Source organism: Peribacillus sp. B65, assembly GCF_058513295.1.
This window is the reverse complement of sequence record NZ_CP195840.1, coordinates 575,627-631,854: the sequence shown is the minus strand read 5'-3', so window position 1 is coordinate 631,854 and position 56,228 is coordinate 575,627. Positions and strand designations below refer to the sequence as shown.

Below are 56,228 nucleotides of genomic sequence, written 5' to 3'. Positions count from 1 at the left end.
GCTCATCAATATCCCCCCTTAATGGAGCCATATCGATTTCGTCCGTCAGGAGGCCCATATCTGAAAGCGTCTTGATCAATCCATTGGTGCTTCCGCGTTTCAGGTTTATGACTAGCGAGGCGAACTGATACTTCGTTTCCTCCTCCAGACGTCCCACCATTCCGAAATCCATGAGTGCGACGACATTTCCCGGCAAAATGATGATATTGCCCGGATGGGGATCGCCGTGGTAAAAGCCATCAATCAATATTTGCTGAAGCATGGAGTTCGCTAATCTTTCTGCGATTTGCCGGCGATCATAACCTTCATCATCAAGCTGCTTATAATGGTTGATCTTAATTCCTTGAATGAAATCCATCGTCAGGACCCTTTTTGTGGAAAACTCCCAGTGGATCCTTGGTACCTTAAACCCTTGATCATCGATGAACTGTTTGGCAATTCTTTCCCCGTTTCGACCCTCGGAGTTATAATCGAGTTCTGCGCGTAGTGATTTAGCGAATTCATCAATCATTTTTCTGATTTGGTAGCGTCTTGCCCAAGATATGCGAGCTTCCATAAGTCTTGCCAAATCATCGAGAATTTCCAAATCCGTTTCCACTGTCGGCAGAATATCGGGCCGCTGCACTTTGATTGCTACGACTTCCTGTGAAGGAAGGCGTGCCGTATGGACCTGTCCAATTGAAGCGGTTGCCAGAGGGGTTTCATTAAATTCAAGAAAAATGTTTTCCAAAGAATCACCCAATTCGGCTTCGACAATTTTGCGAACCTTATCAAATGGAAAAGGGGTCACCTGGTCCTGTAGCTTTTCAAGTTCGCGGACGATCTCATCGGGAACGAAATCACGCCTAGTGCTTGCAATCTGACCAAGTTTAATGAATGTTGGTCCCAAGCTTTGTAATATCTTATGCAGCCGCTCTCCGATTGAGCGGAGGTTCAGGTTTTCATCGGGTTGGAGTTTCGATCCCGCTTTGCTCTCGGATAATCCCAGGCGATAGATGAAGTAACCGAAACCATTTTTCAAGAAGGCATTAATGATTTCCTGGTAACGATGTGCGTGTTTCAGTCGCTTGCGAAACATTCAAGTACCTCCTGTCACGATTGTAAGTTTTGGTTCTGCTTCTCCAAAATTACGATACGGCGCTCCAATTCCTGAATTTCTTCTTTAGTTGCCAAGTTTAGGCCATTGAGCGCTTGGTTGACTTTGGCCTTGACGGAATCATCCAGCTGCTTTTGGGCTTGTTCCCCTTTTTCGACCCATTGCTTCAAAAGGACCTTGGAGTCTTCTTTGCTGATATCGCCTTTTTTGACAAGAGAGTCCACTGCTTTTTCAATTTGCTCTTTTGTAGCAGCGGCAGCACCTAATCCTAAAGAAAACACATTTTTTAATAAGTCCATTTTTACATTCCTCCAATATAAGTTTTTTACACCGTAAGAAAGATAATAGCGGATGCCGTTCAATCTGGTTCATTCTTGCTGTTATTATCTATCATACATCACTTTAGGGCAGCTAGAAAAATATAAGGGTCCTCCAGGTTATTGATGATAGGAAATTGTTTGAAGTGTAGCGAATTGGATATTATGATAGGGACAAATCTGTGAAAGTGAGGATGGAATAATGGGTTTCAAAAATAAAACGGTGATTGTAACAGGCGCCTCGAATGGGATAGGGAGAGGCGTGGCAAAGGGATATGCAGAAAGCGGCGCTTCAGTCGTTCTCGCAGATTTGGACGAGCGGGAAGGTCTTTCGTATGTGGAAGAGCTCAAAAGTAACGGTCATGAAGCCATGTTCGTCAAAACGGATGTACGCAAGGAAGCTGACATCCATCATTTGATGGATGTAACTCTAAAAACATATAAGACCATTGATATATTAATCAATAATGCAGGAAAGGCATTATTCAAATCGCTTTATGACCTGACGATTGAGGAATGGGACGATATGATGAATACGAATTTGCGCAGTGTTTTCCTTTGTTCCCGGGCTGCTGCAGAATCGATGCGGAAAAATGAAAAGGGAGGTGCAATCATCAATTTGGCATCAACCAGAGCGGTGATGTCTGAACCTGATTCGGAATCCTATGCAGCGACAAAAGGAGGGATCAAAGCACTGACACATGCACTTGCCGCTTCTTTAGGCAAAGAGAAAATTACGGTCAATTCGATTTCTCCGGGATGGATTGAAACGGGAGATTATGAATCGCTGAGGGATAAAGATCACCAGCAGCATTTTTCCAATCGGGTTGGCAAGCCTGAAGATATTGCAAGGGCCTGTCTTTATTTGACGGCATCGGAAAATGATTTCGTTACGGGTGCGGACCTTATCGTCGATGGAGGCATGACAAGAAAAATGATGTACGAGGAGTAATCTCATTTTTTCCGATAAAGATATTGCAATTCAGTCCCGAGTTCACGGTTGAGCAGCTGTTCCATTTCTTCAAGCTCCTTTATGCCGATAGGGCCATCGGCAGCTGTCCAGTGAATGGTATAAACAAAATAGTAATCTCTTATTTTTCGGAAAATAACAGGCGAATTCGGGAATTGATCAAAAATTGCCTTGATATTATAGCGTCTCATGTAGGACCACTTAACAAGCTGCATGTTGCTACCCATCCTTTTCAAAAGAGATCAATGACTGCCATGATGGCAGCCATTGGTCCGGTTCTTATTTATCGTTGAATAAATTGAATAAGCCTCTAGCTACGCTGCCTTCTTCGGAGGATCCTCCATTTTGCGGAGCTGCAGCAAATACACGGCTTGCAAGCCGGCTGAATGGCAAAGATTGCACCCAGACGGTTCCTGGTCCTTTTAATGTTGCAAAGAATAAACCTTCGCCACCGAATAAAGCGGTTTTCACGCCTTTTACAGTTTCAATATTATAATCTACCCCGCTAGTCATCGCTACTAAACATCCTGTATCGACGCGTAAGATCTCTCCTGCAGCCAATTCTTTTTTATGGATTGTGCCGCCGGCATGAACGAAGGTCATTCCATCTCCTTCAAGTTTTTGCATGATGAAGCCTTCACCGCCAAAGAAGCCTGCCCCTATCTTTCTTTGAAACTCAATTCCGACTGAAACGCCTTTCGCTGCCGCCAGGAATGCGTCTTTTTGACAAATGATTTTCCCGCCGAGCTCGCTTAAATCCATCGGAATGATTTTACCTGGATAAGGCGAGGCGAATGAAACATGTTTTTTATCTCGTCCTTCATTCGTAAAAGCCGTCATGAAAAGACTCTCACCAGTAAGGAGCCGTTTCCCGGCACCGAATAGCTTACCCATCATTCCGCTGTCACCATTCGATGACCCATCGCCAAAGATGGTTTCCATCTTGATTTGATCTTCCATCATCATCAAACTTCCAGCTTCGGCAATCACCGTTTCCTGAGGATCCAATTCCACTTCAACAAACTGCATGTCATCTCCATATAATTTAAAATCTATTTCATGGTTATTCATATTCCATTCCTCCTATCAATCTTATTTTCATTGTAAAAGATAAACTCTTAACCTGCCAATATTTTTCAATTTTTCGCCGTAATTTATATATTTTTTGTTTTCACGGGTATATCTAGTAAAATGTAGGAAGAAAAACAGCATGACACTTAAGCGGGAATGAACTTTTTTCTTAAGTGCAGGAGGAGACAGCCATGGAGACTTACATACTATCATTGGACCAGGGAACGACAAGTTCCCGGGCCATTTTATTTAATAAAAGCGGGGAGGTTTTGCATATTGCCCAAAAGGAATTCGCCCAATATTTCCCGAATCCTGGATGGGTGGAGCATAACGCCAATGAAATTTGGGGTTCCATCCTATCGGTAATCGCTTCCTGTCTATCGGAAATGAATGTAAAGCCTGAACAGATCGCTGGAATTGGCATAACGAATCAACGGGAGACGACCGTGGTATGGGATAAGGAAACAGGTCAGCCGATCCATCACGCCATCGTCTGGCAATCCCGGCAGACAAGCGAAATCTGCACGCAATTGAAGGATGGAGGTCTCGAAGACTTATTTTTGCAAAAAACCGGTTTGTTGATTGATGCTTATTTTTCCGGTACAAAGGTGAAATGGATTCTCGACCATGTAGATGGGGCACGGGAAAAGGCTGAAAACGGAGACTTATTGTTTGGTACGATCGATACGTGGCTGATATGGAAACTTTCGGGTGGTAAAGCACATGTAACCGATTATTCGAATGCTTCAAGGACGCTGATGTATAACATTCATGACCTGAAGTGGGACGAAGAGCTGCTGGAAATCCTGCAAGTGCCGCGATCGATGCTCCCGGATGTTCGCTCTTCATCGGAGATATACGGGAAAACCGCGCCACACCATTTCTTTGGGCACGAAATCCCGATTGCCGGGGCAGCGGGAGATCAACAGGCCGCTTTGTTCGGACAAGAATGCTTTGAAAAAGGAATGGCTAAGAATACGTATGGCACAGGATGCTTCATGCTGATGAATACAGGAGAAAAGGCAGTGAAATCAGAGCATGGCCTGTTGACCACGATTGCATGGGGGCTGAATGGAAAAGTCCAATATGCCTTGGAAGGCAGTATTTTTGTCGCAGGTTCGGCCATACAATGGTTAAGGGATGGGCTGAAACTCTTGCATGATCCGAAAGACAGTGAAAAGTATGCTTTGCGGGTCACTTCAGCCGATGGTGTCTATGTAGTTCCCGCATTTGTTGGATTAGGTACCCCTTATTGGGATAGTGATGTCAGGGGAGCTGTATTCGGACTGACAAGGGGGACATCGAAGGAGCATTTCGTCCGGGCAACATTGGAAGCGCTGGCCTACCAGACAAAAGATGTACTTAAGGCCATGGAAGTCGATTCAGGGATTAACCTAAAGGCATTGAGGGTCGATGGCGGCGTTGTCAAAAACAATTTCTTGATGGAATTTCAAAGCGGCCTCCTGAATGTACCAGTCGAAAGACCGGTCATTAGTGAAACGACAGCTTTAGGGGCAGCGTATTTAGCTGGGCTTGCTGTCGGATATTGGGAAGATCAGGAAGAGATTTCAAAGCTATGGGCAGTCGATAAGAAATTCGAACCCGAGATGGAAGAACAGGAACGGAAGGATTTATATGATGGCTGGAAAAAGGCAGTTCAGGCGGCAAGGGTTTTTAAATAGAGTAAGTAAGGGTATTAATAGAAAGAGATGAATACAGAACGTACAAACTTAAAAAAGGGGTGGTAATATGTTAGTTAAGGATTTCATGATAAGGGAAGTCTACGTAGCCCGTCCTGATTTTACATTAAAGGAAATTCTGCGGATCTTAATTGAAAATAAAGTGGGCGGGGTCCCCGTTGTGGATGAAAATGATAAGCTATTGGGAATGGTGACGGACGGGGATATCCTCCGTTACTTGACACCTGCAGAGGAAGCCATCATGGGGTATTTCACCTATATTACGGTTCTTCCCGGTGAAGAGTTGGATGAAAAGGTTACATCCAAAATGAATGATAAAGTCTCACAAATCATTAAAAATAAAAGGATTACAAAGCTATCTCCCGAAGATCCGTTAGATGAATTGATAAAGGTCCTTTCCAAGCATCATTTCAAGAAAATCCCCGTCGTGGACAAAAATGATAAAGTCGTCGGCATCATCAGCAGGGGAGATGCACTTAGGGCCCTTTATAAGGAATTCGTTCAAAAGCTGGAATAAATGGGCATCATAAAAAGGCCTGCTCGATTACGAGCAGGCCTTTTTTGTAATCATCATTGAGTGCTTTCTACTGCTTTATCTGCATCAGATTCACCTTTTGCTCTTTTTTCCTTCAATTTAAAGTAGGCGTCCATTACGTCCCGCCCGATCCGTTTGTTAATATCATCAGAGGGCTTGCCTTGATACACCCATGGCACGACGACAGAAAATGCCACTTCCGGATTATTGTGAGGTGCATAACCTACAAGCGTCAAATTGATAGTCGGGACTGGCCTGCTATATTGATTTCTCCGCGGTCCGTCGTAAAAGGCCTCGGCAGTACCCGTTTTTGCTGCCGCACGGTAGGACTTCCCGCCGAAATATTTATATGCCGTCCCGCCTGGTTCCTGGGCAACCTGTCTGAATCCTTCCTGGACACGTTGCATCCAAACGTCTTTCCCGCCTAAATCGTTTAATACTTTAGGACTCATTGTTTTAAAAACGCTGCCCAATTCTTGGTGCTCATTGGAAGGATTCCTGATTTCCCTGACCATATGGGGCTCAAGCCTTTTTCCGCCATTTGCAATCGTCGAAACATACTGTGCCAATTGCATAGGAGTATATGTATCATACTGCCCAATCGATAAATCCAGCAGCAATCCGTCTGTTGACATATCGACTCCTTTAAACCCTACGGATTCATTTGGCAGGTCGATGCCTGTGCGGACACCCAATCCAAATTGGGCATAATGATTCCGCATGATTGAATAAGCTTCCCGGTTGATTCCTAACGGCCGGTGAGGGATATAATGACCGCCGGCAATTTTGATTGCCGTCATGAACATATAGACATTCGACGATTTCTTTAATGCGGAGACATCGGTTACATAACCCAAATCACTATAAGATCCTTTCTCAGGGGCCCCTGCTAAAAGGAGTTTTCTGTCAAAAAAAGCTGACCCTGGTGCGATGGCTCCTGTCTGAAAGCCCGTGTAGACAGTGGCTCCTTTAACAGATGACCCCATCGTATAGGATGTCGTAATGTTTCCAAGGGCGAAATCGTTCATTTCGGTCAATCCGGTCTTACTGTTGCGGCCGTATTGCCTGCCGGCCATTGTAAGCACCTCGCCTGTATTCGGGTCCATTAAAACGACAAAGGCACGATCCAATAAGTAGGTATTTCCTTTAGCTTTCGATTTCGACAATTCTCTCTCGATGATTTTTTCAACCTGTTGCTGCAGCTCCATATCAATTGTAAGGACCAAGTCTTTTCCGCTTTGCCCTTCAGTGAGGGTATTCGTTTTGATGACTTCCCCTTTGCTCAGCACATTTTCAATCCGTGTCTTTTGACCGCGCAGGACATCTTCATATTGCTTTTCGATATAACTTTTTCCGACCCGGTCATTCCTGGTATAGTCGCGTGCCAGGTAATAGTCGATATTTTCACTGGGAATGCCTTCTTCGGAAGAAGAGACATTGCCAAGAACCGAGCGGAGGGTCTTGTCATACTTATAGGTCCTTTCCCAATCCGTCGTTACATCCACGCCTGGCATTTCATCCAAATGTTCGCTGACCCTGGCGAATTCCTTAGTGGTGACATCTTTATTCTTCACGATCGACGGTGCGAGGGCATAGCCGCTATTGAATTCCCGGAAGATGGCGATGACTTCCAATTCATCTTTGGAGAATTCCTTGATATTCTCATCGGTTACCCGCTCCATTTGAAGTTTGTATAAATCTTTTTGCTCCAGTTTCTTTTCGACTACTTTCTTCCTCTCGGCCTTGGTAATCAAGGCTTCGGCCTCTTTTGGATGTTTTAAAATCCAAAAATCCTTTTTATCCGGCAGGGTTACCTTTTTGGTATCCTTTTCTATCAAGGTGGCAAGGATTTCCGCCGTCTTCACCATATCTGCCGTTTTCGTATTCGGGTATTTCGTATAGGTAATGGCATTACGTGGCTCATTATCAACGACCGGATTCAAGTTGCGGTCATACATCTTGCCACGGGGAACGGGGGTATTGGCCACATCGTTTTCCGTTCGGTCGACTTCGCGGAGGTAATCATCTCCATACACGATTTGGACGATGCCAAGCCGGATTATTAAGCTTGAAAATAAAATGAATATTAAAAAGAACATAAAGTTCAGTCGGAAAGGAATTGGGGTTTTTTTCTTTTTTTCTTTGGCCATCATTAACATTCCTTTCTAGTAAAAGTAAAAAATAAGAAAATTCCTATCTCCAATGATATATAAAATTAACTTATTTTTCTATGCTTTATCCGTAAATTTATCTATATTTCCAAAAGAATGTTCTGGAGTTATATAATCCCTAGTAATCTTATAATTGGGAAAATTGATATAAATATAAATGTCAATGGGGTTTTAATAGATAAAGAGAGGGAGAAGCGGCAAAGCGACAATCATGAGGAGAGATGCATATATGAGTCGCTCTTGTGGCAAAAGCGCTAGGAAGGACATTTTGTAAATGAATGAAAAAAAGGTCTTTAAACCTTAGAATCCATTCACAATGACTTAAGTACCATGATAAGCATTAATTTACTTCATATTTCCTAACGGGAGTTTGAGTCGTGACACTGATAACCTCTTTGAAATATCCGCATAGCTCAAGCCATTTTTCAGGGTAAATATAGTTGAAGCGTTCGATCGTTTCTAGGGAGTGAAGCACAAGGGAATCGATTTGACCCGCTTTTTTACTTTGTAAATTGAATAAAAGCTCATGCGGGATTGTGTAATAAGGGTGGATTTGATACGGATTGAGTATGACCGGGGAAATATTCTTCTCTTCCATATACTTGTCCGTCACGATCTTTTGGATTGCAAAGCTTTCATCAGTATGTAAATCCCCGATTTTGTAATTTGGATTCAATAGTACAATGCCTCTCATTTGCTTCACCCATTCTTTTTTGCTAACCATTCTTGCCAAATGGGGGAAGGGATATTCAAAGTAAGAGGCTTGATGCTAGAAAATGGCTTTCATTCCGTTAAGGGTTTTGAGATGCTTGACATTTTCGAGCACCTCGTTGGTCAGGTCCGACTTTTTAATGATCGGTAAGCTTTGTAAATCCTCTATGAAGCTTACATTCGTGAACCAATCAAAGGAATGGGTAGGAAAGAATAGTTGATCTTCCCATGCATCATGAAGAGTGGGGCTGTAGACTTTATCATCTTTTGAAGTGGATGCATCAGAGGTATATATGCTTGCCCAGTAATCCTCTCTGGAACCCGTGTGGGGAATCTCTTTAGTAAATTGGCCAACACCGCGAAAAACCACCGGATGCTGAAAAAGAAGCTCATATAATGATTTCCCCGTTTCAATACGCTGTTTTGGGTCGGCAAAGCGTTCAACGGTAAGGCCGGTCAAGGAATGAAGTCCTTTTTGCTTGTTTGCATAAGGAAAGATCACTTTCATGAAGCCTAAGTATTCCTGCAGCTGAAAATCAAGCCTGCGGAGGATTTCACCATGACGGGTGCGTTTTAATATCCTTTCCTGAAGCATTCTTTGCTCATTAATGATAAGGGCCGTTGTCAAAAGGGGTGAATGGGGCTCTTCAATGAAAGATTCCCAAATCGGGGCCATGAATCTTGAAATGCGGAATACCGGTAAATACCTTCTTAGCGGAAGTTCTTTTTGTTTAGAATGTTCATATAAAAGAAGCTGGGGGAAGGCATCATCAAATATGGCTGAATTGGCGCGCTCAAGGAACAGGAAGAATTTCTGCCGTTCCGCTTGGTCAAAGAGGTGGGTCATGGCTGAGCTTTTCAAGTCAGTCATATGGTATCCTCCATTCCTCGAAACCATATGTGCTAAAAAGGCCCAATGGACCTCTGGATTACGATTGTAAAAGGCAAGATATGCTTGTGTTCTTGTGATATTGTTCCGGTTCAAGGCAGCAGTCTCGGTTCGAATGCTTTTTATAAGAGCGGTTTCCTCAGGGAAAAAAGCTTTTGACTCATCAAAAGGCTGAAAGAGCTCTTTTTGTAAAAGGGATTTTAGCGTGCCATATCTTTCATCATCGATGATGGGTTTTGTTTTGGCAGGGTGTTTACCCAACAGCTTTTGCAAATATTGGGAGAGCATACAATCACCACGGTTGTTTTTCGATCATTATATGCAGAGCCGTCAAGAAAGGGGCGTTGCATTTGCAACGCCCCAAGGTGATGTCATCTTTTCTTCTTCTTTTCCAGGTACAATAAAATATAATAGACTATCCAGAAAAGAAACACAGGAATGAAGGATAAAAATCTATATTGGACCGGTACGGCAAATAAGATGAAAATGGATGATAATAAAAAGGGAACCGCCAGGAGTATATATTTTCTCCATTGCATATGCTGAACCTCCTTAGGTTACGTCATTCTTATAAGAATAAAGGATTATCCATCAATAATCTAGAAAAGTCGCAATTGACAAAAATATGCAAACGTAGTAATCTTTAAATATAAGTTAAAAATTACCATTAATTAATGAAAAAGGAGGCGAACGTCATGACTAAATCAGTTAAGCACAGTGATGTCATAATCGAATATCATACGTCCGCCTGCCCTGTGACCTTGTCTTTCTAGACATAGGATCCGACGTGTTCATTGATCATTTTAAAGCGCAGGTTGTGGAATTTTCGCGGCCTGCGCTTTTTATATGTGTTATTACGCATTTAAAAAAGCTTCCGCTAATTGGCGGGGGCTTTTTGGCATTTGGAATACAGGTGCATTCGCATCCTTTCCATATAAAAGATAGGAGGAATTTTAAAATGAGACAAAAGACATTGGAAATTTTATTGCAGCCGGGAGATCCAGAAAGCGGTTAGCGAGTGAAAGAGTTGATCAAAAGGGAGGGGAATTCATGTTTGCGATTTTTAAAAAGCTGTCCTGGTTCTTTAAAGAACAGTGGCAGCGTTACACCTTGGCGATTTTATTTCTATGTATAGTGAATATCTTGGAGGTTATCCCGCCAAAACTTGTCGGGAATGCCATCGATGATATGAACAATGGCAGCATGACGCAGGAAGGGGTCATGAAATACGTTATTTATTTGCTGATTGTACTGATCGGCAGTTATCTATTTGGTTACTTATGGAGTTATCTGTTATTCGGCGGCGGAAACTTGGTCGAACGAAAACTAAGATCCCGATTTATGGGCCATTTGCTGAAAATGACGCCGAGCTTTTATGAAAAAAACCGTACAGGGGATTTAATGGCAAGGGCAACCAATGATTTAAAGGCAATATCCCTCACAGCTGGTTTCGGGATATTGACCCTCGTTGACGCTGTGCTGTTCACCATTACGGTAGTGGTCATGATGGGAGCCACGATCAGCTGGCAGTTGACGATTGCGGCGGTTCTGCCGCTTCCGATCATGGCAGTGATGATGCAAATTTACGTGAAGAAAATTTACAAACGTTTTACGGATGCACAAGCAGCCTTTGGTACTTTAAATGACAAGGTCCTGGAATCCATTTCAGGTGTCCGTGTTATCCGGGCCTATGTCCAGGAACGGGAAGATGAAAAGCGGTTTGATGAAATGACCGAGGATGTATATCGCAAAAATCTAGCCGTGGCAAGAATCGATGCCCTCTTCGATCCGACGATCAGCATTATCATTGGCATCAGTTATTTAATCGGGTTGGGCTATGGGGCTTACCTTGTATTTCAACAGGCCATAACGCTTGGCGGACTTGTTTCGTTCAATGTGTACCTAGGCATGTTAATTTGGCCGATGATCGCGGTGGGTGAACTGATCAATGTCATGCAAAGGGGAAATGCTTCGCTAGATCGTGTTCAGGATACCCTTTCACATGAAGCGGATGTGAAGAATTCATTGGGGCTGGAGAGTATTCCGAATCCGGGAAATATCCAATTCAATTCAGTGTATTTTACATACCCTTCCTCAACGGTTGTGAATCTATCCAATATTTCCGTTCAGCTTGAGCGCGGTCAAACATTGGGGATAGTGGGGAAAACAGGTAGTGGAAAAACGACATTCGTGAAGCAATTGCTGCGGGAATACCCATTAGGAAAAGGTAAAATCGCTTTTGCAGGCATGCCGCTGGAGCAACTGACCCTTGAAGATATTCGTAAATGGATCGGCTACGTTCCACAGGACCATTTTTTATTCTCGAAGTCTGTTAGGGAAAATATCTTATTCGGTAAAATGGATGCAACCGAAGATGAACTGGCTGAAGCTATCCGGCTTGCGGATTTTGAGAAGGACTTAATGATGCTGCCAAACCGTCTTGAGACACTCGTCGGTGAGAAGGGTGTCGCACTATCCGGAGGGCAAAAGCAGAGGATCTCGATTGCCAGGGCACTGATCAAAAATCCGGAAATCCTTATATTGGATGATTCCTTATCCGCTGTAGATGCAAAAACGGAAACGACGATCATCGAAAATATCCAAAATGAACGTGCAGGGAAAACGACCATCATCACAACCCATCGCTTATCGGCCGTTCAGCACGCGGACAGGATAATCGTATTGGACAGCGGAGAGATCATCGAAGAGGGGACTCATGCGGATTTACTGCAGAATGATGGCTGGTATAAGGAGCAATATGAGCGACAGCAGGTTGACGAAGGGACGGAGGTGAAGGCATGAAGGTCGTAAAGAAACTTTTTAATTATGCTGCCCTTTATAAAAAATTGATCATTGGCGCCCTGATCATGCTGGCACTTTCGGTAGCCGCCGATTTAACGGGTCCTTTCGTTGCCAAGAAAATCATCGATTCACATATACTTGGCATTGAATCTTCCTGGTATGAAGCGGGTAAAGGAAAAGATGCTGTCAAGTATGATGGAAATTGGTATAAACGGGCTGATTACTTTGCAAAAGGTGAGAAGAAAGGCAGGGAAGTCCATGTTCTGCAGGTCGGCAATCAATTTGTCTTCGTAAATGAGGCTGTCCCTATCGATGGGCGCAGAACCTTGGAGGACCAATCATTGATCATCAGGAAAGACGGGAAAGAGCAGCGTACGCAAGCAGTGAAATTGACGAGTCAGGAAGTGATGGGATTTTACCAACCGGAAATCCCTCGGATCATTAAGCTTGTGGCTTTTTATTTTAGCCTTGTCATCCTTTCCTCCATTTTTCAATATGGGCAGAGTTTTTATTTACAGAAAGCGGCGAACCGAATCATACAGAAGATGCGAAATGATATTTTTAAGCATATTTCCCGTCTGCCGATACGTTATTTCGATAATATGCCAGCGGGTAAAGTTGTAGCCAGGGTCACTAATGATACGGAAGCGATCCGGGAATTATATGTAACCGTGCTCGCCAACTTCTTCTCGAGTACAATTAATATTTTCGGCGTTCTAATTGCTTTGTATATTCTGGATCCACGAGTCGGTACCATCGGCACGTTACTTATTCCGATCATCGTTATCTGGACGATGGTATACCGTAAATTCGCCTCGAAATATAATCACATCATTCGGGAACGGGTAAGCGATATTAATGGGATGATCAATGAATCCATTTCTGGAATGAGCATCATTCAGGCATTTGGACGTGAAAAGGAGACAAAGCAATCTTTTGAAAATCTAAACAGTGAGCATTATTCCTATCAAAATAAAATGCTCCATTTGAATTCGTTGACGGGTGGAAACTTGATTGGCGTCATTAAGGTTTTGGCGCTTATGGCATTCGTCTGGTATTTCGGCGGGATTTCCCTTACTGCCAGTTCGGCCATTTCCTTAGGGATGATGTATGCAATTGTTGATTTGATCAGCCGCCTGCTTCATCCGCTTCACGGAATCGTCAATCAGTTCGCTAATCTTGAACAGGCGCTTGTTGCAGGGGCGCGGGCATTCAGTTTATTGGATGAGCAGGGATTGGCAGTCAGTGATGAAAACATATCCAGATACAAAGGAAACGTGCAATTCGAAAATGTTTCTTTTGGTTATAAGGATAATGAATATGTGTTAAAGGACATTTCCTTCTCCGCTAAACAAGGGGAAACGGTCGCTTTAGTTGGCCATACCGGGTCAGGAAAAAGTTCCATAATGAATTTATTGTTCCGCTTTTATGACAGCAGTGAAGGCCAAATTAAAATCGATGGCACGAATATATTGGATATCCCTCATCAGACGCTTCGTGAGCATATGGGAATCGTCCTTCAGGATCCCTATTTATTTACAGGCACCATCGCCTCCAATATCAGTCTGAATCATAAAGACATTACAAGGGAAATGGTTGAAAAATCATTAAGAGATGTCGGGGGGGACAAAGTGCTGAAGCATCTTCCTTTAGGGCTGGACGAACCCGTGATCGAAAAAGGCGGAACGCTGTCTTCCGGGCAGCGGCAGCTAATCTCTTTTGCCCGTGCTCTTGCATTCAATCCGGCCATATTGATTTTGGATGAAGCGACAGCGAGCATCGATACCGAAACCGAGGCAATTATCCAGGAGGGGATGGAAGTGCTGAAAAAAGGAAGAACGACCTTCATCATTGCACATAGACTTTCCACGATAAAAAATGCCGACCAGATTCTTGTACTGGATAAAGGGCGGATTGCTGAGCAAGGTACACATGAGGAATTAATGGAACTAAAAGGGAAGTATTATCAAATGTATGAACTGCAGGCTGGTCCGCATAAAGGCATGGCTGGTTGAACACAATTGAATAAGGGTGGATCATCAAGTTTAAACTATAATGAGGGTACCGACTTTTGGTACCTTCAAGCATAATTATTGATAATAGTAATCATTACGTTTAAGATATACCTATACTGACGATGAGGTGATAATAGTGAAACAAGAAATTCATCCCGATTATCAACAAGTGGTATTCATGGATACCAACAGTGGGTATAAATTTTTGACAGGCTCCACGAAGACGTCCAATGGAACGATCGTTTGGGAAGACGGACAAACATATCCATTATTAAAAGTGGAAATCAGCTCGGATACGCACCCTTATTATACAGGAAAGCAGAAGTTTGCTGAAAAAGGCGGACGGGTGGATCGCTTCCTGGATAAATATAATATGAAGAATTGAGAGTCAGGCCATCGGGAAATCGATGGCCTTTTTTTATGACTGGGAAGAAAAAGAGTTAATAATGATGCAAGGAAAAAGGGTGCCCATATATGAGGCACCCATCCTTTATTCATTTTGCAGCAATTGCTTCCCCTTTGGCAATATTGACGAGGGCCGCATCGAAGTCCTTGATTATATCGTCCGGATTTTCAAGTCCGACAGAGAGGCGGAGCAAGCTGTTCGTGATGCCCCGCTTTTCCCTTTCATCATCAGGCATGGCAGCATGGGACATTTTGGCCGGGTAAGATAATATGGATTCGACCGCTCCCAGGCTTACGGCAAATACAGGGAGCTCGACAGTGTTCACGAAGGAACGGAAGATTTCCTCACTTTCCAATTCAAAAGATAGGACCGCCCCTGCTCCAAGTGACTGGCCTTTCTGGATGGCGTGCTGTGGATGATCGGCTAGGCCGGGATAATACACTTTTTTCACCAAGGGCTGATCTTTTAAGTAGGCTGCAATCTTTTCTGCCCCTTTTTGTGAATGTTCCATTCTAACTGACAAGGTTTTTAAACCTCTCATTACAAGCCAGGCATCTTGGACACCAAGGACCGCTCCAAAGGAGTTTTGGAGCGAACCGAGTCTTGCCGCCAATTCCGGATCTTTCACGACCGCAAGCCCAGCTACCACATCACTATGTCCGGATAAAAACTTCGTCGCGCTATGAAGGACAACATCGGCGCCCAGATTCAGCGGTTTTTGCAATGCGGGCGTCAAGAATGTATTATCAACAAAACTTAAGGCACCGGCTTTTTTTGCAATATCACATACAGCTTGAATATCGGTCACTTTAAGTAACGGATTTGAAGGCGTTTCAATGTATATGGCCCTGGTATTTGGCTGAACGGCCGCTTTGACGCTTTCAAGGTCCGTCATGTCAACGAAGGTATGCTCAATATTGAAACGGGTCAATACGCTTGTGACCATCCTGAACGTTCCGCCATACACATCTTCGGAAATGACGATATGGTCTCCGGCAGACAATAGCAGGAAGGCTGTTGAAATGGCAGCCATACCTGATGAAAAGGCAAAGCCGTGAGTGCCTTCCTCTAAATCGGCAATGATATCTTCAAGTGCCTCGCGAGTTGGGTTCCCGCTTCTGCTGTAGTCATATTTGCCGAATTGATCGATATCCGATTGATGGAACGTCGATGCATGCTGAATGGGGACGCTCACACCACCCGTTGCCGGATCGAATTTATGTTGATTATGAAGTAATTTCGTTTCAAAGCTAAAATCATGACCTGTCATCGTAGTGCCTCCCTTTTTACATGTGCGAATGCTTGCTGCAGGTCGCCAATCAAATCATCGCTATCCTCGATGCCAACGGAGAAGCGAAGCAGGCGATTACAAACCCCATTTGCCGTTCTGACTTCAAGCGGTATATCGGCATGTGTTTGTGTGGCAGGATAGGTGATGAAGCTTTCAACCCCTCCAAGGCTTTCTGCAAAGGAAATTAATGAGAGCGATTGTAAAAATGGGTTGACCGCCGCTTCATCAATGATGCGGAAAGAAATCATGCCGCCTCTGCCGGGATACAATACATCAGTGACACAATCATGCTCCGATAAGTAATCTACAAGTATCTTGGCATTCTTTTCATGACGCTCCATCCGCAATGCCAGGGTTTTCATTCCTCGCATCAACAGCCAAGAATCAAATGGGCTCAAGACAGCTCCAGTACCATTATGATGGAAGGCAAGTGCATCACATAATTCAGCGCCGTTAGCAACGATCAGTCCCGCGAGCACATCATTATGACCACCGAGATACTTGGTTGCACTATGAATCACAATATCCGCTCCAAGCACGATGGGTTGTTGAATAAGAGGCGTGTAAAAAGTGTTATCAACGATTAACAATAAATTATATCGTTTGGCCAATGCCGCAACGGCGCTAATGTCCGTTTGCTGCATAAGGGGGTTAGTGGGAGTTTCGATGAAGATGGCTTTCGTGTGAGGAGTGATGGCTTTTTCGATATCCTCCAAACAACAAGTGTTTACATAGTCACACTGCAATCCCCATTTTTTAAAACCTTGTTCTAACAGACGATATGTACCGCCATAAAGATCTTCGCTGACAATCCATGCATCCCCGGATTTAAAAAGGGCGAGAATAGTGGAGATGGCGGCCATTCCTGAACTGCAGGCATAACCTTGGTCTCCTTTTTCCAGATCGGCGATGGATCGCTCCAATAGCTGGCGTGTAGGGTTACCAGTCCTTGTGTAGTCGAATCCCGTCGATTGGCCAATTCCTTCGTGACGAAAAGCTGTTGAAAAGTATACCGGCGGATTGACTGTTCCTGTCGCCGTTTCGCTGCGATTTCCTAATTGAGCAAGATATGTTTCAAATTTGTACATGGTTTTCACTGCTCCTTTGAGTTATATAAAATAAAAAAAAGTCTTCTTTAAGAAGAAGACTTTGATTAAGTAGGGACGAGTCATTCTTCTTATCTTCCAAGTTCACAAACTTGTGGAATTAGCACCTTTTCATTGGTTTGAAACAAATGAAGGTTGCTGAGGTGTCATCGGGCCATTCCCTCTACCTCTCTCGATAAGAGTTTAGATTATTCAATTTCTTTTGAATTTACTATATATACAAAATACTGTCAAGGACATTTTGGGAGTGATAATGCTTTGATGTTCATGACCAGGTCAATTGGAGCCTAGCGGTGTCTACACTTTATGTGTCTAAAAAGAATAATTGAATTTTCATATAAACATGAATGGAACTTGGATTTTTCAGAAAACATGGAAAGGGTCAGCGGGATATTTTTGCTTTAAAATAATAAAGTTTGTACAATGTATGGAGAGAAAGAATAATCCGACATTATTCATTTCATATGCAAAAGGTCTTCAATGAATAGTGCAAACATAGGAGGAGAACACATGGAATACAGAATCGAACGAGATACGATGGGTGAAGTGAAAGTTCCTGCTGATAAATATTGGGGAGCACAAACTGAGAGAAGCCGTAACAATTTCAAAATAGGTAACGAAAAAATGCCGATTGAATTAGTTCGTGCATTTGCATACGTTAAACAAGCTGCGGCAAAGGTGAACTATGATCTTGGTGATCTTTCCGAAGTTAAAAAGAATGCCATCGTCAAGATTTGCGGGGAAATCCTTGAAGGTACGCTTGATGAACATTTCCCGCTTGTAGTTTGGCAAACGGGAAGCGGCACGCAAAGTAATATGAACGTGAACGAAGTGGTCGCTAACAAAGGGAATGAATGGTTAAAAGAAAATGGTGAATCTGAAACCCTTCACCCGAATGATGATGTTAACAAGGCGCAAAGCTCAAATGATACTTTCCCGACCGCCATGCATATTGCAGCCTTTATGGAAGTCGCTGAAAAATTGGTGCCTGCCATCAAAGCCCTTCGTGATACATTCGATACAAAAGAAAAAGAATTTTGGGATGTCGTGAAAATTGGCCGGACACATCTTCAAGATGCTACACCATTAACATTAGGACAAGAAATTTCCGGTTGGAAAGCGATGCTCGATAAGGATCTAGCGATGATTGAAGAAAGCAGCCAAAAATTATTGAACCTTGCTCTAGGCGGAACGGCTGTAGGAACCGGAATCAATACAAAAGAAGAATTCCCGGGACTCTCTGCCAAACAAATTGCAGCAGATACAGGATACCCTTTTGTCACATCTGATAATAAGTTCCATGCATTGACTAGCCATAACGAAATCGTCTACGCACACGGTGCTTTGAAAGCATTGGCGGCGGATTTAATGAAAATTGCGAACGATGTCAGATGGCTTGCTAGTGGACCAAGAAGCGGAATCGGCGAAATAGCCATTCCGGAAAACGAACCGGGCAGCTCCATCATGCCAGGTAAAGTCAATCCAACACAAAGTGAAGCGCTTACCATGATTGCAACACAAATCGTTGGTAACGATGCTACAATTGGCTTTGCAGCAAGTCAAGGTAACTTTGAATTGAATGTATTCAAACCAGTCATCATCTATAACTTCCTGCAGACGGTCAAATTATTGACGGAAGGCATTCATTCATTCAACGACAATTGTGCGGTGGGCATCACTGCAAATGAAGATAAAATCAAAGAAAATGTAGAACGTTCCCTTATGTTGGTAACAGCATTGAACCCGCATATCGGTTATGAAAAAGCAGCCAAGATCGCCAAAACGGCATTCAAGGACAACTCTACGTTAAAAGAAGCGGCGTTGAAATTGGAGTTCCTGACGGAAGATGAATTCAAAGCATGGGTCGATCCTGCTAACATGGTTAATAAATAATTAGTAGTGCCCTCCCTCTGGTATTAGGGAGGGTGTTTCCATGTGTTAAAATAATGGAATCTACAAATACTGAAATAATAAGTATCGGGAACAGGAGGAAAAACAATGTCTATATGCCCGCTTTGCAACGGTCTGAGAAAAATTCATGTGAAATGCCCGGAATGCGGCAGTGATCTTGAGGATAAAGGGAAATTCATGGACTACGCGGATGATTACAGTGCTTATATGGATATCGACATACTTAAAGAAAACGACGGATACCCTCAATCCCTTCAAAAAGGCCAATGCCCGCATCTCATGAAATGCCCGGAATGCGGACATGATGAAGTGGTATTGGTCCAGGAATGAATTGGAATAAACGTAAAAAGACCCATTATGAATGGGTCTTTTTACGTTTAATTGGCAGATAACTTCATGCTTTCCTGCATCTGTTCATCTTCTTCAACTAAAATGCGATGTTCAGTCCCTTTATCAAAAAAGTGTGCTTTATTCATGTCGAGGGCAAGATCGATCTTTTCCCCTGCCTGAATAATATTCTTGGCATCGACCCGTGCAACGAAGTCCTGCCCCTCTAATGTGGAGTAGAGCATAATCTCCGCGCCCATGAGTTCGGCTACATCAATTTGGGTCGTGAATGTAGTGTTAGGGGACTTCGTGAAGTAAGCTCCTTCATTATGGAAATCCTCCGGACGGATTCCAAGGATAACATCTTTTCCGGCATATCCTTGATCACGCAGCATTTTCATTTTCAATTCAGGTATTTCAAGCGTTTGTTCGCCTATTTTAATTGTGCCTTCTTTTAATGTTCCGGTAAAGAAGTTCATGGCAGGCGATCCGATAAAGCCGCCGACGAAAACATTTATTGGTTTCTCATAAACGTCCTTTGGAGCACCAACCTGTTGGATGATACCATCTTTCATTACAACAAGGCGTGTCGCCATGGTCATTGCCTCTGTTTGGTCATGCGTGACATATATCGTTGTAGTGTCGAGCCGTTTATGCAATTTAGCGATTTCGGCACGCATTTGAACCCGCAGCTTTGCGTCGAGATTGGATAATGGCTCATCCATCAAGAAAACTTTTGCGTCCCTTACAATTGCACGGCCGAGAGCCACACGCTGGCGCTGACCACCTGAAAGCGCTTTAGGTTTCCTGTTTAGCAGCTCTTCAAGTCCGAGAATCCTTGCCGCTTCATTGACCTTTTGCTTGATTTCCGCTTTTGGCGTTTTCCTGAGCTTTAATCCGAATGCCATATTGTCAAATACGGTCATATGAGGATATAAGGCATAGTTCTGGAAAACCATCGCAATATCACGATCTTTAGGAGGGACATCATTGACTCGCTTGCCGTCTATGTATAAATCCCCTTGGGAAATGTCCTCCAGTCCGGCAATCATCCTTAATGTCGTTGATTTGCCGCAACCGGAAGGTCCCACAAAAACGATGAATTCCTTATCGGCAACACGAAGGTTGAAGTCTTTAACAGCCGTCACCTTTTTATCATAAATCTTGAATATATGATCTAACACTAACTCTGCCATGAAAAATCCCCCTTTTAAACTCCTGATTACTTGTACCAATTAGCTATAGTCTAAGCTATCGGTTTAGAAAAAAGTATGGGCACATTGCACAAAAAAGGATGATATTACCTCTTTGTATGGAAATTAATCATTCAGAAGAAAAATCAAGTACGCAGTAAGGGCATGACGGAAGTTTCTAATATCGAGACCAGTTCTTTCAGAGAATTTATCGATTCGGTATTGTAAGCTGTTCCGATGTATATAAAGCTGTTTGGCGGCATAGGTGGCATTGGAATTACATTCAATATACGTTTTAACTGTTTTGATAAGCTCAGTATCCTGCTTGGTCTTGCCAAGAATTTGATTGATATACCACTTTGCATTCTTAAAGGATGGTTCATTTATTAATGAATGAGGGATGATATCTGCCAAATCAGTCACCTTTAGATCCGGCAGATGCACCTGTGCCAAATCAAAACACCTTTTCTCCTGGGCCCAGTGATGGTGAAGGTCTTGATTTACAGGATGAAAGCGCCCCGTGAACATACGGGTCTTTACATAAAAATCACTCTCAAGCGTGGAAGAAATGGCGATTAGTTCTTTATTTGATAATGGTTCATCCTTGTCTGTTTCAATTAAGACTCCTGCCGTTTCATTTTCCCAGATAATAGCTGCGTCAGATGGAACGAAAGCGAGGAAGGCCTCTTCAAAATCGGAGTTGGAAAAATCAGCATGAGTCAGCTTGAAATGAAGGAATCGAACATTCTCCCAGCTCGTTAAAGGCAATGGTGCATTCGGTTCGGATAAAAAATTTTTCCATGATGAGTCTGGATGTGCATTGAGGTTCTTTGGGTTTATGGAAGGAGCAAAAAGCAGTTCCAATAAACGGATTTCCTCGGCTGTGATTTCTGAACGGGGAATGCCAAGTATACTTCTGGATTCTTCGAACCAAACATAATCAGAAATATCATCAGTATCCTTTTTATTGGTAAGAGCGTTCGGGAATTTTTGTTTAAGATTTTCAAGCATCGGTTCCACCTTCTTTCTCTCTTTCCATATCATTATAGCGAAAAAGAATAAAGTTCAAAAGATTAGGATATTGCCAGTTTTTCCGAAAGGGAAAATCAAAGAAAAGTTGCAAGTATTATTAATGTTAGGAAAGGGTATTGCGTATGCTTTATGGAATATCGTTAAAGAGGAGGAGATCTTATGAACATTTTACTATTGGGCGGTACACGGTTTTTAGGCCGGTATTTAGCAAAAGCTGCGATAGGGAAAGGGCATGATGTCACACTTTTTAATCGTGGAAGCGATCCTTATGTCTTTCCCGAAATAGAACAGTTAAAAGGGGACCGCGACGGGGACCTGGAAATGTTGAAAGGGAGACAGTGGGATGCAGTCATTGACACATCAGGATTTATCCCTCGAACTGTATCGAAATCCTGCAGATTGCTTAATCAAGTTAAACACTATACATATATTTCAAGCATCTCAGTTTACAGTGATCCGACCGAGCCAGGAATTGATGAAAATGGAGAAGTTCATACACTAAATGAAGATAAAGCAGAGGAGATCACCCACGGAACTGCTGGACCGATATACGGTGAATATTATGGACCGTTAAAATCATTAAGCGAAAAAGCAGCTGAAAAAGAACTGCCGGGGAAAGTCCTGTCAATTCGTGCCGGGCAAATAGTGGGTCCATATGATTACACTGACCGATTGCCGTACTGGCTTAAAAGGATAGCGGATGGGGGAGAAATTTTAGCTCCTGGACGCCCTGGACGTCCAATCCAAGTTATCGATGCAAGGGACTTGGCCCAATGGATCATACAAATGATAGAAAAAAGCATGACAGGTACGTATAATGCCGTCGGCCCAGATTACACACTGACTATGGAGCAATTACTTGAAGGCTGCAAAAAGGTAACAAGAAGTAATGCTGATTTTACATGGGTATCTGAAAAATTTTTAAAAGACAATAAAGTAGAGCCGTGGGGAGAAATGCCTTTATGGATACCAGAAGAATTCCCTTTACCTGGAGGAAAGGAACCTTTGAATGGGTTTTTGGCTGTCGATAACGATAAAGCCATCAATAATGGACTAACATTCCGTCCCCTATCAGAAACTCTCGAAGATATATGGAATTGGGAAAAGAGCCGTCCGGAATCTGCCGATAGAAAAGCAGGCATTCACAGACAACATGAAAGTGATCTCCTAGGATTATGGAAACAGACAGTAGGTTGAAACATTCTTTTATTATTATTTTTAAATAAACAATGTGAAGGAAATTAAAAAAACGATGGGGTAAAGACCCCATCGTTTTTTAGTTCATGGAGCTGCTTGCATGGTTTGTGAGGATTTCAAGGTTTTCCATGGCCGCTGCCACTTTTTCCTTGTTGATATTAGGGAAAAGGAGATGGATGTCTTCACCTTCTTTGACAGAGTGGGCTGCAATCTGTTGAAGTTCGGCCTTATGTTCAATCGTAAGGCCAATATCAAGCAATGTCATCGGCAGTTTAAGCACCTGGTAGATTGGCAGCAATTGTTTGATTTCCGAGAATTTCCCTTCTAGCACAAGCTGGACTAAAATGCCATATGCCACTTTTTCCCCGTGAAGTAAATGATTCGCTTGCGTGATGGAAGTCATGCCATTATGAATGGAGTGGGCACCGGCAACGCGCAGGTACTGGTCGCCAAAGCCGCCAACTAGACCGCTGGTGATGATGTTCGTTTCAATGACACGCTGCAGCGCGTCTGACCATTTCCCCTTTTCCAAATCAGCTAGGGCTTCCTCGCCATATGTCAATAAAACTTCCTGACATTGCCTTGCGGCTATATGGGCCAATTCAATACAAACGGACTTCGTGGCAAGCTGTTCGGCCAGTGCATTGCCCTCGTACCATTTCGCCAATGTATTGCCGATTCCAGCACGTAAATAGTTAATGGGTGAATTAAGAAGAATTCCTGGTTCAATAAATAACATCCAAGCGCTTTTTTCATGAATATCATAGCGGACATATGAACCATTATCATCATAAATGACACTCAACGGAGTCCAGGCAGCGCAGGTGGAAGCCAGGGTCGGAATGAGGATGATATCCTTTTGAAGCAAGTTACCGGCCGATTTGGCGAGGTCGAGCAGCTTTCCTCCGCCAATGCCGATCAATGCATCCGCACCGTGTTCATGAGCGGAGTTCTTGACGCGTTCAATTTCCGCATCACTGCATTCCCCGCTGTATGTGAAAAAGTTCGTCTCAATATTTTCTAAGGAAGGAAAAAAGGGTTCAGCAACTTCCCATGATTTTCTCCCATGAATAACGAGCACTTTACGAATGTTTCCTTTACTCAGTTTTGCTTCCAGTGTTTCAAGGACATTAGCTTTACAGGCATAATAAGCGGGGCCGCTGCGGACCTCCAGTAAGGTATTCATATTCGTTCTCCTTAATGAAAGGCCTGTACCCGGTAAAGGGGAAGCAGGCCTCGATTATTTGATCAATTCATCCAGTCTGGATTTCCGAAATTTGTCATCGATCACTTTTTCAAACTGGTTGGATTCCACTACTGATATAATATCCTTGGGAATTTGAGCGTCTACATCTTTTGTATTCAATGCGACAACGTTTAGATACATATCCGATATTTTTTTCTGAAAGAAGGGCATCCTTGTGGTCCATTTTCGCTGCAAGAGCGAAGTTGCCAAGGAGCGCCGATAGGTCAACACTGCCTCGCAATTGAGCGTATTCCAATGGTTTGAGTTGGATGTAGGCCGGGATATTATACAATAATCCAGCATTTACATCCAGGTTAATTATACCAACATTTCCTTGTCAAAAAGGTAAAGTGGTACTACATTTATTATAGTAAAGTTAAAAAAAGGAAGATAAAACTATTTTTGTACAATGATGGGGAGGCGATAGAATGATAGAAATTAAAACGATAAATGATGTGGTTTGTGTGCATGGGACTCCTGGCGGGAACAAGTCGGGGATGAGTGTTAATGTTTTTTTAACGGATGGACTATTGATAGATACTGGCGCACAGATTTTACTGGAAGAGCTTATTCCGTTCTATGAGTCCGCAGACTTCGACTCAGTGGCCCTGACTCACTATCATGAAGACCATACGGGGGGCGCTGCATGGATACAGGAACATAAAAAGGTGCCGCTTTTCATTCACCCGATGTCGGTTGAGGTTTGTGCAAAGGATGCTGTATATCCTGAATATCGCAAAATTTTCTGGGGGAAGAGAGACGCCTTTAAAGCTGAGCCGCTAGGGGAGGTCATTCATTCACGCACCCAAGCGTGGGAGCCGATTTTTACCCCCGGCCATGCGAAGGACCATATGGTGTATTTGAATAACAGTAATGGAGTGCTCTTTTCAGGAGACCTTTTCGTAACACCAAAGACAAAGCTTGTCTTACGGGAAGAGTCTATCCCGGTCATCATTGATTCCATAAAAAGATTACTTCAATATGACTTCGGGGAAGTGTTTTGCTGCCATGCTGGGCATGTCCCTGATGGAAAGGAAATGTTCAGGAAAAAGTTGGATTATTTGGAAAACCTCCAAGGTGAAATTTTACGCCTGCATTCTCAAGGGCTGACCGTTCATGAAATCCAGCAGGTCGTTTTACCGAATCGCTATCCTCTTATCGAGATATCTGGGCATGAATGGGATTCAGAGCATATCATTACATCGATATTAAACGAAAATATTTTGAGTGCCAGGGAGAATCGAACAATTTGAATGTTAACGGTCTGACTGATATAAAGGAGAGCTCTCCATAAGAGAGCCCACATAATTCATTTATTGATATTGGGATCTGTTTCATCATAAAAATCATGTGCTTCTTCGATGTTCTGAAGGTTAGCGACTTCATACACATTTCCGCCTGCCATTCCTTCATTGATGATACGGTCGATATCAAGGTAAACGGAGTCCTTGCCATCATATTCGGTATCCTTCAAAAATGTCATTTTTTCTTTATCCAAAATAAATCCCTCCTAGCCTTTTCTTTAGTTTAGGCAAAGGAGTTTTTTTTATTCTGTTTAGGGATTTCATGAATGTAAAGGCGGTTCATTCATATACATGGAAGATCATTAAATCATGTATCATGCTTTTAAGTTTGGCTTCATCTGTTTCGGAAGGCGGATTGGCTGTCCACTCGATGGATCCATCTTTATGATACAAGGCTTGGACTGCCTGCTTGTTGAAATAAAAGGAAATTTTCCATCCTGGCAGATTCTTATGCAGTGGTGCCCATTGAAAATGAGTAATCATATGTATTACCTCCATATATACAGTTTCTCATTTAATTATAATGGAAAACGGCAGCTGGAGGTGCTATTTAATTGTCAGGCTGGGAAAAGTTAATTCAATAAAAAGATTTTTTAAATGCAAAAGCCTGTTTGTTTCAATTTCCTCCTCATCGAATTGCATGGGCTTTGAGTTCACCTCGTATATGAAGAGCGATCCTGATTCATCTTCCCCTATATCCATGGAAAACTCTCCGAGAAATCCGATTTTTTTTGAAAGTATCTCACCGCTTTTTTGGGCGATTTTCGCTAATTTTCGATTCAGGCTTCTTGATTGCAGGTCTTGATAAGGAAAGATCTTACCCCCTTGGGGAGTGTGGGTGGTGATTTCCTGAGTTTGTGACATCCTTACCGCTTTGCCGGTCACTTTATAAAAACCTTTTTCATAATGGACCAGAATCCGGTAATCATAACGGTGTCCAAAAAGTTTTTTTGGTATGATCGCCTGTTGAGCAAGGTAGCTCCTTTTTAATAAATCCCTTTTTTTTGTTTCCCAGAATGACGCGAAATCCGGGAAGGATTCACTATGCTTTAAGCTATTGAACAATAGTGTATCATCATCATTTCTGATAATGGTATAAATGCCTTTACCTTGGCTTCCTTTGCAAGGTTTAAGGTATATATGCCTGTAGGTCTCCAGGAAAGCATCAAGGCAGCCGCTGTTTCGCAAGACCATGGTGGGCGGAAGGTGATTGGTGAGAGATCCTTCTTCCATCAATGCTTCGAACATCACATATTTATCTATGAAACAGGGGTTGAAAAGATTCATTCGAGATTCTTTAAAATATCCGATGAGCTGTTGGAATTCTCCTGACGCCTCATAGCTCCTAGAGGGGATTCGGTTATAGACGATGTCAGGGAAGGGCACTTTACATTCGATCCACTTGTTTGAAATGGAGGAAAAAACATACCCTCTCATCGATTCGGAATGAAGGGCCTTTTCTGTGAATACATACGCCAATATTCCATGTTTCAATAAATATAGTGATAGGTCCCGAAAAAGGGTCAGGTTTCCACCCAAACCTGATTCCTTTTTGGGATTGGAAACAGTCAGTATGCCGACGGCAAGCATCCGGTTACCTGGAAATATGGTGATAGGAATTAGGGGTTGATTCGTATGATCCTTATTATAGCTGATTACCTCTTCGGCAGAGCCGGCGAAAAGTTCCGCATTTTCTTGATTGTGGTACCAATTTTCAGTGGGGATATCGTAAAAAATGTTCATCGCGGCACACTGATTGATTTCGTAATCGTCTGTTCCGTAAGATAAATGGCGTAATCAAGGCTAAGCTTTCTGGTCAGCAATTCGAAATCCTTGAGTTTTGGATGGGAGAAGATGGAACGTCCCGGTTTGGAATTGGCTTCAAACATCCAAACCTGCCCTTTTTTATCCAATCCAAAATCAAATCCTATTTCTGCAACGATGCCGTCCAAGTTCTTTTCTATACTGTCACTTAAAATCAGTGCGGCTTCCGATAGCTTTCGTTCGACTTCTTTGGCCTCACCGTCATCTCCAAACAGTTCGGCAACCGTTTTGATCACACCCCCGCTTTTAATATGGGTCGTGACGCTGCCGGCACCGGCGATTTTTGCGGCGATCGCGGTTACCTGCCATTTTCCATTACTGTCCTTGTTCGTATGGACCCGGAAATCCACTGGACGTTTTTCAGATCGAATTAATGGGATGCCCTGCTGCACGATAAGATTCTCAAGCGGCCGGTCGTGAAAAATATGTTTAACGATGGATTCCAGTGTGGAAAACTTTTGCAGTTTATTTTCTTTTGCTTCATTTGTATAGCGGCAATAGTAAACATTCTCATGCTTATCATAAAGAATTTGATGAATCCCTAGGCCGAGGCTGCCGTGAATGGGCTTTATATAAACTTGCCGGTAATGGGAAAGAAGGGTTTCCACCACGGACATGGATTGAAATGGATACGTTTCCGGCAAATATGGCAGTGCCCGCTCATCTGCGCATAACCTTTCATTTACCTCCCATTTATTGAAAAAACCAGGATTATACCATGGAATGGTATATTCTTTTTGAAATTTCTGCTTCACTTCTTTAGGTCCATCGCGGTTTTCCGTCAACCGATTTGGGAGCCGGTCATAGATGACATTAGGAAAAGGAAATTCATTAATGTGCCAGTCATCGTTATCAAACACATAACCTTTGATTGTCTCCTCATCCCAATTGATTACATTCTCCCCAAATACAAAGGGGATACAGCCTGTGGTCCTGCTAAGCGAAAGGAGCTTTGCGAAAAAATCCGATCTCTCGCCCAATGGTTTGTTTGAAATGCCGGTGAAGCCTGATGAAAAGATTCCGACCAGCGGTCCGATATGAATGCTCTTGCCGTAAATGAATAAATGAAGGGGAATATCGGTATGATCGAATATTAGAGATTCCGCAAGACTTTCCGAAAGGACGATTGATTGATTGACGGCCGGGTTTTGTTTGACGGTGGCAGGACATGAATGTCGTCCGAAATAAATTAATTCAATCTCTGCCAAATCTCCAAGCTCTGAAGGGTAGTAGAGAACATTGCCGGGGATAGCGGCAATTTCGGCAGGATAAGTCTTTCTCACTATCTATTCACCTGCTTTCTGAAGATGTTCGGCTAAATACTGGCTATATTGAAACGGTGCGCGATGAATATCTTTCATGGTCTCCGGCTGTAGTGCCTGAATGATTTTCCTTCCGGGTTTCGAGTTAATGTCCATTATCCATATTTGGCCTTTTTTATCGATGCCTATATCGATCCCCAACTCGAATAACCTTTCAAAGACAGCTTCGGCTTCTGCCGGCAGGGTGCGAAGGATATGCTGAATCTTTTGTTCGACGGCAATCGAAATCGTTTCCGGGTTTCTTTTGATGAAATTATCCAATGAAATGGCTTCCCCGCCTGTGGCAAGATTTGAGGTGATTCCGTCCTTTTGTCCCGTACGAATTCCGCGGCCACGTTCCATCCATTGATTCTTCTCGTTTTTTTGAAGTAAAATCCGTAAATCGAATGGCTCGTTATTTTGGTTGCAAAGCTCCAAATATGGCTGGCAGAGGTAACGGTATCGATTTAATAAATGCTGCAGCCATTTGTTAAGCTGAGATTTGGAGGGGAATTGGCGGTCATATTTGGTGCCCTTTTTCGTCATGGATACCAAGGTGCCGTCCTCGTTTTTTGAAAGCAGATAGATCCCTGTACCGCCTGCACCGAATTCAGGTTTGATGATGATTTTATCCAGGCGTTCCAAATGACCGGTAATATCTTCAGGTGTCGTCACTTGTACGGTCTCTGGAAAAAATGCCTGTAGGAGTGGATGGTTTTTTAGGATTTGATACACTTCCCACTTACCAGGAAGGCCAAGCCCCAAGAAATACGAGTTATCTTTTAACCAATCGATTTTGTGCCGCGTTTCCGTTGACTCCCGGACTAATCCGTGAAAACAGCGATCATAAACAAAATCAGGTATATCAAAAGATGCGGCGATCCAAGTTTCATTCTCGTCATCAAAACGCTCGCCGCGGACTTTTTTCAGATCCATATCAATATTTTCCGGTGAGAATTTACAAACTTTCATATTAAATGATTTTGCGGTTTTGGCTATTTCGGTGAAGTAGTTGTTTTCATGTGTATCCGACGTGGCCATTAATCCTATTAACACGTGCTAGCAACTCCTTTTATGGATGGTTTTCGCGGTTAAGGGCAAGCATGAAATCTATGATGGATTTTACTGATGGACGAAAGGTTTCATAGTTGCCTTGAAATTTTTTCGAAGGCTTTGAATTCACTTCGATGATCCAAGGATGGGTATCGGTATCCAGTGCTAAATCGATCCCTAGCTCCCCGAATGAATCTTCATGGTTTTCGACCAAGGCCTGGGCAGTGTTTTTAGCCAGCCGAACGAGCTTTTGATATATGCGGCTGGCGTTCTGAAGGTCAAATGCTTCCTTTAGAAAATCCGGGCCATTTTTCATCAAGCCGCCTTGTGCAAGATTGGAAACGATAGTGCCAGGGTCCCCAATCCGGGCAACCATTGAAGAAACTTTCCATTCAAGCAGTTCGTTCCGGTGAAGAAGTATACGGAAATCAACTTTTCTCTGATCGGTTTCGAATAGGGAAATCCCTTTTTGAAGAATGAAGGATTGTTTTCTGGAAAACCTTTTTAAGGTTTCGTACAACTTTTCATCCGTATCAGCAAAATGCACATCCTGGAGATTTCCGGATTGCTCGATTTTCCATTTTCCAGCTACTTGCGTTAATCTGCATATATTCCTGCCTTGGCTGCCTGATGCGGGTTTAAAGTAGATTACCGAATGCTTTTCTATAAACCTCAAGAAAGATTCCATTTCGTAAAAAAGTATCGTCTCCGGCAAATTTGGCAACAGCTCATTTTCTAAGATTAGCAGTTCATGTACATCATGTTTGGAGAGGAACCTTCCATTGAACATCGGTATTGACCGTTCCTCCAGTTCAGTTTTAAACAGCTTGAAAGAATGTGATTCCTCAAGTTTGCGCGAATGTATCCGGTTATAAAATACATCAGGAATGGGGAGGGGCAAGGTTTGCCAGCCATCTTGCCCAGGCAGGTAGCCTTCCACAACTCCTTCTTGAAGAGACTGCAATTTTACTAAATAGAAGGGGATTCCCTGCTGATTACAATATGATTTCATTTCCTGATAAAATTTTTCCATCTCACCGAATGTCCCGTCTTGCAAGGGAGTCTGGTTCATGAGTGAAGCGAAGAAAGGGCCTATTTTAATTGACCTTCCTTCCGCATTGTATGAGACGGAGATTGGATCGGAAAAACTGGGTAAGGATAAAGTTTGGTTCATATCATATGAAAGTTTCAATGTAGGCTGGGATGACGGGAATGGCTGGACAAGTACCGGGACCGAACGGCATCCAGCCATGATCGTTACGGGTTCTCCAAATTGAAGGCCCCATTCCTCAAATAGTTTTTCCTCGATAAACAGTAGCGCCTTCTTTCGCGTCTCTGCGGGATTTACCGTAATGAAAACTTTCTGATGGTTAAGGTTCATAATAATTCCCCGTTTGCACTAAGTTTAATATCCTTTAATAATTAAATGATGGGCAAATGTGGATAACACATTCTATGTTCTTTTAATTAGAAGGTGTCATCAAGCCTCTATTTAAAGCAATAAATGGAGAAATTTCATGGAGTTTTGGTTAAGGATACTGTATGGTCGTCTTAGGTGCTGTAATAGGTGGCTTCACTAAATTATTAGCTATCACAATGCTGTTCAGACTTTATAAACCAATCTATATTTTCGGGAAACAGCTGCCTATGACACAGTGTTGATTCCGAAGCGGCAGAATGTGTTAGGCAACAGTTAGGCAAATTGGTGTTGATCATTTAATCACGCCAGAGAGCATTCAAAGTAAAGTCATCAGATGCCTCTATACAGAATATGAAAATTTTCGTGAAGGCAGAAGTAAAGAAAGCATTGTCCATGGAAAAAAGTACTGCTCAAATGCTTGATCAACTGGGAATGAAGAATTCTTCATTTACGTTAGAACAGAGATTACAAACATTCTTTCTTGGTAAATATGAAACATGGGCGGAAGAGAAACGATATAACGAAAAAACGGCTGAAATGCTTCCTGTCGCTTCAATCATGAATAAGCCGGTTCCATTTCCCGACTTGAGGAAATGATCGTTTCCATCACTAAGAAGGAATTGTCGATAATCATCTACCTTGGGGCTTTGCTTGGTGGAATAATCGGTTTATTTCAAGGTTTCGTAACTGTTTTAATAGGATGACGTGTAATTCGCAATCGGATTTGTTATAGTGGAAAAGGTGTAGGAATACAATGATTACCGGGAGGGGAAATAAATGAGTAACGTATATGATGCAGCGTATGAAATGGAAAAGGCAATTAGGGCAAGTAATGAATATGCCGATTTGCAACGCTTATATGATCTTGTCAATTCTGATGAAGCAACAAAAGGAATGTTTGAAAACTTCCGTAATTTGCAGATGACATTGCAGCAAAAGCAAATGATGGGACAGGAGATTGCACCGGAAGAGGTTGAGCAAGCACAAAAGACGGTACAGCTTGTCCAACAAAACCCAACCATTTCACAATTGATGGAAGCTGAACAACGGATGAGCATGGTCATAGCAGACCTCAATAAAATTATCATGAAGCCGCTTGAAGATTTATATGGCTTACCTGAACAACAGCAATAAGAAGTTACAGACTCCCTTCCATAATGGTTGGGGGTTTTTTTGTTTCCTGTAAGCACCGTTGCAAGGGTCGTGAACCACTATTTGTTCTATTCCCGAAATTTTAGTCATAAATTTGGAAAGAGGATACTACAGATGGGGGAGATCAGCATGGTATATCGACTACTTGCGGTCAATATCGACGGGACATTGCTCCAGTCGAATGGCCGTTTAAATAAATCGACTAAAGAAGCAATAGATTATGTTCACCAAAAAGGTGTCCATGTTGCACTTGTGACGTCAAGAAACTATCACTCAGCAAAAAAAGTGGCCAAAGCCCTAAAAATAAATCCGATGATCGTTGCTCAGCAAGGAGCCTTTGTCGGAGCTTCCATAGAAAAGCCGATAATGGTAAAAAGAATATCAGAAGAACTGACTGCAGAGCTCGTGCAAATGCTTGAAAAGACAACGTGCCAAATATTGCTCATTCATGAGAAATACTCGCTGGGCAATCGGGTGAACCTCCCGGAGAATTTGCTTGGTAAATCGGTAATGTATTTGAATGATCAAAATATTTATGCTCAAAATTATGTGGATGATATCAGTGAAGAGCTTATTGACCAGCCGATGGCCCCGACGAAGATGGACATTATATTTCCAGAAAAAAGTGCTCGAAATGATATGTTGAAATTGATAAAGGAAATGTTCCCTGAGGTTGATGCAATCTTGCATCCAGGACATAAGCTGACAATCGTTCCGAAGGGTGTTTCTAAATGGAGCGGTGTATTGTATTTAGCTGACCATTTAGAGGTGAAAAGAACGGAAATCGTCTCGATTGGAGATGGATTGGATGATATCGAGATGATTGCCGGTTCCGGTCTGGGAGTTGCCATGGGCAATGCAGATGAGGAAGTAAGGAAAGTGGCTAAATGGGTGACGCGCTCCAATGACCAAGATGGTGTTGCCTATATGCTGAGGGAATTCTTCCGGAAACAGCATCCAATCGATTTTTTACAAAAGATGAATATGCTTAAGTGAATGGCGGGGCTCCTTCATATAGAAGGGGCCCCATTCAGATAATTCCGCTTTTTAGGCCTGTCATATTTCATAAATAATTATAAGCTTCTTTCCATAAGCTAAAGTAAACTCAGTAATGGAAAGGAAGAATTCAATGGGTGTAATCAATGCAAAAGAAGTGCAAGTCGGTGACGAGGTGTTTGTGATTTATAATAATCCCCACGTTCCTACCGTTTCGAATATAAGGGCGGCGGAAATCGTTCAGCATCCCAAAGATCCAAATGCAGTTGCCTTGTTCCTGAACGATACATTTCATACGATTGAGGACGATGATGCTTTGTTCACTTCGGAAGCCGCAGCGGAAAAAGCATACAGTGATTATATGGATAACCAAATGACTTAAAGAGACGTTCACTTCGCATGAACAGATGAAAGCCCTCGCTCATAGAGCGGGGGCTCTTTTTGATTATATTTACGAGTAAACGCTCGAAATTCACGAGTATTTGTTTCAAACTCACGAGTAAACGCTCGGAATTCACGAGTAAACGCGCCAAACTCACAAGTAAAAGCTCCGAATTCAAGAGTGGATGCTCGAACTCACGATAAAAGCTCGAACTCAGATAAAAGCACCCATACTCCCATGTCAGAGGCAATTAGTGATTGAAACAGCATATTTGACTGTGAAAAATAAAAAAATGCCACTCCTATTTCAAGAAATACAGAGTGACAGTTATGGTCTAATCTCAGTTATTGGATAGGATTAAGAGTTTCATTGCGTGAATTTGTCCAATATGATTGGCTTCATGGAGCACTACAAAATTAATGAATTCCCCCACTGTTTCCATTCCGTTGAAAGGCTGTGGTGTTTTTTCAGTCAATCGTTCCTCTGGAATTTCAAGAAGTCGATCGAGTTGTTCATGCAGTTGTTGCTTTAATACTTCAACGGTAGGTACGTCCCCAGTCCAGTCCGCTGGTTTTGAACCATATCCGAATAGTTGGCCGTAATTCGCTGGCAATTCACTATTGGAGTCCAATAAAAATTTTTCGGCTGCAGTAAGGACATGTCCAAGGTGCCAATGGATTGTATTATTAAAACCTTCAGGCTGTACATCCATAAACTCTGGTTTGATTCCATCGATTTCTTTTAAAAGATTGCCGCGCATGACTGTTAGCTGATTTTTTACATAATTCATTTTACATTCCCCTTTCAATCTTGTTTTTTCTCTAAACGCTATCCCATGAAATTATAGCAAGGATATTTCAATATTATCAAATTTTAGGTAAGTCTTTTCAATAGGGGAAGGCTTATCAATTTAAAAGGGTTCTTTATTGTCGGCTAATAATGGAATTAAATGCAATATAAGCAAGTATGTGCTTTTGATGAAATGGAAGGAAGGCTGCATCAACTACTTTCTGAATGGTTGAATGCAGGTCCAAGGGATACAAGGGGTCAAGAACTCTTAAGCCAAAAGCTTAAGTTTTTTTGGTTAATAAATCGACAAACATTCCTATTACTCTTTTGCGTGGAGAAGTATAATGAAATATATTGGATAATTAATCCATTGGGTATGAGGAGATGACATTAATGAAAAGGAAACAGCTGCTTGTTGCACTTAGCCTATTATCAATAACGTTAGCTTCGGGCTGTACAACAAAGCAAGAACATATTTCCGTTCAAAAGTATGAAGGTAAACACTACAAATTCGAAGCATATAAAGAAAAGATAGAAATGGGGAAAACAGAAAAAACAAAAGAAATAGTAAGAAATGCAGATTGGGAAGAATTCGCGTTGGCTGAAGATCATCCTGAGGCGGACTTCATCTTTTATTTTAATGATGAGAAAAACGAAGGTAGACTAACCGTATATTATGTTTGGGTCAATCCTGATGGAAAGATTGTAGAATTGACGAAGGATGAACACAGTAAGTATGTACAGTTAAATAGAAAGGATTCAAAAATCTTATTAAGACTGCTGCATAAATGAAAAGGCCTCCAGACAAGCATTAACATTAGAACTCTCATGTGCCTCAATATCAACAGAGTTATTTGAAAAAGTGTAATGGATGGAATCGAGGCATTAAAAAAAGAACTAAACCCTTATTCCTTCCTGTTTTATGACACCTTTTTTGAAAAAAGGCGAAAGAACCCGGATTTCCATACAAGTCCGGGTTCTTTCATTTTGCTCAGGCTGAATCAGTCTTCTTATTCGTTGTCCTCAATAGTGGCATAGTGCAGCAACGGAAGGAGCCGCCGGACTTGATGATTTCGCTTATATCGACTTCGATGACTTCGTATCCGCGTTTACGAAGCTCACTATTTACCTGTTTATTACATGGAAGACTGAATAATTTTTTATTCCCAATCGAAAGCACATTGGTTCCTAATGTGAATTGTTCTTCTTTAGTCACTTCGATCATGTCATAACGTGAAGATAATAAATCCATTTCTTTTTTTGTAAAGGACTCTGGAAAAATAAGCGCTTCTGTCGGTGATATGATATTGAAAACACAATCTAAATGTAGGAATGTTTCAATGAAAGGAACCGCGATGACATCGTATTCCGGTAATAAGGTTTGAAGATGCTTGACGGAAGTTTCATCCGTTCTTTCACTGATTCCAATATAGATGGTCTTTCCGTCAATAAGGACGTCCCCGCCCTCAATATGATTTTTGAGTAGGTTGAAATATGAGATGCCATTCGTTTCGAGCCAGGATTTCAATATTTGTTCTTCACCCTGCCTGATACCTGTTGCCAACTCAGCCACATAAACGGTATTGCCAAGAGTGAAACCGATATCCCTAGTGAAAACTTGTTCTGGATATGTAAATTGAGGCGTAAGTTTTATGACTTCAATTCCTTCGTGTTCAAGTGCCTTTGTAAATTGGGTGTGCTGCTTCAAGGCTAGTGCTTGATCTATATTTTCCTCTTGGAACTCTTTTTGTGTTTCGTTAATGATCTCCCGGATTTCCATATAACGAGGTTCACAGACGATCACCCGTGATAGCTTTGAATATTCACTCGCGCAATAAGCTTCTAGTTCTTCGTTTATTTTGTTTACCATAAATGAGCTCCCTCTAAATATAATTGTATCTTTACTATTTCCTCTTTTTTCTAGAAAGAAACATAAAAATATATGTCAGGGAACTGCACCGATAAATTTGGAGGGTTTAAAAATAACTTTTCAGATTACGCTCCTAAGAAATGATTCCGTTATATACCGGTTTGATCCTTTCAAATCGAAGAAAGCGAGATTGCCTGCAGTTTTTAATTTAAAAAACGCTCCAGTCGTTTCGAAAATCCGCTCCCTTTCCGCCGACTGCCTGCCAAGCCTCCTCGCCGTAAACGTCTCCGGGGTCTCATCTAGCCAGTTTTTCGGCAGGAGTGTCGCAAATTTCTTCAATCCAATGAAGGTTTCATAAAACAGTATAAACCCATAAAGAGCGAGATTGCCTGCAGTTTTTTATTTAAAAAACATTCCAGTCGTTTCAGAAATCCGTTCCCTTTCCGAAATCGTCAAACTGATTTAAAAATTTTATCTAGATAAACCCAAATTCAAAATAATCGTAAAAGGCACCTAGGGATAAAGGATTATATTTTTTCTGGTCGAATATATAATGAGGATGCTTTTAATATAAGGGGGAGATTGTAATGATGGATACTCCATTGATCATGACTCAAATCATTGAGAGAGCTGAAAAATATTTTCCGAAGAAAGAGGTAGTTTCGCGTACGGATGGTGGAATTCACACATTTACATATGCAGAGATTGCTGAGCGTACAAGAAGGCTGGCCAGTAATCTTGAAAAACTCGGCATTCAAACCGGTGACCGTATTGGAACGCTTGCCTGGAACCATCATCGGCATTTAGAAGCATATTTTGCGATTCCTTGTCATGGTGCTGTCCTTCATACAATCAATATGCGTCTGTCTCCTCAACATGTTTCTTATATCGTCAATAGTGCGGAGGATCGATTATTACTGATAGACCCAGATGTCATTCCCCTCTTGGAAGCAATTAAAGATGAGTTAACGACAGTGGAAGGGTACATCATTATGACGGATAAAGAGGAGCTGCCTGAAACGACCCTTTCACCCATTTATCATTATGAAAAATTATTAGCCGAGGGGAATCCGAAACAGCCATTCATTCAAACCTTGGATGAAAATGCGCCTGCCGGCATATGTTATACTTCCGCCACGACTGGAAATCCGAAAGGTGTGGTTTATTCACATCGCGGAATTTTGCTGCATGCGATTGCACTGGGGCTTGCCGATTCCACAGCATTAAGCGAACGTGATGTAGCCCTTCCTGTCGTGCCGATGTTTCATGTAAATGCTTGGGGCATGCCTTTTGCCAGTGTTTGGTTTGGAACGAAGATGGTTTTGCCGGGACCCTATTTCACCCCAAAGATTTTGGCTGAGCTTATAGAAAAGGAGAAGGTTACAATCGCAGCAGGGGTTCCGACGATATGGCTGGGCTTATTGAAGGAGCTGGAAGAAGGCACCCATGATACGAGCAGCATTCGCACTGTTCTATGCGGAGGGTCGGCTGCTCCAAAAAGCATGATTCAAACCTTTGAACAAAAGTATGGGATACCATTCCTGCATGCCTATGGAATGACTGAAACGAGCCCGCTTGTTTTTGTTTCGAAACCAAAAAGCTATCAGGAGGACCTCCCTGAAGAAGAACTTTATGAGTTGAAGGCCAAGCAGGGCCTTGTTTCGCCAATGATAGAAATTAAAGTGGTCGGTCAGGACGGCGAAGTGAAACCAGATGGAAAAGAAATGGGCGAATTGCTGATCAGGGGTCCTTGGATAGCGAATGAGTATTTTAAGGATGAACGGTCAGAGGATACGTTTAAAGATGGCTGGCTGTATACGGGGGATGTTGTCACGATTGATGAAGAAGGATTCGTCAAAATCGTTGACCGGACGAAAGATTTGATAAAAAGCGGCGGTGAGTGGATTTCTTCCGTAGATATAGAGAATGCATTAATGGCCCATGAAGGAATCTTTGAGGCGGCGGTAATTGCAGTGCCTCACGAAAAATGGCAGGAACGGCCGATCGCTTGTGTTGTCTTGAAGGGCGCATATAAGGGGCAAGTGTCCCAGGAAGACATCATCGAATTCTTAATGCCGCAGTTTGCAAAATGGTGGCTGCCGGATGAAGTGGTCTTTTTGGATGAAATTCCGAAAACGGGTGTTGGGAAGTTCTTGAAAAGGGCATTGCGTGATCAGCTTCAGGATAAATATATCAATAAATAATGCTGGATCTGTATAATTGTAACTTTTCCCCCTATTCTGATAATGGTGAGGAATATATAATAGAGTCATAGAACGAAAGAGGAGGAAATAAATTGAGTATTGAATCGACATCACCTGCAGGCACTGTTTTAGTCACATATTCGGACAGGACGGCCACTGTTGCAATGAACCGTCCAGAGGCCATGAATGCTTTAAATCCGAAAATGCTGCATGACTTTATTCATGCCCTGAAGGAAGTAAGTGAGAATGATGATGTGGATGTCGTCATTTTAAAAGGGAATGGGAAAGCATTTTCCGCAGGTGGTGACATTAAGATGATGCTCTCGCCTGGAAAAGAAAACGCTTTCGATGAACTGATGGATGGAATCAGTGAATTGGTGACCACTCTATACTTCATGCCTAAATTGACCATCAGTGCCATTCATGGCGCAGCTGCAGGGCTTGGGTTAAGTATAGCTCTTGCAACCGATCATCTTATTGCCGATTCGGAAAGTAAGGTTGCGATGAATTTTATCGGGATTGGATTAATCCCCGATGGCGGGGGACACTTCTTCCTTGAACGCCGTCTTGGAGAAGTGGGTGCAAAAGAACTAATCTGGGAAGGTAAAGTGCTTACTGCGCTTGAAGCAAAAGAAAAGGGCCTCATTCATGAAGTGGCTGACGGAACCTTGGAACATGCGGTAGAGAAGAAAGTGCAATCATGGCTGCAAAGCCCGGTTCAGGCCATGATTAAAACGAAAAAAATTCTTAGTGAAAAAAATCGCCCGCTATTGATTAAGATCCTTGAGATTGAAAAAGCTGCCCAGATGAAAATGCGCCAAACAGCGGACCATCAAGAGGGAATAAAAGCATTCGTGGAAAAAAGGAAACCGAACTTCATCGGAAAATGAATGAAAAAGGCCGTCACGTTATTGTGACGGCCTTTTTTATATAAGGAATGTGTCTGAAACTTGATCATGTTTTAGTGATTGCGCTTCCATTTTCGATCAGCGATGAAAAAGCAATAAAGCGCCTGACGGTGATGTACAGCGATGTGTTCGATCCTGATAGTTTTTTTCCTTCAACAGATCTTGTCCCAATTCTTTAGCTTGCTCATCATTCTCGGCTGTAAATGATTCATCCAATAGTTTTTCCCCTGACGGTTCAAAAACGGTTAATTTGTATATTCTGCTCATTTCAAAAACTCCCTTATCAAAAATGTTATTGTCTTAGTAACTGTTATCAAAATTTTATCATTATCTGTCAATTTTGACTATTGTTATGTGAGGGAAATGTATTAAGACAGGGAATATTGATATGTAGCTGAATATCTTGAAAAACGATGGAAAATAACTATACCGAACTAACTTCAAAACAAAACCTATTTATACTAGAGGAATTCTCTCTTTAAAATGAAAAATCATAAATGATATAATGAACCTGAGTAAAAGTGCATCTAGGAAGTGTATGGATCGAAGGGGGATTTTTTGAATGACGGTAAAAATCGTTAATAATATCACTGAATTGATAGGAGATACACCTGTTGTAAGGATTAATCATTTAACGGCGGAGGGTGATGCTGAAGTATTTGTGAAACTTGAATATTTCAATCCGAGCCGCAGTGTAAAGGATCGAGCTGCCTTCAACTTAATTAGGCAGGCTGAACTGGACGGCATCATTCAATCCGGGGCCACGATCATAGAACCAACATCAGGTAATACAGGTATTGGGCTTGCTATGAATGCCGCGGCAAAGGGGTATCGGGCGATTATGGTCATGCCGGATAATATGTCGAAAGAAAGAATCAATATCTTAAAGGCATACGGAGCGGAAGTTGTCCTAACCCCTGCATCAGAGCGGATGCCGGGAGCCATCCGTAAAGCTGAGGAACTAGCCGCAGAAATTCCTAATAGCTTTATTCCGCAGCAATTCGAAAACCAAGCCAATCCTGATATTCACAGAGTGACGACAGCAGTCGAGATTCTGGATCAGATGGATGGTAAACTGGATGTGTTTGTCGCTACTGCTGGAACGGGAGGAACGATAACCGGTACAGGTGAAGCCTTAAAAGAACATCTGCCGGATTTAAGGGTTGTAGTTGTCGAACCTAAGGGTTCCCCAGTTCTTTCGGGCGGAAAGCCTGGTCCTCATAAGTTAGTGGGTACGAGCCCTGGATTTATCCCCAGCATCTTAAATACAGAGGTATTTGATGAAATCGTTCAAGCGGCTGATGAAGATGCGATATCCACCATGAAGGATCTGGCTTCGAAGGAAGGTATATTGATTGGACCTTCAGGAGGTGCCTCTGTCTGGACTGCCCTGCAGGAAGCCCGTCGTCTTGGAAGTGGAAAACGAGTATTATGCATTGCACCGGATAATGGTGAACGCTATTTAAGTATGGATATTTTTGAATGATGAAAAAGACCGAATGCCGTGAATGAAACAATGTTCACGCCATTCGGTCTTTTTCCTGTTGAATTTGCCCATACTGCATGATGACATATTAAAATAATAATGTATGGGAAAGTATGTTCTGTTCATGTTAAAATTAAATGTGAAACGTTGATAGAAATCGAGGTGACACTATTGAGCGGTGTGAGGTTCATTCATGCGGCGGATCTCCATCTGGATAGTCCCTTTTCAGGGTTGAAGGATATGCCGTCATCTATATTAAAGGAATTAAGGGAAGCTCCTTTTAAAGCTTTTCAAACCATCATTAATGAAGCAATTTCCCTTCAGGTTGACTTTATCGTGTTATCGGGGGATTTATTTGATGGGGAGAATCGGAGTCTCCGGACACAGGTCCGCTTTCGGACTGAAATGGAAAAACTCCAGCAGCATCAGATCCCTGCCTATATCATTCATGGTAACCATGATCATCTCAGCGGCTCATGGATTACTGTGGAGCTGCCGGATAATGTCTACATATTTTCAGGGCAAACCGAAGTGAAACGGTTTGAAAAAATCGATGGGACGACTGTCCACCTTTATGGGTTCAGTTATCCGCGCCGTCACGTAAGGGAAAGAATGATCGAAACCTACATAAAAGCTGAAGGGGCCGATTATCATATAGGGCTGCTTCATGGGAATTTGGAAGGCAATTCCGAACATAGCCCATACGCCCCTTTTTCATTGAAGGAACTAGCTGCCAAAGATTTCGATTACTGGGCATTAGGCCATATTCATAAGCATCAGGTAGTTTCAGAAGATCCGCTAGTGATATACCCAGGAAATATTCAAGGCAGGAACAGAAAGGAGTCTGGCGTTAAAGGGTGCCTGCTCGTCGAATTCGACGGGGACATGAAGCGTCATTCCTTTATTGAAACTTCTGAAGTGATATGGGAAAGCGAAACAATTGAAATAACCGCGGATGGTGGATTTGATGCCCTGTTCAAGCAATGCAGGGAAGTAATTGAACGGAAGGGCTTCGATGGGAGAAGCTTTCTTTTGGAATTGAAGCTGGATGCAGGTGACGCAGCAGGGGCTTCCGGGGAATATCTTGAAGAATTGACCCGGATCTTGCAGGAAGAGGACCAGGGGGAATCGTTTGTCTGGGTGTATAAAATCAAAATCATCCAATCGATACCGATGATTAAGTCAAATGAAACATTATTGCCATTTATGGCTGAGGTATCAATGCTTGCATCTGAATTTGATGATACGGATGCTGCTCTGGCCCCGCTTTATATTCATCCGGGTGCAAGAAGGTTTCTTGATACAATAGAGCCAAAGGAGCAAAGGGAACTTGTGGATGAAGCGGAAAGATGGCTATTGCAAGTTTTTGATGCGAATAAATGAGTGTAGGGAGGAGGAACGGATTTGATTATTAAAGACCTCCATGTTTATGGTTACGGCAAACTGGAAAATCAGCGTTTTCCTGAATTGGGACAGCTGCAGATTTTCTTTGGGGAAAATGAATCGGGCAAGTCAACCATCATGTCCTTCATTCATAGTATGCTGTTTGGTTTTCCGACAAAGGTTCAAAACGAACCGCGTTACGAGCCCAAAATGCATGCCAAATATGGGGGAAGGCTCAGTCTCATAACAAAAAAAGATGGGGAAATCGTTATTGAACGTGTGAAGGGAAAAGCTACTGGCGATGTAAAATTGACCTTCGAGGATGGAAGGGTCGGCGGCGAGGAAGAATTGAATGAGATTCTCCATGGAGTTGATAAAAACTATTACCAAGCCATTTTTTCTTTCGACCTTCAAGGGCTGCAGGGATTACATACACTAAGTGAAGGGACCATGAGTAAATATCTGCTTTCAGCTGGGCTGATCGGGAATGATAAACTTCTTGAAGCCGAAACGAAATTGCAAAAAGAGCTCGATTCGAGGTTCAAGCCATCAGGCCAAAAACCTTTACTGAATGTGAGATTGAAAGAACTTAAGGAATTGCAGAAAAAGGTGAAAGCATCAGAAGAAGAACAGCAGTCGTATACGGCATTACTTCAGGAGGAAGCAAAACTTAAGGAGGAGCTCTACAAAGTCACGGAAGATATTCAAGAGATAGAAGAAAACCTTGTTAACGTGAGTACTTTTTTGCGAATTAAACCATTGGTTGAAGAACAGGGGGAACTTGAGGCCGAAATAAGTAAAATTCCGGATGTGAGTTTTCCTGTTGATGGCTTAAAAAGACTTGAACAGCTACAGGCAGTTGGAATGCCCATGAAAGCCCAACTTGCGGCATTGACTGAGAAAAAGGACAAACTTGAGGGCAAACTCACGGAAATCGAAATCAATCCGTTCATCAAAGAGCATAAAGAGCAAATTGAACATGCAATCGATCAAGGAACATTGCTGGAGAAGCTCGAGCTGGATATGAGAAAAGCGGAACACGAAAGGCTGTTGGAAGAAAAGAATATCGAAAAGGTGAAGCAGGAATTATTCTTGGATGTTTCTGATGATGAAATAAGAAAACTGGATATCAGTACATTCATGAAGGAAAAGGTGAAAAGGGCTGAGAGGGAAAAGCATCAACTCCAAAATGATAAAAAGCAGCTTGATGAGAAATATGAACTGCAAAAGGGAAGTTTGGAAACGACAGAAGCCCGCTTGAAGGAGATAAAGGCCCAGTTAATGCCAGATGAAAAAAGAATCGAGCTGGAGTCCATATACAACAAGCAGAATAACATCGAATTTGAAGCAGCACAATCGCTTATACTTGATGAACAAATACTTGAACTTGAAAAGCAATTGGCATTACAGAGGAAGAAGGAAGCGGATAATCGCAAACGTTCACATATCATGAATGGCAGTTTAATAGCACTTCTTTGTTTAGGTGCTATTGGAAGTTATTTCAGTGAACAGATTTTGTTGGGGATGATACTACTAGCCGTGGCTGTTCTGTTTGCGGTTTCCAGGTATCTTTTTAAAGGTGATGATGTATTGTCCGGGTATATCAGGCAATTGGATGAGATGAAAAGGAAAAGGGCAGCAATTGGGAGTGAGACCAATAGGGGGAGTGAAGGAGAGTCGATGGGTCGGCTGCTTGAACTGGACCAACGTCTCCAAAGGCGTTTTGAAAGTGAAAGTTTCAAATATGAAGAAAGGGAGGAAGCGTTTGAATCGACCATTCAGGAGTATGCCGATTGGGAAGCTAGAAGGGACCGGTTGGATAAAGAATTGAGGAGCATCTTAAGCGGTTGGGGTCTGTCTTATTCCGGAATGGAAATCAATCTTGAATCTGTATTTGAACTTCTTGAGAAATGGAAGGAAGCCGTTGATAGGAAATATGAATCAATCAAGAGGCATAATTTTCTGCAGGCAGAATTTGAGGGTAAATCAAAGGCTTTATTTCATTTTGCACACAGCCTTGATTTTGAACCATCCACATGGCGGGAAGCGATTGGCCTATTGAAGCGGGAATTGAATAAAGCGGTTGAATTCTCGGTTCAACTAACGCAATGGATGCAGGAACGAAGTCGTTTGACGAACGAAATCGAGCAGCTGACGATGGAAAATGGCTATCTTGATGCAGAAATGGAAATGCTTTTTAAGTTAGCGAAGGCCAAGGACGAGGAAGAATTCAGGCATGACGCTGCATTGTCCGAAAAGAAAATCACTTTACAAAAACAGCTTGATTTGATTGCCATTCAAATTGGGCAATCCGGAATGCTGCCTGATCAAATCCGAACTTACTTAAAACTGGAGATCAATACTTATACATTTGAAAATTTAGAACGGAAGCGGAAGGATTCTGTAAAGGTGAAATCCCACTTATTAGAGAAGCAGGCGGATGCGAGGCATAAGATAAAACAGCTTGAAGTTTCAGGGATTTATGATGATTTACTTCATCGTTTTCATGAAGAAAAAGCTGCTTTTAACGAAGAGGCGAAGGAATGGGCGAAATTGGCAATAGCCAAAAGCTTATTGAATAAAACATTGGACCGATATAAAAGGGAACGCCTACCTAAGGTCATCGCTGATGCCGAGCGGCACTTTTCCTTTTTAACGAATGGGAGCTATCGTAAGATCATACTTGATCAGTCGGGTGAAGGAATATGGGTACAGCGCAATGATGGTTTGAGTTTCAGGGTTGAAGAGGTCAGTCGCGGGACAGCAGAGCAAATTTATGTTTCCCTAAGGCTTGCACTTGCTGACCATACTTTTGAAAATGATTCATTCCCTCTCATCATTGATGATAGTTTCGTCAATTTTGATGCGGAAAGGACAAAACGGATGCTCGAGTTATTGAAAAAAGTTTCGGAAAAGCGGCAAATTTTATTTTTTACTTGTCACCGATATATAATGGAGCACTTTAGCGAAAATCAAGTGATCCGTCTATCCAGCCCCGTATTGCGCCAGGATATGAATGATTTGATCATCCCTGAAATATAATGGGTTTTAAACTATAGATAAAGAGAGTGAAGTCATTGAATATGAATGAGTTTGTAAGCCACCATGATTCTTCTTTGAAGTTAATCATCGAAAAGGAGTTTCCTGGTAAACGGTGTGTTGGGGGAAAATATTCCGCCAAAGGACATAGCATCACTTTATATGAGAGAGATATCGAAATTCAGTGTGAGCGCTCCCTAGGCTCGCTTGCAAGGCTTGAGGAATATACATGGGTGATCCTTACACATGAGATGGGCCACGCATCAGACCCTGATCTCGCTGTGCTTAGTGAGGAGCTACACAGTACAGGAAAATTAGAAATCCTTTATCAAATAGAGGTCAATGCATGGAATATTGCAGAAGGATTAATTCCTTTTATCGATCAGGATTTATTTACCTTCATTAGGGATGAATCCTTGGCACATTGTACAAATCGCCTGCTGGTAGGTTAAAAAGCTCTCCATATGGAGGGCTTTTTTTTCCCTAAATGGAGAAGAGGCTAGTCCAGCGGAGAAGCACGCACTGATGAATCGGGAAGCTACATGCATGGTATGGGAAAATGGCATTAATGTTTCCAAAGGAAGCTTCATATCTTTAAAAGAGCATTCACTTTAATGAATCAAACAGGAATGGGACATGGAGTTTTTGGTTTATATTCTTTTTTAAGATTGACAGTGAGAATCATTTTCATTAAACTGGTATTATTAGACTAAAAGGGGAGTATTTTAATGCGACCAGCTATTAACACACAGTCTTTATCGCTCGGTTATGGTGATAAATTAATTATAAATGATATGAATATAGAAATACCCAAAGGGGAAATCACCGTATTCATCGGTGCTAATGGATGTGGAAAATCAACACTTCTAAGGTCTGTTGCCCGATTGTTAAAACCTCAATCCGGCTCAGTTTTGCTCGAAGGCAAAGCGATTTCGACCATGTCATCGAAGGATGTAGCAAGAAAGATGGCGATTCTTCCACAATCCCCGGTTGCCCCTGAAGGGCTTACAGTATATCAGCTTGTTAAACAAGGAAGATATCCTTATCAAAGTTGGTTGAAACAGTGGAGTTCCGTGGATGAAGAAAAAGTTCAAAAGGCGATCGAAGCAACGAACCTGACCGATTTAAAGGATCAGGCAGTCGATGAATTATCGGGAGGCCAGAAGCAACGGGCATGGATAGCCATGACGCTGGCTCAGGATACGGACATCATATTATTGGATGAGCCGACTACATATCTTGATATGACCCATCAAATCGAGATTTTGGACTTATTGTTCGACTTGAATGAGTTTGAGAACAGAACGATCGTGATGGTGCTTCATGATTTGAATTTAGCTTGCCGTTATGCGGATAATCTGGTGGCACTTAAAGATGGGGCGATACACGCTCAAGGCCGGCCAGAGGATATCATCACCCCTGAATTGGTACAGCATGTATTCAGCATGGACTGCCAAATATCCTTTGATCCAATTTTCGGCAGTCCCATGTGCGTCCCGTTTGGTAAAGGCCGCTACGCCCAAAGTCAGGTAAAAGCGCTGGCCAATGCATAAACTCACACCATCCATGGAAAAAGAGCTGCAAGGATATCGCATATCCTTCCGAGATGAGGCCAAAGTTTCCAAGACCTTCAATCATGCTGATGAACTTATTCAGTATGCACAAGCCCGGACTGGGGCGGAAACGTCAGGGGTAGCCATTTCAATGTGGTTCAGACGCTATGCTTTTTTTGTCACGGCACAATTTTACATGTTAAGCAAACATCGGCTTATCTGGGAAGGCAGACTTCTGGATATTGGTGTTTTGGATGATCAGGAAGATGAACATTGGCTCCCGAACTTTTTACTGAAAACTAACAGTTGGAGCAATGTCTCGGAAAAGGAAAGCCCTTCTGCCCTCCATTCCATATTGAGCAGCTTTGGTGCTGATGCCATTCGCTTCTTTTCCGGAACCGCTAAAATATCAAAACTAGTACTCTGGGAAAATATTTGGAGCTATACGGTATGGATGTATAGTGAGTTATTGAAGCAGACTGATATAAAGACGCGAGTTGAAAAGGACATTGAAAAACTGCTTGAAGATGAAGTATGGCTGAATATTGAACTGCGTTCCCCCTTTAAACGATTCATTGGGGAAAAAAGTGTTCCGGAGTCCATGAATCCTTATAAACGGGTGACATGCTGTTTATATTACCGAATTGACGGCCAGGACAAGTGCGCGTATTGTCCGAACAAAAATTGTTGAAATAGATTTGATTGGAGAGCCAGGCTTGGGGTCAAGCCTGGTTTTTTTGTGGAGTGATAAGAGAGAAGGTCAGCCTGTCCATTGTCCATCACTTATTATCGAAAACTAAACGCATTAACGAGATGGGTATGTTATAATGTTGATATTTAATTGAACGGAGGCAGTCGCATGGGAAATGGGATCATACACTACGGAATTGGTGAAGTAGTAGATATATATATGTACATTAAAACGAGCACAAAAGCGGTGGCAAGTAATGGAAAGCCGTTTTTAACATTGATTTTGTGCGATAAAACCGGGGAGATCGAGGCAAAGCTATGGGATGTTTCCGAGGTTGATGAGAAAACATACAGTGCGGAAGCTACGGTGAAAGTTCAAGGGGAAGTCCAGAATTATCGAGGACGCAGCCAATTGAAAATCCGTAACATTAGAATTACTTCAGATACTGATGGGGTCACGAAAGCCGATTTAATTCAAACGGCGCCTTTAAGTCAGGAAGAAATGATGGAAACCATCACTCAATTCATTTTTGAAATGAGGAATCCGAATATCCAAAGGGTGACTAGGCACCTCATTAAAAAATATCAGAATGAATTCCTGACGTTTCCTGCTGCTACCAAGAACCATCATGAGTATATGTCGGGACTGGCCTATCACGTTGTATCGATGCTAGGGCTGGCTAAGGCCATTTCAACCCTATATCCTTCGCTCAATAAGGATCTTTTGTATGCAGGAGTCATTCTGCATGACCTTGGAAAGGTACATGAGCTATCTGGACCTGTTTCGACTGTTTATACAGTGGAAGGGAACTTGTTGGGGCACATCACCATCATGGTGAATGAAGTCGGTAAAGCTGCAGAGGAATTGGGCATTGAAGCGGAAGAAATCATGATTCTTAAGCACCTGATACTAAGCCACCATGGTAAAGCTGAGTGGGGCAGTCCCAAGCCGCCAATGGTTAGGGAAGCGGAAGTGCTGCATTATATTGATAATATGGATGCCAAGATAAATATGATGGACCGGGCCTTGGAAAAAGTGAAACCGGGTGAATTTACGGAAAGAGTTTTCGCACTCGATAATCGTTCATTCTATAAACCAACATTTTAATGAAATATGCTTCTTTCTCGATGGAGAAAGAAGCATATTTTATTTGTTCGCGCATATTCTCTAGTAAATGAATAGTAGATTTTTTGGGAGGGAATGGACATGCCAATTTGGATCTGGTTCGTGTTTATTGGGATAATCGTCAGTGCAGTCATGTCAATTTGGACAGCTAGGCAGGAACGCCTCATAGATGATGCTTGGATTGAGAAGGAAGGTCAGAAGTACATTGAACGCATGGAAGAAGAGCGCGAGAGGCGTAAAAAGGATATAAATCAGGGAGCATAGCTCGAACCATGAAAAAAAAGCGACAGGCAAAGTCCTGTCGCTTTTTACTATTCAATTATTTTTCAGCATTGGCTGCGTCACCGGAAGTGATTGCATCTTTTAGATCTTCGTCTTTAATCTTCACGTCCGCTTTTTTGACTTCTGAATTCAAAATGTCCTGAACTTTAGTTTGGTCAATTTGAGCGACTTTCAAATCATATTCAAGATCTTTTTTCATATCTTCGTATGATTCTTTTTCTTTTGTATCAAGAAGTTGGATGATGTGGTAGCCATAATCGGATTTAATCGGCTTGCTGATTTCATCTTTCTTCATTTTGTAAGCTTGCTCTTCAAATGCAGGAACCATTTCACCTTGTCCGAACCAGCCTAGCTCCCCGCCTTTTTCAGCTGTGCCTGTGTCTGTTGAATATTCTTTTGCAAGTTTAGCGAAGTCTTCGCCTTTGTCCAATTTAGCTTTAACTTCGTTGGCTGTTTTTTGGTCTTCCACTAGAATATGTCTCGCTTTGATTTGCGGTTTATAGTCTTCATAAGCTTTTTTCACATCAGCTTCTTTAACTTTTATATCGGCAACGGCTGCTTTTTCTTGAAGCATGCCGATTTTAAGTGCACGTTTAAGATCATCTTCGCTCTTATATCCGGAAGAGGCAAGGGCCGTTTCGAAGTTTTCACCCATTTGCTCTTTAAGTTCGTCCGTTTTAGCTTTAACTTCTTTATCCGTTACTGTATATTTTTCAGAAAGAACTTTTTCATAAACAAGTTCTTGAAGAACGGTTTCACCATAACGGTCTTTCATTACATTGTAAAATTCTTCTTTAGTTATATCCCCCGCTTTAGTTTCAACGACTGCTTCCTTGTCGCTGTTGCATGCTGTAAGTCCGATCAGCCCTGCAGTAACAGCAATCGATAATGCCCACTTCTTCATAAAAACAACTCCTAGTTATAAGTTTCTTGTTTGCTATTTTTTCGTATTTCCACAAAATTAACTATAACATATTCTGGTTACTTTACAAAAAATAATATATTGGTGCATGAATAAGAATTTTTTGAAATATGGGTGTTCGCCTACCCAGATATTAATCCATTACATATGATAAATCGAGGACAACAAAAGGGGGTAGCATAATGGGTAATGGATTTAACGGGGGCTTCGCTTTGTTAGTGGTGTTATTCATTTTATTAATAATTGTAGGAGCAGCCTTTTGCTAATCGGCTGCAAAATTAATAATGGAAAGAGCCCACTCCTTTTGCCATGGAGTTGAATAGGATAGGGTAGCCGCTCAACAAAAAAGATTGAAGTGATTCTCAAGCTAGGAAAGGAATGGATTCCTTTTGGCGGATATAAGAGTGTGCATGAAGATACTATTACTTAAGAATGGAAAGGAGGAAGATCAATGTCTGGAGGAATAGGTGGAGGCTTTGCTCTAATTGTCGTTCTTTTCATCCTGTTAATCATCATTGGAGCTTCTTGGTTATAAGCCCATAAACAAAAGGCGAAGCTGTTGCTTCGCCCTTTTTCTTTATGTGGATAATGCTCCGGGTATCACCAATGTATGTAACAAATGATGGTCATCATTTGTTGCTCATCTCTACGTATACAAAATTTCAATATAGGAGGATAATAACATAATAGTAATTAATACATTAATGGTCCTGAATACTTTAGGCTGCCGGTCTTCAGCAATTTCCTTTTGAATGCATAAAGAGTTTGTCATTCTATTAATATTATAAAGGATCAAAATAGCAAAAATAATAAACCAGAACGAGATCAAAACCTAAAATCCCTCCTTGCAAAACATCATGTATAAATACGATACCAAATTATAATGAAAAAAGATACCTAAAAATCTTATCAGGTATCTTTATGGATAAATAAGAAATCACTTTTGAATAAGTATATCGTATCCTTCGAGATGTTCCTCGATAAAAGAATGCCTTGGGGAACCAACCAGATTTTTTATATAAATAAAATCCGATACGCATAATCCGGTGTGCAGAGATAATAAAATAGTGAAATAATGGATGTAATGCGGAAAGCTAAGGGCACAACCAATCAATATGGCCGACATAATGAAGAAAGGCAACACAAGGGTCAAGAGATAAAGATGCTTTCGAATCGGATCATGCACATTGACTCTGCATGTAAGCACAACGTTCCACTTCAAGGACCAAGAAGTTTTTACTTTTTTACATAATAATCGTAACGGTAAATAGTGTAATAGTTTGTGAACAGGATATAATAAGAGCAATAGGCTAAAAAATACCATTGTTTGATCGCCATACAAAATAACATGGGTTGAAAAGACACTAAATAATGTATAGATCAGAACAAAAGACATCAATATAGTAAAAACTGAAAAAAAGAGCAGACGGCAATTCCCATATTGTTTTGCCACGTCAATTGTTTTCCACGAATTCATTTCGAAATCAGCCCTCCAAAGCTGTTGAATTTACTTACATACATTACGATGAATGGGTGGAAAAAGCAATGAAATTCTTGGATTAAATTTAAGATAAAATCACTTTAGTGTGTAAGCATGGCTAAGGGCAATTCATGCCAGGTTCTGAACCAGGGATAAGAAGGATTACTGAGTGTGAAAAATCAAAAATTGGTTATAAGCTTTTATGTTAAATTGAATGATCGATTGGGGATTAGTGATGTATGAAAAATATAAATGAAGAAATAGAAATACTCCGTTTTCATCAACGGCTTTTGTTGAACCTTATACGCAATCCGGAGGCCAAGTTGGACTATCTATTTGTGGAAAAAAATTTCACGAAGAAGGAAGCGGAAGAATTATTGGAAACATGTGATATCTTGAGCAAACGCTATGAAATAGAAAAAGCGGAAGGGTATATGAACTTTCGACCGCTTTTTAATCAATTTGAAAGAAAGGTTAATCCAAAAATAACCACAAAGGAATGCATTGATGCATGCCTCGCACAGGGGTTATATGTATCATTCATGAAGGAAATGGATAGAGTATGAGATTAAACTGGCTCAGTTTCTTTCTCTATCTTTTTTTTTGTGATTTTACCCTCCACGTCAGTAAACTCCTGATCGATGTTATCGAAGGATCGTTCAAAGATTTGCATGAAGTCTTCACCGTATATATTTCGGATGATGGCCATCATTTCAATCATATCCGGAAACTTGCCATAAAGCTCACGCAGTGGGAGTGCACCCGAGAAAGCAGAGTTCTTACTTGGGTCATATGTCTCCATTAAGTCAAGTAGGATTTTTTCACCTTCCGCTGTGATCTCTATATAGGTATTCCTTTTGTCATTTTCTTTTTTTGAAAATGTTAAGTACCCGCGTTCCTCTAATTTTTTTGAAAAATTAAATGCCGTAGAAACATGCATGACCCCAAATTTTGCAACATCTGAAATGGAAGAGCCATTAAGATGGTAGGCAATCCAAAGGATATGGTGCTCATTGATATTTAAATCATAGGGCTTGATCCATTGCTGCCAATCTTTTTCAATTGATTTCCATAATGCTTTGCTTAATTGTGCAATTCGTTGACTAAAAATCATTGCTTCTTTCATAGAATAATTTTTATTCTGCATATTATGGGCTCACCTACTTATAAGATTCTATATATTTATTATGACAATAAAATAAAAATTAATAAAGATAAATATTTGCAAAATTTTTAGAAAATTTTAGTTTTTTTAATGAATTCTCCATTCTTCTCCAATAAACCATGTAATTTATTGGGAAAAATGGAGAATCAAGCTTGTGTGTCGATGCCAGCTATTAATTTTTAGAAGTAGGTGCTGCCGCTTCCAATTCTTTCAATGAATTTTCAATTTCCTGAACGTTCTTCAATAATTCATTCTTATTGGGCTCGATTTCCCGCTTCCAGCTCTCGATGACCACCTGAACATCCGAAATGAACGTTTTTACCGTTTCTTTGCTGATTTGTGAAGCTTCCATCGTGTCATCTTTAATATTTAGCATTTTTACCTTTAACTCATCAATTGTATTCTTAATTTCGTCGGTATTCGTTTTGATGCGGGTCCGTAGGTCTTTACCTGAACTCGGTGTTGAAAGTAAGGTTGCCGCACCAGCTACTACTGTTCCGGTCAAAAAGCCAATTAGTAATGATTTTGCTTTCATTAGGATCACCTCATTTTATAATATGTTTTCGCTTTCCATGGTCTGAATCCCTGCTGCATCAATTGGAAATTATGATAAATAGGGAGAGAAATACTATTGATATCAAAATACCATAATTTTCATCCTTATGGAAGAGAATCGACCATTTTATCTTTATATCACAAAAATATTTTTTTAAACTTAGAGAGTAAATATATAATATTTAAAAATAACTTGAAGCTTTATTAATAATGCTACATATAAAGGGAAGAGCAGCATATAGATAATAAAAACAAGCTGTCGGAACATGGATGGCACTGGTGGGTTAATAATGAAAATCATTTTTTTATTAGGCCTGATATGCCTGTGCGGAATGGGGTATTTTCTAAGGCAAGCAAAAACTCCTGGCATCTATCCGCCCAAGAGGGTGCTCCAGGCTAGAGCCTTCGCAATGGGTCTCCCTGGGGCTTTACTGCTTTTCATTTGGTTTATGTGGATATTGATTCATTGATCATTGGAGGATGATTGTGACTAGAATTCCAGATTCATAAGATTGGAAAAAAAGCACCGGACATTCCGGTGCTTTTTAAGGTATGATGATCCCGCTTTATGCATTAATGGGTATATTTGATTTTCTAACAATGCCGTTCACAATTGGATAAATGATGACCATCGCAACTGTATTTAACAGTACGGCAGGAAGTACAACAGCGCCGAAAAGTGCAACGAAAGGCCCTGGAAGGGAAACGATATAATATGCCGAACCAAGGAAGACAGCGCCGGAAATCATTGTTCCTACGGCAGTCAAGATACTAACGGTGACAACGGATGTTGAAAACTTCTTAAGACTGATGAATAAAAGGTAAAACAGAAAGGCTGTTGCCAATTTGTCTATGATATTTGGAATCTGTCCTCCAGGAAATGTAGTTGTCATGGCAGAGATGGCTCCAGCAGCCAGGGCGACAATGAATACATTCTTCTTCGCGGGAAACAGGGTAATCGCCAAAAACATCATCAACAGCATCATATCCGGTTTCATTCCAAGGAAGAATCCAGGTACGATAAAATGCAGGGCAGCCCCAATCCCGATTAATAGGGACAGTGACACAAGGGTTTTCGTTTTCATTTACTCATCTCTCCTATTCTCATCTCAACTAACATTTTTTCTTCAACAATGCACTATTGCCTGTTGCAAGAAGTTTAAAATAGTATATCATAAGACCTATTTTTTTAGAAGTCATATTTGTTTGATTTATAGGGTTTGAGCTTCCTTCGCTTTATACGACTCCTGGAACTTCTTCATGAAATCAGCAAGGTCCTGGCAATGGGAAAGAGGGACCGCATTATAGATGGAAGCTCTGCAGCCGCCGATGGAACGGTGACCATTCAGTCCTACGAATCCTGCTTGCTTCACTTCTTTAAGGAATTGTGCTTCAGCTTCTTCTGACGGAAGCGTGAACGTTACATTCATCAATGAACGGCTGTCCGGTAGGGCATGGCCTTTATAAAAACCATCACTGCCGTCAATGGCATCGTAAATGACTTTTGCTTTTTCTTCATTGATCTCAGCAATCTTTTCCACGCCGCCCTGTTCTTTTGCCCAATCCAACACAAGGGACAATAAGTAAATGGCCAATGTCGGAGGAGTGTTGTATAAAGATTTATTTTTTGAATGGATAGAATAGTTCATCATGGACGGGATTTTGTCATTATCCGTTATTAAGTCTTTACGGATGATTACGACAGTGATTCCAGACGGACCTAGATTCTTTTGTGCACCTGCATAGATGATGCCGAATTTACTAATATCAATCTTTTTGCTGAGAATATCACTTGACATATCGGCTACTAAAGGAATGTTGCCTGTTTCCGGGAAATCTTTCCACTGTGTTCCGTAAATCGTATTATTGCTTGTGATATGAAGATATGCAGCATCATCATTCAATTTGATATCTTCGACTTTAGGGATGAACGTATATTTTTCATCTTTGGATGAAGCGACTACGGCCGTTTCACCAACCTTTTTGGCTTCTTTTAATGCTTTTTCCGACCAAGAACCAGTGAGGACATAATCTGCCCTTTTTCCATCATTCAAAATGTTCATGGGAATCATGGAGAATTGCAGACTTGCTCCTCCTTGCAGCAGGAGAACTTCATAATTCTCAGGAATTTCCATAAGGTCTTTTAATGATTGGATGGCATGGTTATGAATTTTTTCGAATTCCGAACTTCTATGGCTTAATTCCATGACGGACATACCGGAATCCTCAATATTCAACCATTCGTTTTGGGCTCTTTGTAAAACTTCTAAGGGAAGGGCGGCTGGCCCAGCGTTAAAATTGCGTGCACGTTTCAATTTTTTTCCTCCTATGCGACTATGTGATAAAGTATTTGAGACTATTCATATATCCTACCAGAAAACTAAATTCAATAGGAGGAAAATTTAGAATTTTAAGTGACAATCCATTTTAATGATAGGCCAAAGTAAAAAAGGTCCTGCACTTTAAAGTGAGGACCAAATTAGGATCATTGGTTTTTTCATGCAACAAGCGTGCTTAAGTTCGATTCTTTTAAAAAGATATTAAGAAAGGAGAAAGAAACCATCATGTGCCAGCAGTTCATTTTAAATGCTGTGCAATGGAGTCAGCGATTTGTTTCAGGTCATCTGGTGTATAGTCGCTGGTATTCGTTTTCCAAACTGCCCCAAAGCCGTCACCTTCCCCATGCCGTGGAATTAAATGCATGTGAAAATGGAAAACGGACTGTCCTGCAGCTTCCCCGTTATTGTTTAAAAGGTTCAGGCCTACAGGTTGGAATTCCTGTTTCATGGCGCGGGCAATTTCCGGTACCACTTCAAAAAGATTCTTGGCAATCTCAGGTGTCAACTCATAAAGATTTTCCTTATGTACTTTAGGTATTACCAGTGTATGGCCTTTTGTTACTTGACTGATATCGAGAAAGGCCAATACATGTTCATTTTCGAAAACTTTACTGCTTGGAATTTCCCCGTCGATTATTTTGCAAAATATGCAATCACTCATTAAAAACGCTCCTTTAAAAGTTAATGTATTTGGTTAATCGTACCATAGCTTGAATCCTTGAGAAAAGGAAAAATCATAAAAACAGGATGCAACATTAAGTTGCACCCTGCCTGTCGAAAAAGGGGGTTTTGCTTCAAAATTCGCATTAGCATAAATTCTCTGCGACAAACACCTCATCTACATTTTAGTAAAATACGGTTATTATCTGATTAGAGATTTTCCATTCAAAGCAACCATCTCCTATATCTTTAAAGTTTCATCAACTTTCAAAGCATAATTGATAATTATTGAATGATTTTTCTGCTTTTACGTGCAAGAGAACCATCTCCTTGCTCGAAACGATTTTTTTTATGAAGCT

General features: G+C 41.7%; 63 protein-coding genes and 1 riboswitch (1 of these 64 cut by a window edge). Of the genes, 31 read left to right on the top strand and 32 right to left on the bottom strand.

Annotated elements, in window-relative coordinates:
- Together ACSR9O_RS03185 and ACSR9O_RS03180 are read right to left on the bottom strand one after the other, a co-directional pair.
- Positions 1 to 1,078, bottom strand: the 5' portion of a protein-coding gene (locus ACSR9O_RS03185; RefSeq protein WP_491723900.1) for an ABC1 kinase family protein. 593 nt of this gene lie to the left of the window's left edge; the window shows 1,078 of its 1,671 coding nt (coding positions 1-1,078); its start codon is at positions 1,076 to 1,078; the stop codon falls past the left edge of the window.
- A 14-nt stretch (positions 1,079 to 1,092) separates the two neighbouring features.
- Positions 1,093 to 1,395, bottom strand: a complete 303-nt coding sequence (locus ACSR9O_RS03180) for a phasin family protein (RefSeq protein WP_491723899.1) — start codon at positions 1,393 to 1,395, stop codon at positions 1,093 to 1,095.
- Positions 1,396 to 1,615: 220 nt separating this feature from the next.
- Between ACSR9O_RS03180 and ACSR9O_RS03175 the strand changes: the two genes are divergently transcribed.
- The gene (locus ACSR9O_RS03175; protein WP_491723898.1) at positions 1,616 to 2,365 is read left to right on the top strand and encodes an SDR family NAD(P)-dependent oxidoreductase; all 750 of its coding nucleotides are present in this window, start codon (positions 1,616 to 1,618) and stop codon (positions 2,363 to 2,365) included.
- A 2-nt stretch (positions 2,366 to 2,367) separates the two neighbouring features.
- On the opposite strand, the gene ACSR9O_RS03170 is transcribed toward ACSR9O_RS03175, so the two are convergent.
- A complete protein-coding gene (locus ACSR9O_RS03170; protein ID WP_491723897.1) occupies positions 2,368 to 2,610 on the bottom strand; it encodes a protein YuzH in 243 nt (80 codons plus the stop codon).
- Positions 2,611 to 2,662: 52 nt separating this feature from the next.
- Complete coding sequence (locus ACSR9O_RS03165) at positions 2,663 to 3,454, bottom strand: TIGR00266 family protein (RefSeq protein ID WP_048687434.1); 792 nt, start codon at positions 3,452 to 3,454, stop codon at positions 2,663 to 2,665.
- Positions 3,455 to 3,645: 191 nt separating this feature from the next.
- Here ACSR9O_RS03165 and glpK point away from each other — a divergent pair, with 191 nt between their 5' ends.
- Together glpK and ACSR9O_RS03155 are read left to right on the top strand one after the other, a co-directional pair.
- A complete protein-coding gene (gene glpK / locus ACSR9O_RS03160) occupies positions 3,646 to 5,136 on the top strand; it encodes a glycerol kinase GlpK (RefSeq protein WP_491723896.1) in 1,491 nt (496 codons plus the stop codon).
- Between the two features lie 67 nt (positions 5,137 to 5,203).
- Complete coding sequence (locus ACSR9O_RS03155) at positions 5,204 to 5,671, top strand: CBS domain-containing protein (protein WP_491723895.1); 468 nt, start codon at positions 5,204 to 5,206, stop codon at positions 5,669 to 5,671.
- Between the two features lie 53 nt (positions 5,672 to 5,724).
- On the opposite strand, the gene ACSR9O_RS03150 is transcribed toward ACSR9O_RS03155, so the two are convergent.
- From ACSR9O_RS03150 to ACSR9O_RS03135, 4 genes are all read right to left on the bottom strand, one after another.
- On the bottom strand, positions 5,725 to 7,839 hold the full coding sequence (locus ACSR9O_RS03150; RefSeq protein ID WP_491723894.1) for a peptidoglycan D,D-transpeptidase FtsI family protein: 2,115 nt from the start codon (positions 7,837 to 7,839) through the stop codon (positions 5,725 to 5,727).
- A gap of 361 nt (positions 7,840 to 8,200) precedes the next feature.
- Entirely contained in the window at positions 8,201 to 8,584 is a 384-nt protein-coding gene (locus ACSR9O_RS03145) for a hypothetical protein (RefSeq protein ID WP_260356864.1), read from the bottom strand.
- 45 nt (positions 8,585 to 8,629) lie between these two features.
- Complete coding sequence (locus ACSR9O_RS03140; RefSeq protein ID WP_491723893.1) at positions 8,630 to 9,733, bottom strand: DUF2515 family protein; 1,104 nt, start codon at positions 9,731 to 9,733, stop codon at positions 8,630 to 8,632.
- 98 nt (positions 9,734 to 9,831) lie between these two features.
- Positions 9,832 to 9,999: a hypothetical protein gene (locus tag ACSR9O_RS03135; protein WP_157831094.1), complete on the bottom strand. Its 168-nt coding sequence runs from the start codon at positions 9,997 to 9,999 to the stop codon at positions 9,832 to 9,834.
- A gap of 511 nt (positions 10,000 to 10,510) precedes the next feature.
- Here ACSR9O_RS03135 and ACSR9O_RS03130 point away from each other — a divergent pair.
- From ACSR9O_RS03130 to ACSR9O_RS03120, 3 genes are all read left to right on the top strand, one after another.
- Positions 10,511 to 12,262, top strand: a complete 1,752-nt coding sequence (locus ACSR9O_RS03130) for an ABC transporter ATP-binding protein (RefSeq protein ID WP_491723892.1) — start codon at positions 10,511 to 10,513, stop codon at positions 12,260 to 12,262.
- Positions 12,259 to 14,277 (top strand): ABC transporter ATP-binding protein, encoded by a 2,019-nt coding sequence (locus tag ACSR9O_RS03125; RefSeq protein ID WP_491723891.1) that lies wholly within the window; start codon positions 12,259 to 12,261, stop codon positions 14,275 to 14,277. Before ACSR9O_RS03130 ends, ACSR9O_RS03125 begins: the two co-directional genes overlap by 4 nt.
- Positions 14,278 to 14,413: 136 nt before the next feature.
- Entirely contained in the window at positions 14,414 to 14,662 is a 249-nt protein-coding gene (locus ACSR9O_RS03120; protein WP_491723890.1) for a type B 50S ribosomal protein L31, read from the top strand.
- A gap of 109 nt (positions 14,663 to 14,771) precedes the next feature.
- On the opposite strand, the gene metC is transcribed toward ACSR9O_RS03120, so the two are convergent.
- Both metC and ACSR9O_RS03110 read right to left on the bottom strand, forming a co-directional pair.
- Positions 14,772 to 15,953 (bottom strand): cystathionine beta-lyase, encoded by a 1,182-nt coding sequence (gene metC / locus ACSR9O_RS03115; RefSeq protein ID WP_101224215.1) that lies wholly within the window; start codon positions 15,951 to 15,953, stop codon positions 14,772 to 14,774.
- A complete protein-coding gene (locus ACSR9O_RS03110) occupies positions 15,950 to 17,062 on the bottom strand; it encodes a methionine biosynthesis PLP-dependent protein (RefSeq protein ID WP_491723889.1) in 1,113 nt (370 codons plus the stop codon). Before ACSR9O_RS03110 ends, metC begins: the two co-directional genes overlap by 4 nt.
- Positions 17,063 to 17,148: 86 nt before the next feature.
- Positions 17,149 to 17,262: riboswitch (SAM riboswitch) on the bottom strand.
- A gap of 328 nt (positions 17,263 to 17,590) precedes the next feature.
- Between ACSR9O_RS03110 and fumC the strand changes: the two genes are divergently transcribed.
- The gene (gene fumC / locus ACSR9O_RS03105) at positions 17,591 to 18,973 is read left to right on the top strand and encodes a class II fumarate hydratase (protein ID WP_491723888.1); all 1,383 of its coding nucleotides are present in this window, start codon (positions 17,591 to 17,593) and stop codon (positions 18,971 to 18,973) included.
- 105 nt (positions 18,974 to 19,078) lie between these two features.
- Positions 19,079 to 19,321, top strand: coding sequence for a hypothetical protein (locus ACSR9O_RS03100; protein ID WP_076367341.1), 243 nt, complete (start codon positions 19,079 to 19,081; stop codon positions 19,319 to 19,321).
- Positions 19,322 to 19,368: 47 nt separating this feature from the next.
- Here ACSR9O_RS03100 and ACSR9O_RS03095 read toward each other — a convergent pair whose 3' ends face one another.
- Both ACSR9O_RS03095 and ACSR9O_RS03090 read right to left on the bottom strand, forming a co-directional pair.
- Positions 19,369 to 20,514 (bottom strand): ABC transporter ATP-binding protein, encoded by a 1,146-nt coding sequence (locus ACSR9O_RS03095; RefSeq protein WP_491723887.1) that lies wholly within the window; start codon positions 20,512 to 20,514, stop codon positions 19,369 to 19,371.
- Between the two features lie 123 nt (positions 20,515 to 20,637).
- Entirely contained in the window at positions 20,638 to 21,522 is an 885-nt protein-coding gene (locus ACSR9O_RS03090) for a PucR family transcriptional regulator (protein ID WP_491723886.1), read from the bottom strand.
- A 180-nt stretch (positions 21,523 to 21,702) separates the two neighbouring features.
- On the opposite strand from ACSR9O_RS03090, the gene ACSR9O_RS03085 reads away from it, so the two are divergent.
- A complete protein-coding gene (locus ACSR9O_RS03085) occupies positions 21,703 to 22,740 on the top strand; it encodes an NAD-dependent epimerase/dehydratase family protein (RefSeq protein WP_230177319.1) in 1,038 nt (345 codons plus the stop codon).
- A gap of 79 nt (positions 22,741 to 22,819) precedes the next feature.
- Here ACSR9O_RS03085 and ACSR9O_RS03080 read toward each other — a convergent pair whose 3' ends face one another.
- Both ACSR9O_RS03080 and ACSR9O_RS03075 read right to left on the bottom strand, forming a co-directional pair.
- Entirely contained in the window at positions 22,820 to 23,926 is a 1,107-nt protein-coding gene (locus ACSR9O_RS03080; protein WP_491723885.1) for an iron-containing alcohol dehydrogenase family protein, read from the bottom strand.
- Between the two features lie 54 nt (positions 23,927 to 23,980).
- Complete coding sequence (locus tag ACSR9O_RS03075; protein WP_491723884.1) at positions 23,981 to 24,127, bottom strand: hypothetical protein; 147 nt, start codon at positions 24,125 to 24,127, stop codon at positions 23,981 to 23,983.
- Positions 24,128 to 24,414: 287 nt separating this feature from the next.
- On the opposite strand from ACSR9O_RS03075, the gene ACSR9O_RS03070 reads away from it, so the two are divergent.
- Complete coding sequence (locus tag ACSR9O_RS03070; RefSeq protein ID WP_230177322.1) at positions 24,415 to 25,239, top strand: MBL fold metallo-hydrolase; 825 nt, start codon at positions 24,415 to 24,417, stop codon at positions 25,237 to 25,239.
- A 56-nt stretch (positions 25,240 to 25,295) separates the two neighbouring features.
- On the opposite strand, the gene ACSR9O_RS03065 is transcribed toward ACSR9O_RS03070, so the two are convergent.
- The 6 genes from ACSR9O_RS03065 to ACSR9O_RS03040 all read right to left on the bottom strand — a co-directional run bounded on the left by ACSR9O_RS03065 (position 25,296) and on the right by ACSR9O_RS03040 (position 30,540).
- Positions 25,296 to 25,484: a hypothetical protein gene (locus ACSR9O_RS03065; protein ID WP_053534060.1), complete on the bottom strand. Its 189-nt coding sequence runs from the start codon at positions 25,482 to 25,484 to the stop codon at positions 25,296 to 25,298.
- An 85-nt stretch (positions 25,485 to 25,569) separates the two neighbouring features.
- Complete coding sequence (locus tag ACSR9O_RS03060) at positions 25,570 to 25,773, bottom strand: YheE family protein (protein ID WP_063232286.1); 204 nt, start codon at positions 25,771 to 25,773, stop codon at positions 25,570 to 25,572.
- Between the two features lie 63 nt (positions 25,774 to 25,836).
- The gene (locus tag ACSR9O_RS03055; protein WP_230177325.1) at positions 25,837 to 27,033 is read right to left on the bottom strand and encodes a YheC/YheD family endospore coat-associated protein; all 1,197 of its coding nucleotides are present in this window, start codon (positions 27,031 to 27,033) and stop codon (positions 25,837 to 25,839) included.
- Positions 27,030 to 28,397, bottom strand: a complete 1,368-nt coding sequence (locus ACSR9O_RS03050; RefSeq protein ID WP_101224205.1) for a YheC/YheD family endospore coat-associated protein — start codon at positions 28,395 to 28,397, stop codon at positions 27,030 to 27,032. The genes ACSR9O_RS03055 and ACSR9O_RS03050 overlap by 4 nt, the downstream gene beginning before the upstream one ends.
- Positions 28,398 to 28,400: 3 nt before the next feature.
- Positions 28,401 to 29,471: a YheC/YheD family endospore coat-associated protein gene (locus ACSR9O_RS03045; protein ID WP_491723883.1), complete on the bottom strand. Its 1,071-nt coding sequence runs from the start codon at positions 29,469 to 29,471 to the stop codon at positions 28,401 to 28,403.
- A 16-nt stretch (positions 29,472 to 29,487) separates the two neighbouring features.
- Positions 29,488 to 30,540 (bottom strand): YheC/YheD family endospore coat-associated protein, encoded by a 1,053-nt coding sequence (locus tag ACSR9O_RS03040; RefSeq protein ID WP_491723882.1) that lies wholly within the window; start codon positions 30,538 to 30,540, stop codon positions 29,488 to 29,490.
- On the opposite strand from ACSR9O_RS03040, the gene ACSR9O_RS03035 reads away from it, so the two are divergent.
- From ACSR9O_RS03035 to ACSR9O_RS03010, 6 genes are all read left to right on the top strand, one after another.
- The gene (locus ACSR9O_RS03035; protein ID WP_157831091.1) at positions 30,539 to 30,745 is read left to right on the top strand and encodes a hypothetical protein; all 207 of its coding nucleotides are present in this window, start codon (positions 30,539 to 30,541) and stop codon (positions 30,743 to 30,745) included. The two genes, ACSR9O_RS03040 and ACSR9O_RS03035, sit on opposite strands and share 2 nt — an antisense overlap.
- A 494-nt stretch (positions 30,746 to 31,239) precedes the next feature.
- Positions 31,240 to 31,485, top strand: a complete 246-nt coding sequence (locus ACSR9O_RS03030) for a hypothetical protein (protein WP_491723881.1) — start codon at positions 31,240 to 31,242, stop codon at positions 31,483 to 31,485.
- Positions 31,482 to 31,592, top strand: a complete 111-nt coding sequence (locus ACSR9O_RS03025) for a hypothetical protein (protein ID WP_101224201.1) — start codon at positions 31,482 to 31,484, stop codon at positions 31,590 to 31,592. The genes ACSR9O_RS03030 and ACSR9O_RS03025 overlap by 4 nt, the downstream gene beginning before the upstream one ends.
- Before the next feature lie 73 nt (positions 31,593 to 31,665).
- Positions 31,666 to 32,022 (top strand): YlbF/YmcA family competence regulator, encoded by a 357-nt coding sequence (locus ACSR9O_RS03020; RefSeq protein WP_101224200.1) that lies wholly within the window; start codon positions 31,666 to 31,668, stop codon positions 32,020 to 32,022.
- Positions 32,023 to 32,169: 147 nt separating this feature from the next.
- Entirely contained in the window at positions 32,170 to 33,036 is an 867-nt protein-coding gene (locus tag ACSR9O_RS03015) for a Cof-type HAD-IIB family hydrolase (RefSeq protein ID WP_101224440.1), read from the top strand.
- A 115-nt stretch (positions 33,037 to 33,151) separates the two neighbouring features.
- The gene (locus ACSR9O_RS03010; protein ID WP_241663197.1) at positions 33,152 to 33,418 is read left to right on the top strand and encodes a transcriptional regulator SplA domain-containing protein; all 267 of its coding nucleotides are present in this window, start codon (positions 33,152 to 33,154) and stop codon (positions 33,416 to 33,418) included.
- A gap of 340 nt (positions 33,419 to 33,758) precedes the next feature.
- Here ACSR9O_RS03010 and ACSR9O_RS03005 read toward each other — a convergent pair whose 3' ends face one another.
- Positions 33,759 to 34,208 (bottom strand): DinB family protein, encoded by a 450-nt coding sequence (locus tag ACSR9O_RS03005; RefSeq protein ID WP_491723880.1) that lies wholly within the window; start codon positions 34,206 to 34,208, stop codon positions 33,759 to 33,761.
- A 392-nt stretch (positions 34,209 to 34,600) separates the two neighbouring features.
- On the opposite strand from ACSR9O_RS03005, the gene ACSR9O_RS03000 reads away from it, so the two are divergent.
- A complete protein-coding gene (locus ACSR9O_RS03000; RefSeq protein WP_101224196.1) occupies positions 34,601 to 34,999 on the top strand; it encodes a hypothetical protein in 399 nt (132 codons plus the stop codon).
- Between the two features lie 199 nt (positions 35,000 to 35,198).
- Here the strand turns inward: ACSR9O_RS03000 and ACSR9O_RS02995 are convergent, their stop codons facing one another.
- Positions 35,199 to 36,077 carry a dimethylarginine dimethylaminohydrolase family protein gene (locus tag ACSR9O_RS02995; RefSeq protein WP_202190619.1) on the bottom strand — a complete coding sequence of 293 codons (879 nt, stop codon included), beginning with the start codon at positions 36,075 to 36,077 and terminating at the stop codon, positions 35,199 to 35,201.
- Positions 36,078 to 36,197: 120 nt separating this feature from the next.
- Positions 36,198 to 36,416 (bottom strand): hypothetical protein, encoded by a 219-nt coding sequence (locus ACSR9O_RS02990; RefSeq protein WP_491723879.1) that lies wholly within the window; start codon positions 36,414 to 36,416, stop codon positions 36,198 to 36,200.
- Positions 36,417 to 36,664: 248 nt separating this feature from the next.
- Between ACSR9O_RS02990 and ACSR9O_RS02985 the strand changes: the two genes are divergently transcribed.
- Entirely contained in the window at positions 36,665 to 38,281 is a 1,617-nt protein-coding gene (locus ACSR9O_RS02985; protein WP_491723878.1) for a long-chain fatty acid--CoA ligase, read from the top strand.
- Between the two features lie 92 nt (positions 38,282 to 38,373).
- A complete protein-coding gene (locus tag ACSR9O_RS02980) occupies positions 38,374 to 39,171 on the top strand; it encodes an enoyl-CoA hydratase (RefSeq protein ID WP_101224194.1) in 798 nt (265 codons plus the stop codon).
- Positions 39,172 to 39,267: 96 nt separating this feature from the next.
- Here ACSR9O_RS02980 and ACSR9O_RS02975 read toward each other — a convergent pair whose 3' ends face one another.
- Complete coding sequence (locus ACSR9O_RS02975) at positions 39,268 to 39,456, bottom strand: YhzD family protein (protein WP_101224193.1); 189 nt, start codon at positions 39,454 to 39,456, stop codon at positions 39,268 to 39,270.
- 295 nt (positions 39,457 to 39,751) lie between these two features.
- Between ACSR9O_RS02975 and cysK the strand changes: the two genes are divergently transcribed.
- The 8 genes from cysK (at position 39,752) to ACSR9O_RS02935 (ending at position 48,730) form a co-directional block, all read left to right on the top strand.
- Positions 39,752 to 40,675, top strand: coding sequence for a cysteine synthase A (gene cysK / locus ACSR9O_RS02970; RefSeq protein ID WP_101224192.1), 924 nt, complete (start codon positions 39,752 to 39,754; stop codon positions 40,673 to 40,675).
- A gap of 99 nt (positions 40,676 to 40,774) precedes the next feature.
- Positions 40,775 to 42,058, top strand: coding sequence for a metallophosphoesterase family protein (locus ACSR9O_RS02965; protein ID WP_260356891.1), 1,284 nt, complete (start codon positions 40,775 to 40,777; stop codon positions 42,056 to 42,058).
- A 21-nt stretch (positions 42,059 to 42,079) separates the two neighbouring features.
- Positions 42,080 to 45,100: an ATP-binding protein gene (locus tag ACSR9O_RS02960; protein WP_260356892.1), complete on the top strand. Its 3,021-nt coding sequence runs from the start codon at positions 42,080 to 42,082 to the stop codon at positions 45,098 to 45,100.
- Between the two features lie 41 nt (positions 45,101 to 45,141).
- Complete coding sequence (locus ACSR9O_RS02955) at positions 45,142 to 45,549, top strand: hypothetical protein (protein WP_491723877.1); 408 nt, start codon at positions 45,142 to 45,144, stop codon at positions 45,547 to 45,549.
- A 276-nt stretch (positions 45,550 to 45,825) separates the two neighbouring features.
- The gene (locus tag ACSR9O_RS02950) at positions 45,826 to 46,650 is read left to right on the top strand and encodes an ABC transporter ATP-binding protein (RefSeq protein ID WP_101224188.1); all 825 of its coding nucleotides are present in this window, start codon (positions 45,826 to 45,828) and stop codon (positions 46,648 to 46,650) included.
- A complete protein-coding gene (locus ACSR9O_RS02945) occupies positions 46,643 to 47,341 on the top strand; it encodes a (2Fe-2S)-binding protein (protein WP_260356894.1) in 699 nt (232 codons plus the stop codon). The genes ACSR9O_RS02950 and ACSR9O_RS02945 overlap by 8 nt, the downstream gene beginning before the upstream one ends.
- A 168-nt stretch (positions 47,342 to 47,509) precedes the next feature.
- A complete protein-coding gene (gene yhaM, locus ACSR9O_RS02940; RefSeq protein ID WP_101224185.1) occupies positions 47,510 to 48,448 on the top strand; it encodes a 3'-5' exoribonuclease YhaM in 939 nt (312 codons plus the stop codon).
- Between the two features lie 99 nt (positions 48,449 to 48,547).
- Positions 48,548 to 48,730 (top strand): sporulation YhaL family protein, encoded by a 183-nt coding sequence (locus ACSR9O_RS02935; RefSeq protein ID WP_053344914.1) that lies wholly within the window; start codon positions 48,548 to 48,550, stop codon positions 48,728 to 48,730.
- Between the two features lie 55 nt (positions 48,731 to 48,785).
- On the opposite strand, the gene ACSR9O_RS02930 is transcribed toward ACSR9O_RS02935, so the two are convergent.
- A complete protein-coding gene (locus tag ACSR9O_RS02930; protein WP_101224184.1) occupies positions 48,786 to 49,652 on the bottom strand; it encodes a peptidylprolyl isomerase in 867 nt (288 codons plus the stop codon).
- A gap of 200 nt (positions 49,653 to 49,852) precedes the next feature.
- Between ACSR9O_RS02930 and ACSR9O_RS02925 the strand changes: the two genes are divergently transcribed.
- A complete protein-coding gene (locus ACSR9O_RS02925) occupies positions 49,853 to 49,936 on the top strand; it encodes a YjcZ family sporulation protein (RefSeq protein WP_083450669.1) in 84 nt (27 codons plus the stop codon).
- Positions 49,937 to 50,121: 185 nt separating this feature from the next.
- Positions 50,122 to 50,205, top strand: a complete 84-nt coding sequence (locus ACSR9O_RS02920) for a YjcZ family sporulation protein (protein WP_061462016.1) — start codon at positions 50,122 to 50,124, stop codon at positions 50,203 to 50,205.
- 111 nt (positions 50,206 to 50,316) lie between these two features.
- Here ACSR9O_RS02920 and ACSR9O_RS02915 read toward each other — a convergent pair whose 3' ends face one another.
- Both ACSR9O_RS02915 and ACSR9O_RS02910 read right to left on the bottom strand, forming a co-directional pair.
- A complete protein-coding gene (locus ACSR9O_RS02915; protein WP_034314696.1) occupies positions 50,317 to 50,499 on the bottom strand; it encodes a hypothetical protein in 183 nt (60 codons plus the stop codon).
- Positions 50,500 to 50,607: 108 nt separating this feature from the next.
- Entirely contained in the window at positions 50,608 to 50,994 is a 387-nt protein-coding gene (locus ACSR9O_RS02910) for a DUF3267 domain-containing protein (protein WP_491725438.1), read from the bottom strand.
- 395 nt (positions 50,995 to 51,389) lie between these two features.
- On the opposite strand from ACSR9O_RS02910, the gene ACSR9O_RS02905 reads away from it, so the two are divergent.
- Positions 51,390 to 51,716 (top strand): DUF1878 family protein, encoded by a 327-nt coding sequence (locus tag ACSR9O_RS02905; RefSeq protein ID WP_101224182.1) that lies wholly within the window; start codon positions 51,390 to 51,392, stop codon positions 51,714 to 51,716.
- Between the two features lie 2 nt (positions 51,717 to 51,718).
- Here ACSR9O_RS02905 and ACSR9O_RS02900 read toward each other — a convergent pair whose 3' ends face one another.
- Together ACSR9O_RS02900 and ACSR9O_RS02895 are read right to left on the bottom strand one after the other, a co-directional pair.
- Entirely contained in the window at positions 51,719 to 52,297 is a 579-nt protein-coding gene (locus ACSR9O_RS02900) for an HTH-type transcriptional regulator Hpr (RefSeq protein ID WP_034314691.1), read from the bottom strand.
- A gap of 190 nt (positions 52,298 to 52,487) precedes the next feature.
- Entirely contained in the window at positions 52,488 to 52,850 is a 363-nt protein-coding gene (locus tag ACSR9O_RS02895) for a YtxH domain-containing protein (protein ID WP_101224181.1), read from the bottom strand.
- A 286-nt stretch (positions 52,851 to 53,136) separates the two neighbouring features.
- On the opposite strand from ACSR9O_RS02895, the gene yhzF reads away from it, so the two are divergent.
- Positions 53,137 to 53,340 (top strand): membrane protein YhzF, encoded by a 204-nt coding sequence (gene yhzF, locus ACSR9O_RS02890; protein WP_483295870.1) that lies wholly within the window; start codon positions 53,137 to 53,139, stop codon positions 53,338 to 53,340.
- Positions 53,341 to 53,436: 96 nt separating this feature from the next.
- Here the strand turns inward: yhzF and ACSR9O_RS02885 are convergent, their stop codons facing one another.
- From ACSR9O_RS02885 to ACSR9O_RS02875, 3 genes are all read right to left on the bottom strand, one after another.
- Positions 53,437 to 53,955, bottom strand: coding sequence for a tryptophan transporter (locus tag ACSR9O_RS02885; RefSeq protein ID WP_076367276.1), 519 nt, complete (start codon positions 53,953 to 53,955; stop codon positions 53,437 to 53,439).
- A gap of 126 nt (positions 53,956 to 54,081) precedes the next feature.
- Positions 54,082 to 55,185 (bottom strand): 3-phosphoserine/phosphohydroxythreonine transaminase, encoded by a 1,104-nt coding sequence (gene serC, locus ACSR9O_RS02880; RefSeq protein ID WP_101224179.1) that lies wholly within the window; start codon positions 55,183 to 55,185, stop codon positions 54,082 to 54,084.
- Between the two features lie 262 nt (positions 55,186 to 55,447).
- The gene (locus ACSR9O_RS02875; protein WP_053534082.1) at positions 55,448 to 55,870 is read right to left on the bottom strand and encodes an HIT family protein; all 423 of its coding nucleotides are present in this window, start codon (positions 55,868 to 55,870) and stop codon (positions 55,448 to 55,450) included.
- Positions 55,871 to 56,228 lie beyond the last annotated feature (358 nt).

Coding starts and splice junctions, on each gene's coding strand:
- ACSR9O_RS03080 (WP_491723885.1), bottom strand. CDS start 23,926: ATGAATACCTTACTGGAGGTCCGCAGCGGCCCCGCTTATTATGCCTGT.
- ACSR9O_RS02935 (WP_053344914.1), top strand. CDS start 48,548: ATGCCAATTTGGATCTGGTTCGTGTTTATTGGGATAATCGTCAGTGCA.
- ACSR9O_RS02965 (WP_260356891.1), top strand. CDS start 40,775: ATGTATGGGAAAGTATGTTCTGTTCATGTTAAAATTAAATGTGAAACG.
- ACSR9O_RS02910 (WP_491725438.1), bottom strand. CDS start 50,994: ATGGTATTTTTTAGCCTATTGCTCTTATTATATCCTGTTCACAAACTA.
- ACSR9O_RS03175 (WP_491723898.1), top strand. CDS start 1,616: ATGGGTTTCAAAAATAAAACGGTGATTGTAACAGGCGCCTCGAATGGG.
- ACSR9O_RS03020 (WP_101224200.1), top strand. CDS start 31,666: ATGAGTAACGTATATGATGCAGCGTATGAAATGGAAAAGGCAATTAGG.
- yhzF (WP_483295870.1), top strand. CDS start 53,137: ATGGATGGCACTGGTGGGTTAATAATGAAAATCATTTTTTTATTAGGC.
- ACSR9O_RS03070 (WP_230177322.1), top strand. CDS start 24,415: ATGATAGAAATTAAAACGATAAATGATGTGGTTTGTGTGCATGGGACT.
- ACSR9O_RS03095 (WP_491723887.1), bottom strand. CDS start 20,514: ATGGCAGAGTTAGTGTTAGATCATATATTCAAGATTTATGATAAAAAG.
- ACSR9O_RS03110 (WP_491723889.1), bottom strand. CDS start 17,062: ATGTACAAATTTGAAACATATCTTGCTCAATTAGGAAATCGCAGCGAA.
- ACSR9O_RS03025 (WP_101224201.1), top strand. CDS start 31,482: ATGATCGTTTCCATCACTAAGAAGGAATTGTCGATAATCATCTACCTT.
- ACSR9O_RS03055 (WP_230177325.1), bottom strand. CDS start 27,033: ATGAACATTTTTTACGATATCCCCACTGAAAATTGGTACCACAATCAA.
- fumC (WP_491723888.1), top strand. CDS start 17,591: ATGGAATACAGAATCGAACGAGATACGATGGGTGAAGTGAAAGTTCCT.
- ACSR9O_RS03145 (WP_260356864.1), bottom strand. CDS start 8,584: ATGGTTAGCAAAAAAGAATGGGTGAAGCAAATGAGAGGCATTGTACTA.
- ACSR9O_RS02900 (WP_034314691.1), bottom strand. CDS start 52,297: ATGCAGAATAAAAATTATTCTATGAAAGAAGCAATGATTTTTAGTCAA.
- ACSR9O_RS03035 (WP_157831091.1), top strand. CDS start 30,539: ATGAGTGAAGCGAAGAAAGGGCCTATTTTAATTGACCTTCCTTCCGCA.
- ACSR9O_RS02950 (WP_101224188.1), top strand. CDS start 45,826: ATGCGACCAGCTATTAACACACAGTCTTTATCGCTCGGTTATGGTGAT.
- ACSR9O_RS02885 (WP_076367276.1), bottom strand. CDS start 53,955: ATGAAAACGAAAACCCTTGTGTCACTGTCCCTATTAATCGGGATTGGG.
- ACSR9O_RS03180 (WP_491723899.1), bottom strand. CDS start 1,395: ATGGACTTATTAAAAAATGTGTTTTCTTTAGGATTAGGTGCTGCCGCT.
- glpK (WP_491723896.1), top strand. CDS start 3,646: ATGGAGACTTACATACTATCATTGGACCAGGGAACGACAAGTTCCCGG.
- yhaM (WP_101224185.1), top strand. CDS start 47,510: ATGGGAAATGGGATCATACACTACGGAATTGGTGAAGTAGTAGATATA.
- ACSR9O_RS03015 (WP_101224440.1), top strand. CDS start 32,170: ATGGTATATCGACTACTTGCGGTCAATATCGACGGGACATTGCTCCAG.
- ACSR9O_RS03135 (WP_157831094.1), bottom strand. CDS start 9,999: ATGCAATGGAGAAAATATATACTCCTGGCGGTTCCCTTTTTATTATCA.
- ACSR9O_RS03090 (WP_491723886.1), bottom strand. CDS start 21,522: ATGCTTGAAAATCTTAAACAAAAATTCCCGAACGCTCTTACCAATAAA.
- ACSR9O_RS03000 (WP_101224196.1), top strand. CDS start 34,601: ATGAAAAGGAAACAGCTGCTTGTTGCACTTAGCCTATTATCAATAACG.
- ACSR9O_RS03040 (WP_491723882.1), bottom strand. CDS start 30,540: ATGAACCAGACTCCCTTGCAAGACGGGACATTCGGTGAGATGGAAAAA.
- ACSR9O_RS03085 (WP_230177319.1), top strand. CDS start 21,703: ATGAACATTTTACTATTGGGCGGTACACGGTTTTTAGGCCGGTATTTA.
- ACSR9O_RS03165 (WP_048687434.1), bottom strand. CDS start 3,454: ATGAATAACCATGAAATAGATTTTAAATTATATGGAGATGACATGCAG.
- ACSR9O_RS02905 (WP_101224182.1), top strand. CDS start 51,390: ATGAAAAATATAAATGAAGAAATAGAAATACTCCGTTTTCATCAACGG.
- ACSR9O_RS02920 (WP_061462016.1), top strand. CDS start 50,122: ATGTCTGGAGGAATAGGTGGAGGCTTTGCTCTAATTGTCGTTCTTTTC.
- ACSR9O_RS03130 (WP_491723892.1), top strand. CDS start 10,511: ATGTTTGCGATTTTTAAAAAGCTGTCCTGGTTCTTTAAAGAACAGTGG.
- ACSR9O_RS03010 (WP_241663197.1), top strand. CDS start 33,152: ATGGAAAGGAAGAATTCAATGGGTGTAATCAATGCAAAAGAAGTGCAA.
- ACSR9O_RS03155 (WP_491723895.1), top strand. CDS start 5,204: ATGTTAGTTAAGGATTTCATGATAAGGGAAGTCTACGTAGCCCGTCCT.
- ACSR9O_RS02995 (WP_202190619.1), bottom strand. CDS start 36,077: ATGGTAAACAAAATAAACGAAGAACTAGAAGCTTATTGCGCGAGTGAA.
- metC (WP_101224215.1), bottom strand. CDS start 15,953: ATGACAGGTCATGATTTTAGCTTTGAAACGAAATTACTTCATAATCAA.
- ACSR9O_RS03100 (WP_076367341.1), top strand. CDS start 19,079: ATGTCTATATGCCCGCTTTGCAACGGTCTGAGAAAAATTCATGTGAAA.
- ACSR9O_RS02955 (WP_491723877.1), top strand. CDS start 45,142: ATGAATGAGTTTGTAAGCCACCATGATTCTTCTTTGAAGTTAATCATC.
- ACSR9O_RS03060 (WP_063232286.1), bottom strand. CDS start 25,773: ATGATTACTCATTTTCAATGGGCACCACTGCATAAGAATCTGCCAGGA.
- ACSR9O_RS03030 (WP_491723881.1), top strand. CDS start 31,240: ATGAAAATTTTCGTGAAGGCAGAAGTAAAGAAAGCATTGTCCATGGAA.
- cysK (WP_101224192.1), top strand. CDS start 39,752: ATGACGGTAAAAATCGTTAATAATATCACTGAATTGATAGGAGATACA.
- ACSR9O_RS02875 (WP_053534082.1), bottom strand. CDS start 55,870: ATGAGTGATTGCATATTTTGCAAAATAATCGACGGGGAAATTCCAAGC.
- ACSR9O_RS03005 (WP_491723880.1), bottom strand. CDS start 34,208: ATGAATTATGTAAAAAATCAGCTAACAGTCATGCGCGGCAATCTTTTA.
- ACSR9O_RS02925 (WP_083450669.1), top strand. CDS start 49,853: ATGGGTAATGGATTTAACGGGGGCTTCGCTTTGTTAGTGGTGTTATTC.
- ACSR9O_RS03170 (WP_491723897.1), bottom strand. CDS start 2,610: ATGGGTAGCAACATGCAGCTTGTTAAGTGGTCCTACATGAGACGCTAT.
- ACSR9O_RS03150 (WP_491723894.1), bottom strand. CDS start 7,839: ATGGCCAAAGAAAAAAAGAAAAAAACCCCAATTCCTTTCCGACTGAAC.
- ACSR9O_RS02945 (WP_260356894.1), top strand. CDS start 46,643: ATGCATAAACTCACACCATCCATGGAAAAAGAGCTGCAAGGATATCGC.
- ACSR9O_RS02930 (WP_101224184.1), bottom strand. CDS start 49,652: ATGAAGAAGTGGGCATTATCGATTGCTGTTACTGCAGGGCTGATCGGA.
- ACSR9O_RS03125 (WP_491723891.1), top strand. CDS start 12,259: ATGAAGGTCGTAAAGAAACTTTTTAATTATGCTGCCCTTTATAAAAAA.
- ACSR9O_RS03075 (WP_491723884.1), bottom strand. CDS start 24,127: ATGTATCTAAACGTTGTCGCATTGAATACAAAAGATGTAGACGCTCAA.
- ACSR9O_RS02895 (WP_101224181.1), bottom strand. CDS start 52,850: ATGAAAGCAAAATCATTACTAATTGGCTTTTTGACCGGAACAGTAGTA.
- ACSR9O_RS02975 (WP_101224193.1), bottom strand. CDS start 39,456: ATGAGCAGAATATACAAATTAACCGTTTTTGAACCGTCAGGGGAAAAA.
- ACSR9O_RS02985 (WP_491723878.1), top strand. CDS start 36,665: ATGATGGATACTCCATTGATCATGACTCAAATCATTGAGAGAGCTGAA.